Consider the following 57,671-nt stretch of genomic DNA (forward strand, 5'->3'; position numbering starts at 1 on the left):
AACGTACCACCTGACAAGATGTCAATTGTTCTCATGAACGATCGGATGAAAGTAAAACTATACTTGCAGCATATTAATGCCCGCAGGCAGGATGGTGTTCTAAAATTTACGACGTATGGAATTGTGATTCTATTCTCGCAGCCAACGGATAATAGTGTTCAGTAGGAATTTAATTATTTAATTAGTAATTAATCAACCATGTTTAAGCTGAAGGGGACAAGGTAAAACAAACCATATTTGCATGTTCAATTTGGGGCTGGTCAGTTAAGGATGGTAACATAGAGCTTTTGGGTGATCAGCGAACAATGGCGACAGAAGAATTGAGGAAAATGAATTATGTTGTTAATTAGTTTGGTGCGGTTTTGGAAACACTATGTATCCACTCCGGATAAACAAAAAAAACATCTTGTTCTTATGAATTCCCCATGTATGACGTTATCATAATCGGCGCGGGGGCAGCAGGACTCATGTGTGCTATCGAAGCGGGGAAGCGTAGCAGGTCGGTTTGTGTGCTCGAACGGAATCAAAAAATTGGTGAGAAGATACGCGTCTCAGGTGGAGGCAGGTGTAATTTCACAAATATGGTGACCGAGCACGAACATTACATCTCACAGAATCCCCAATTCTGCAAGTCGGCGCTGGCACAGTTTACCCCAGATGATTTTATCTCAATTGTTAAACTGCATGGAATAAGTTATCACGAAAAAAAACTCGGTCAGTTATTCTGCGACCAGTCATCGCGTCAGATTATTGCCATGTTGCAGAAGGAATGTGACGATGCCGGCGTAAGAATTGTACCGGATTGCCAGATATCGGATGTGCGCAAGGGAGACCGGTTCGTAGTAAGAACAAACAAAGGTGAGTTTGAATCCGATTCGGTGGTGATCGCTACGGGCGGACTGTCCATTCCGAAGCTTGGTGCGACGGATTTCGGTTACCGGCTCGCACGGCAGTTTGGATTGAAGATCACGCAAATGACGCCGGGGCTTGTCCCATTAACGTTTAGTAAAGAAGATGTTTCGTTTTTCATCGGGCTTAGCGGCGTTTCACTTGAAGCCATAGTCAGTTGCAACGGTCAGGAATTCAGGGAGAATATCCTGTTCACTCATCGCGGTCTCAGCGGACCCGCGATACTCCAGATATCATCCTACTGGAACCGTGGAGATACGATTTCGATAAATCTGTCACCTGACGTTGATCTTCTGAAGTTACTCACAGATAAACAACGGTCCGGCATGGAGCTTTCAACGGTGCTTTCAGAAATTTTACCAAGACGATTGGCAAAACAATTGTGTGAGCAATACGGATGGTTGAAGCCGCTCCATCACTGCTCAACCAAAGAGATTACATCGATTGCCGCTCAACTTCATGACTGGAAGATGGAACCAGAAGGCACTGAAGGATACTCTAAAGCGGAAGTTACCTGCGGCGGTGTTGATACAAACGAGCTTTCATCCAAAACGATGGAAGCAAGGAACGTCCCCGGCTTGTTTGTAATCGGCGAAGTTATGGATGTTACGGGACATTTGGGCGGATATAATTTTCAATGGGCGTGGGCTTCAGGATTTGTGGCGGGACAGTATGTATGAGCAGGAACGTGCAAGTTGGAAACGAATCTCACGAACACCGAGAAACCGAGCGAGGAGTTGATGGAGTGACCATCCTCCTTATTATGTACCGATTGGAATTAGTTACTTCTTTTCCCTTTTCAAGAACCAGATACTTCAGAATTTGAGCAAATCAGTTTTTTACAAACTCATCCAATAACTTAGTTTAAGTAAAATAACGTTTGAGGGTTTTGTCCGGAACGCCTCTTTAAATTCACTGCCGAATGAAGTGAAATACTCTTCATCTTCGTTTCCTCGAGCTTGTGACCAGACAAGGTAAAGCGTACTACCCGGCAGATACTCCCACCGAAGAACAAAGTTCATGTTGAAGGATTGCTCGTTGAAGTCATGACTGAACGAACCCACTGCTGGTATGAAACTGTCTGTCCCGATCAACTGACGGTAATTCACATAATGTCCCTTCGCCGTGAATAGTTGGCTATACAACTGGAGCGATAGCTCACGTGTGAAGGTTAGAGAAGTGCGAAGTGTAAAATCGAATCTGTCAGTGCTGCGATCAGCGAAGATAGAAGATGCCCCTAAGTTTTCTGTCCAAGCTTCTCGATTTCGTTCCCGTTGATATTCCGTTTGGAATTCCCAGTCCATCCATGTAAAAGGCTTTATCCCAACACCAACGCCCGAGCTGATTGTAGTGGAATGTTTTTTATCTGTTGCTAAGCTCTGAGTAATATCAACAACTATCGCTTGACGTTCATCTGTCTCAATTTCCAGCTTTGCTTTGTTTCTTGATGGTTTCAGATAGAGTCCGTTTCCTCGCGTTTCCCGATGATCGTACAAACCGAAATCACGTTCAAGCTCCGCGTCGATAAGCCAGTAATTATTTAACAATCCACTCCCTTTCACTGTTACCTGGCGTGTGATGTTTTCTCCTTCGAATATATGCCGCTGGTGATATGAAACTTGTCCGCTGTAGTTTCGGAAAAGAACTCCCGGCTCGTCTTCCTTGTACTTGATTGCAGCAACACCGCCAAGATCATTTGGACTGAAAAAAAAGCCGACATCATTGATGTTATACTTCCTCGATGTGAAATCAGTCGATACTGACCACATCCAGTGTTCCGCTGCGATTCTACTGAATGAAATCTTTCCTGCCGATCCTGTCGCTCGTTCACCTTTACGAAGGGTTGTGTGAGATAGTGCAATAAATCCGGTAAGTTTGTATGCGTTCTCACCGAACTTAAGGTTCCAATCATACCCGTTAGTGAAAGCAGGTGCTCGATTTTTCTTCGTCACCGAAGTGACCATCATTCCAATGTTCGAGTGTCCCAGAATATCCTGCTTTAGCCGGATTACGTTGTAATGTGCAAACGGTTCGAGAAGTTGTTCCGATGTCATTCCTGATGAGTCTGCGACAATAGCATTTTCTTTCTGCGTGAAAGCTTGCATCATGCCTACTGATAGACCATCGCTTGTTTTCCCGGTGAGTTTTGCAGCACCAAGAATTGTTACGTTCTGAGGAAAATCTACAATTCGTCCTCCATCCGGTACTTCAATACTCTCCATAGAAAGTGCACGTCCAATTCTGCGTGAATAAAACATCCCCGGTCCGAAATCACCGCCAAAAGTGGTGAAGTGAAGAATCTGTGTCCCCTCTATGAAAAACGGACGCTTCTCCGGGTAAAAAGTTTCGAATGTTGAAAGATTCAAAACTGCCGGATCGGCTTCCACTTGCCCGAAGTCCGGATTTACAGTGGCATCTAAAGTAAAGTTACTTGAGATACCGTACTTCAAATCGACACCGGCGTTTCCGAAAAATTTCTGCTGCCGATCACGAACACTTGTCGCCGGATCGTAGATCTGTTTTCCGGTAACGAATGGAAGAACTTCGATCGGTTTTGGGTCGGGCAGGTGTTCTATTCCCGCGAGATGACCGAATCGAGAGATGAACCCGCTTTCACGTTTTGGCGTAAATGCCCACCGGTCAGATTCTTGCTTCCGGCTGATAGTGCGGAGAAAATTAATTCCCCATATGTTTTCACTTGTCTCTACGGATGACGATTTGTACCTGAGGATACGGAACGGTATTTTTACCTCAGCAACCCAGCCATTTGGCTGGATTGATGTTTCCACATCCCAGACAGGATCCCACGATTCGTCCTCACGTTCGCCATCATCATATTGGATAATGTCAGCTTTAACACCGGATGGATTAAACGTGAACTCAAAGCAGGTTTGGTGGTCATTATACGAATCGATGCGGATAGATCCCCAATCACTTTCAATTTCATTGTCACGACGGGTTAGCCGGGAAACGATTTTCTCCGGTTCAGTATCATAATACATGCAACCGAAATACAGCGCTTCATCGTCATATACAACCCGGATTTCAGTTCGTTCAGATGCGGGTTTGCCTTCCTCAGGATCGCGTTGCATGAAGTGATCTGCAGGTGATGCTAATTTCCATACTTCATCTTTCAGAAGTCCGTCTACGCGGGGTGGCGAAGTGACTCTGACAGCCCGGATAGTAACTGAATTATCGCCTGCCATGATGATGCCTGTTGCAAAAACAATTGCACTGATGGTAACAAAATATTTATGCATGTACAAATTCCGTGTTCTAGTAACAAATTGGAGATTAAGAAACAGTTGTAAAAATACTAATTGGTTGGTTGAAATACAAAAAGCCAAAGCAATGATACGCGTATATGAATTATCTGTGCCCGCTGCAAGTAAAACTACTGTATTTGGTACTTCAGGTGTTTTCTTATGTCATTCATCAATGACAGGTTCATTTGTATTAAGTCATGAGCACCAGAAGCAGAATGCTAATCATTATAACTTAGAATTTTTCTATAGTTGTAGTTGTGAGATAAGGAATAAAAAAGGCTCTGAATTTTCTTCAGAGGCCAGTGCTATATACGAGAAATCCCATTGACTAATCAATCAATGGGATATTCCCTACAGTTTGTAGCGGGGGCACACGATGTTTTGCGCCAACACAATTTAAGAATGAGATTATCGCGATTAGTGAGTTAAGATTTTAAGAATTCTTTGGAGAGGTTTTGCATAAATTTTTCGCTTTTGGAACAGTGACATGCCTTTCTGTTCATATAACCAATTGTACCTGAACAGGATGTGATTGTTAATCTAATGGGGATATTATATGGGGGCAGCTCAGTCTTCTCTTCCCCCAAAAAGCAATCCAAATTTAAATTAGTTAATTGGATTTATGCCATAATTCCAAGTTTGCATATTAAAACAAGAAATCCTAACCATCATTTGATGATTAAAATTCTTGTGTCGTTGAAGTAGCGAGAGTGCGCTATTATGAGTATCCATCGAAACTAAAACAATGCTAATTCAATCGAGAATCTTAAAATTCAAAATATCGGGCATTTGATTTTTTCCGATTGCTGGTACATTGGTAATTGAAGGAATAATGGATAGATTTCATTATAACGTAGACTATTTGGAGCCCACCCCAAAACAAATTCGATCGTATTAATTAATTTGGATAATAAATTGGATGTATCGGATAAAATAATCTTGAATCCTATCTCATAAATACATATCTTGATTTTATTAAAAAATTCGGGGATTGATTTGGAATCCTAAACCTTGAAATTCCGATAAGAAAAAGATTGATTCTTCCACTTGTGAAATGTAGAATGTTTGCAAAATATTTTTGGGAACTTATTGTAGTTAGTTCGCTATTGTTGGTCGTGCCTACACCAGCATTTCCACAAGGTTATTCATTTGATGATCCCAACCACTGGTCGTATTTTACAACTGAGTCGGGATTGCCCTCGAATGCTATCCGGGATATCATCGAAGCGGATGATTCTACATTGTGGGTAATTGCCGGCTCGCCTGTTTGGTACGATGGTTTCGAATGGAGAAAAGTCGACAGTGCAGACAGCCAATTCTTGAATAGTTCTCTTGGATTCCACCGTGCAGATAACAACTGTGTTCTTGTGAAAGCTTCACCAGCCGGGAGCGGATATAAGGTTTTTAAACTGAACAAATCTGGTTACGAGGAAATTATTACCGGACTAGATAACTTTGATGTGTACAGTTTGAGTTCAGGGAAAATGCTTCTAGTCTCGGATAATTCTCTATTCTCTTACGACCATGGATCTGTCTTGCCGTTTACTCCTCATGATAACCTGACACGTGAGCAGGTATTGTATGCACAAAATACAGTAAGCGGAGCAATGCTGTTGAATCTGAAAACAGGACTCTATCGCATGGATAATCGTTCTTTTAATCTGATGATACCCGCCGGCAGGTTTTCGCTGAATGTAATGTTAGTGGCGGAGAATAGAAATGGAGAGGGAATCATACAATTTGAAACTCCGTATGAAATGAGAGGAGTGTGGGAATGGAACGCGTCTTCATTGCCGAAACGCAGTACCACTGAACATTTCCCGTTCGCGCAAGCGATGGATATCGGTCCTCATGGCGAAGCAATTATTGTTTACCGCACAGGAGAGATAAGGTGGAGAGAGCATGGAGTCTGGAAATCGTTACCGTCCGTTGAGTCGCGCATTCATGATATTACAGTTGTAAAGTTCCGAGCCAATGGCGATCTCGTGTTTGGTACGATGAATGGGTTATACGTGTACCGGTATTCTATGTCACCCTGGAAAATGATAACGTACCCAATCTTTGATTCGAGAAACACTGTTCACGACATCATAATGGCGAAGGATGGAAGTTTCTGGATTGCTAGTAGTGGAGGAATAGAACGACGCCAGCCGAACGGGACAGTTACATTTTGGGAAAATATTGGTAACACTACTATCCATAATGTTACCGGCTTGCAGGAAGATGCAGAGGGTAGCATCTGGATTGGGAGCGGCTTTTCGTTTATGGGAGCATTCCGATTCGATGGGAGAAGTTGGAATCATGTGACAATCGGAACTCCTGACGATTCAGTTCTTGTTCATAAAATTCGCAAGGATCTTCAGGGCAATCTTTGGTTTTTAGGATTGGGAAAAAACGCGCAAGATAAAAAACAGCCGGGAACTCTTTGCTTCCACGAAGGATCATTTTCAAAATGGGGAGTAGAAGAGGGACTCATTAACGGAAGGGTTTACGATTTTGTTGAAGGACAGGATGGTGCGTTATGGTTTGCAACTTTCGGCGGAATAAGTAGATGGATTCCTTCCGTGGAACATTCAACCGCTTCGGCGAGCAAGGATCGCTCAGGGATTAGTAGCACTGTCCAACGTGTTCGAAATGGAACATGGACGCACTGGACTATTGCAAAGGGATTGAAGGAAAACAGAATCACCTCAATTGTGGTTGATAAAGAAAATTCGGTTTGGTTCGGATCAAATTACCCTCCAGGTCCATATCAGTCGATAGGTATCGGGCGCATAGATAGCCTTGGGGACGTACAATATTTCAATTCCATAGAAGGAACCATTGGAGATAATATCTGGGACATAAACATTGATAGCACGGGTCGTGTGTGGTATACCACAACTGAAGGGCTTGGATGTTATGATCATGGAACCTGGTTACGATATGGAAGAGAATCAGGACTTTCATTTGTAAATCTTTGGCCCGTTCTTCCTGAAGGTAATACGATATATGTCGGAACTAAAGGACGGGGCATCGCCATGCTCAATCTTACTGCGGCAACCTCACCGCTTCCGAAGATCGTCATGGAACACCCATACATTGAGGAATTTTCTGCCCATCAAGGATGGAAAGCGCTGACATACTGGGGAGAATTAGATCCATTGAACGTTCAAACTCGTTATCGGGTGAATAATGGTGAATGGTCGAAATGGAGAATAAAAAACGGTGTTGTCCTCAGCAATATGAAACCGGGAGATTATACCTTCGAAGTGCAGGCAAAAAATCTTTATGGAGCATTCCGTATTGCTGGGGAGAAGACTGTCTTCACAATTCCTCAGCCATGGTATTATAATGGATATTTTATAAGTTCAGTTTTTGCAGGAGTGATCGCATTTATTTTTGTTATTACCAGTGCTATTATACGAAAGCGCAAATTCGATATCGCCATTCGGGAAAGCGAAGAACGCTACCGCATCATTACAGAATTTGCCACCGACTATGCCTATTTAAACCGCATTGAAGAAGATGGAAGCTGGACTATTCTTTGGATTACTGAATCCGTTACACGAGTATACGGCTATACAGTCGAGGAGTGGAGATCACCTGGTTTCCATTCTCGATTGGTTCACCCAGAAGATCTTGAAGAGGGGTTTAAAATAATGCAGAGCGTGATCCGGGGCGAGTCAGCAAGCTATGATACACGATGTATAGCAAAAGATGGAAGTGTGTTGTGGATTCACAATGAAATGCGCCCAGTTTGGAATACAGAACATACGCGCGTTGAATATGTTTATGGAGCGGCACACGACATTACACAGAAAAAATTAGACGAAGAACATAAAAAGCACCTTACTACAGAACTTGTTCAAACAGAAGAACGTGAGCGGCGCAGGATGGCGGTTTATCTTCACGATATTATTGGACAGCATCTTGCAGTCGGGAAAATTACACTTAGGGAGGTATTGAAATCGGGTATCGCCGGAGAAATGGAGGAACAACTTGCTGAAGTGGGCAGAAATCTCGATAATGCGATAAAAGATTCTCGTTCGCTAACGTTTGAACTGAGCCCTCCGGTTCTACAGGATGTCAGATTCGATATAGCGGTGAAAATGCTTGCAGAGCAGATGATGACAGCGCACCATATCGGTCTAACCATTGAATGCAATGAAATCGAAGTTTCTCTTGAGCCGCAAATAAAAGTTCTATTGTACTATGCAGTGAGAGAAATATTATTCAATATCATCAAACATGCCAGCGCAAGTGAGGTGAAATTTATAATCTCTTGTACAGATACCGAGATTCGGATGTCCATAGAAGATAACGGAATAGGTTTCGATAAGGACGAAGCGCTTTCTAATAAATTTACCGCGTCCGGATTTGGTTTGAAAAATGTCTCTGAGCGAATGGGCCATATCGGAGCGCAGATCGATATAATTTCCATACCACAGCAAGGTACGCGGGTTGCTATATATATTCCAATAAATAAATTGAATAATGGATTTCAGAGATGATAATTGAAAACTCATTTAATAATAGAAAACATCTCGATAGACAATGGAAGGAACGAATGTGAAAACAAGAATTATCCTCGCCGATGACCACGTGATCCTAAGAGAAGGATTAAAAAAAATTATCGAACATGAAATGCGAATGAATGTAGTTGGGCAGGCATCGGACGGAAGAACCGTTATTGAGCTGGTTCGCGAACATCATCCCGATATTGTTATTATGGATATTAGCATGAACGGTTTGAACGGCATTGAAGCGACGCGGTACATCAAAAAAGAATTTCCAAATGTGAAAGTGATTGCTCTTTCAATGCACACTGAACGAAATATTGTATCCGAGATGCTCTGCGCCGGTGCTTCAGCATACCTTCTAAAAGATTCCGCACCCGACGAACTTGCATTGGCGATTCATGCAATTCAAAATAATAAAACATATATCAGTCCCGATATAGCCGGAATTGTGGTGGACGACTATATCCTCAAAACAAATACTGTGAATCAATTACAATCAAATTTCAAAAAGAAACCGGCAACCATCCTTACTGCCAGAGAGCGTGAAATTCTTCAACTTCTTGCTGAAGGGAAATCCATAAAGGACATAGCGGGACTATTGTCGATCAGTACTACTACAATTGAAACACATAAACAACACATCATGGAAAAGCTCAAACTCTACAGCATTGCCGAATTAACAAAATATGCAATTCGCGAAGGTATAACACAGTTGTAATTAATAAAATCCAGCGTATAGTTTCTCAAAGCTGTATGGTTATCATTATCCCATAATTCAATTTTAACTTTCCAATATTTCTTATAATTCTGTTTCTGATCTTTTCTTATCATTAATTTCCAACCCCAAAATCATTGAATTCACGATTGATTAGCCGGCGTGCGTCTGCTATAATAGTATAGCTGTATTTCTGAAAAATGATTTTGAAAAGAAGGTAAATGCAAAAAGAACTGGTGGTGCAAATCGTATATCCTAATCCTGTGAAGCCGGAGGGATTAGGATTTGATTTGCCCGTAGATGCGTATGTAACTATAGAAGTATTCAATGAAAATGGTACAAGAGTTAAGTTGCTTTTTGAAAAAAAATCTATGGAAGCAGGAAAACACATGATTAAATTCAACAAGCTCGATTTAAGCGCAGGTGATTATACATTTCGTATCACCGCCACCATTGGAGGTGAAAACTATAATGTAACAAAGCAATTATTTTTAGAAGAAAGCATATAAAACATCAAAGAAAGGATTGATTATGTTCTTCTCATCTGTAACAAACAAGCATTGGTTGTTAATACAACTTTTCCTAATTACGTTTCTGCTTTCTGTCTCTGCATCTGCCCAGGATACACTCGACAACTGGGCATCCGCCACCAGCGGAACAAGCAACACTCTGCGAACAGTCTCTTTTTTCAACGCGGACACGGGCTTTGCGGCAGGCGGGGGAGTTATTATCCATACAACCGATGGCGGAAAACACTGGACTATGATTGACAGTGTGGTTGTAGCAGGTAAGATGCGAAAACTCTTTTCTGTCGAGAGCCATAACTCATCCCGTTCAAATAAAACCATCGCAGCGGGAGGTCCTGACACGCCAACGCCGTGCGAAGGTCTTCTGGTTGGTGATCTCGGCGAAATCTTCCAAACAACCGACTGCGGTTTTACATGGGCACAAATATCCAGCCCCACCTTCCTCAACTTACGGGGAATAACCGACGATGGAGCGAATTATAATCCCGATGTAGTTTACGCCTGCGGTGATAGCGGTGTGGTTATTAAATCGACCGATGGAGGTAAAACATGGTTTACTCAAATAACCCCCACCTTATCGCGACTTAACACAATTACTTTCTGGAATCCTGACACCGGTATGGCAGCAGGTGAAAATGGAGTTATTATGCGTACAACGAACGGCGGTACTACATGGACATTAAATCCAGACACGGGATTATCCGGTAGAATGCTTTCAAATATCATGATGGAGAACCATAACTCATCCACATCAAATGTCAGACCCTCAATTGCACCGGGAGAAGGTCATCTTGGCAACAGTGACGGCACTCTGCTTCGTACAACAGATTTTGGCGCCACATTTTCCCTCGTATCAACTGGCACATCTGAAAGTATAAATAGTATTGAGAGTGGGATTGGTTTCAATGGTTCTCTCATTGTTGGACTGACGATTTGCGGCAGCGGAGGGACGATATTGACCTCACCCGATGGCATCAACTGGACAAAACGCAATAGCCATACCACAAGTGATTTGTATGCTGTTGCCTCGGCGGCGATGGAAGATACGTCTGTTCCGCCTAATCAGGTTTGCGTTGGCGCAGGTGGAACGTCAGTAGTAAACGAACCGCCGGCATTTGCCGTCTACCCGCCTGATCCGGGATGGTGCGCTGGAGAAACACATACAATCTCATGGTCTGTAAATCCTCTCATCGCCAATGTTTCCATCGAAGTACGGGATGTGAACGCCCAGACAACCGCCGCAACAATTTCGGCAAGCACCCCGAACGACGGGAGCTTTTCCTGGAATATTCCACCACTTTTTCCTGCCGGTTCCTATGAGATATTTATCCACGATGTTGAGTGGAATGGTGGCTGGTCGTATAGTCTTCCGTTTACCATTGGTTCATGCGACTGCAGAGCTCCGGTATTGGTTGATGTGAAAGATGTCCCGAACGACCAGGGTGGAAAAGTAACAGTTGCCTGGAATCAATCCTGCCTGGATGTACCGCCCAACCGTGTTATCACTTATTATTCAATTTGGCGCGGAGTTAATATGAGTGTATCGATGAAACAATTAAAACTTATAACTCCGGAAATGATGTCAATAGATTTTTCTGGTAAAGGATATCGCAGTTTCAGTGGAACATACTGGGAATGGGTAGGAAATATGACGGCTCATTATCTTGAACACTACAGTTACACAGCTTCCACACCATCCGATTCTAGCGGTGCTGGTAATCCGTATTATAAATTCTTTGTCTCAGCACAAACAGCTGATCCGTTCATATTTTGGGATTCGAATCCGGACAGCGGATATTCGGTAGATAATATTGCCCCATCCGCATTGGTGAATTCGCCGATAATAAAATCTCAAACAGGCTCTTCTGTAACACTCGCCTGGCAGAACAATCCGGATAATCCTGATATTATGAGGTATGATATTTATCGCACCACTGAGACCTCTTTAATGGCAAAGCAAACGACTGAAAAAATTGGTGAAACATCTGACACGAGTTATACCGATAATGCGATGATACCGAACAAAATTAATGTTTATACAGTGATTGCAGTTGATATACATGGCAATGAAAGTCCGGCATCACCGCCAATATCCGTTACACCATTGAGTACAACAATGCAGATATCATATATCAATCGGTGGAATCTTGTATCTGTTCCGATGACTATGAACAATTATGATAAATCGTTCATATATCCTACTGCAATAAGCAGTGCGTTCGGTTATGTGAGTGATTATCAGTCACAGACTACACTTGAACGCGGTGTGGGATATTGGGTAAAATTTAGCAATGCGCAAGATGTATCGATGACCGGAGGATTAACAACTGATGTAACGGTTACAGTTCACACTGGTTGGAATCTAATCGGATCAATCTCGTCCCCGGTAGATGTTTCGAAGATAACATCTACTCAATCGAACATGATAACTTCACAGTTCTTTGGTTATAACGGAAGTTACGAAACTGTCAGTACTATTGAACCCGGTAAAGGTTATTGGGTTAAAGTAAACCAGTCTGGAACGCTTACGATATCTTCTTCCTTGGCAAACATTTCGGCAAGTAATAAGATAAAAATTCAACCGACATCGGAGATGCCTCCATTCTCTCCGGCACCTGATGCGGAAGATTTGAGACCGCAAACATTTGGTCTTTCTCAAAACTATCCAAACCCGTTCAATCCGGTCACGGTCATCAGTTATCAGCTTCCGGCAGATATATATGTGATGCTGAAGATATATGATGTTATTGGGCAGGAGGTAGCGACATTGGTGAACGGGTTACAGACAGCCGGTTACAAATCCGTTACCTGGGATGCGAATAATGTTCCAAGCGGAATGTACTTTTACAAGCTCAGCGCTGGAGATTTTTTGGATATGAAGAAGATGGTGTTGTTGAAATAACAAATCTATAAACTTGCTGAGAGAGAGTTTCTCGACATTACGATAGCTGAGGAACTCTCTCGTCAGGTGAAACTATGAATTTTAAAAATGACAATTGAACTACCGTTTAATTTATTCCCGCCAAAGGCGGGCGAGAGTTCAATACTCCGCCCCTTGGGGCGGTTAAGATTTCTTTTTCGATGCCCCGCTGCTTGCGGCGGGGTAGTTCATTGTTTAATACATAATATACTTTGGAGTGGTTTATGAAAAACAAAACCCAAAATAGATTCACTATTTTACTAACGATTTTATAGGAGTTTTTACCATGAAGCTACGTTACGTTTTTTCACTCGCTGTCATCTGCATTCTCGTAAGTGGCACGACTAACTCTTCGCTGTTTGCACAAGTCAGCTTCGCACCAGCGGTAGATTACGTTGCGGGATACATCCCAATGTCAGTGGCAATCGGGGATCTAAATGGAGACGGAAAGTTAGACCTTGCTGTAGCAAATGAAGGCAGCGGTAACGTCTCCGTGCTATTAGGAAACGGAGATGGCACATTTCAGACGGCGAAAAATTTCAATACAGGAACGTATCCACGCTCAGTGGCAATCGGGGATCTGAATGGAGACGGCTTCTTAGACCTTGCTGTAGCAAATTCAAGCAGCGGTAACGTCTCCGTGCTGTTAGGAGACGGGACTGGCTCATTTGGAGCGGCAACAAATTTCAGCGCTGGAGTAGGTCCTTACTCAGTGGCAATCGCTGATCTGAATGGAGACGGCTCCTTAGACCTTGCCGTGGCAAATTTTAGTAGCCTCGGCCCCATCTCTGTGTTATTGGGAAACGGAGATGGCACATTCCTGCCAGCACAAAATGTCAGCGCGGGAACAAGGCCAATCTCGGTGGCAACCGGATACCTGAACGCAGACGGCTTCTTAGACCTTGCCGTGGCAGATTATGATTACAACGGCACCGTCTCTGTGCGGTTGGGAAACGGAGATGGCACATTCTTGTCAGCACCAGATGTCAGTGTGGGATCATACCCTTTCTCAGTGGCAATCGGGGATCTGAATGGAGACGGTTTTTTAGACCTTGCCGTGGCAAATTTTAGCAGCAATCACGTCTCTGTTCTGTTGGGATATGGGGACGGCACATTTCAGGCGGCAAAAAATTTCAGTGTACCAGGAGGTCAACGCTCAGTTGCAATCGGCGATCTGAATTGTGACGGAAAGTTAGACCTTGCCATGGCAAGGACAGCCCAATATACCAGCCAAAATGTCTATGTGCTTTTGGGAGATGGAACTGGCTCATTCGGTACGGCGATGAATTTCCACTGTGGGAAAAATTCTTCGTCTGTCGCAATCGATGATCTGAACAAGGATGGAACGTTAGACCTTGCCGTAACAAATAAGATGGGCGGAGTTTCGATCCTCCTGAACAAGACGGTCTGCCCTGCAACTCAATGCGTACCGCCTCCTTCAGGCATGGTCGGCTGGTGGTCCGGCGATAACAACACCAATGATCTTTCTTCAAATCATAATAACGGTACACTCCATGGAACTGCCGCATATACGAGTGGAAAAGTCAGTGGGGCGTTCGACCTTTCGGTAGGCAGTCCGTATGTTTTGGCACCATCTATTGATGCGCAGAATTTTGGGACGGGAGATTTTTCGATTGATGCCTGGATCCTGAATAAAGATAGTACTCTCTTTGGTACATATTCCATTATAGATAAACGTACGCACGATAGTTCTCAACTGTATGTGGGCTATTTGTTCTTTCTGTATGAGGGACACCTATCATTACAGTTAGCCGATGGTATTGGGAATCCTTCCTTCTCGAATTATAGTGTAGACCCAGTTGATCCGAACGTATCCGATGGTGCCTGGCACTTTGTCAGCGTAACGGTAGATCGAGACAGTCTCATTTCGTTTTATATTGATGGCGCCTTAGTCAGGACGCGAAGCCCGCTCGATCGGACCGGCTCCCTCACTAATTCAGGTAATGTATGCATCGGCTCTGAATCGTTTAACCCGGGATCGTTCTTCAATGGATATTTGGATGAGGTTGAGTTGTTTAATCGTGTTCTCACGCAGGATGATATTTCGAGTATCTACAACGCCGGGAGTGCAGGGAAGTGCAAAACACCACTGCCTTCGACCGGCTCCATCTGCGGCTATAAGTTCAATGATGCAAATGGTAACGGTATACTTGATTCCACGGAAACAAAAATTGGCAACTGGATTATCAATTATTCTGGACCTGTATCAGGTACCATCATTACCGATACAACAGGAAATTACTGCTTGACGAATCTACCCACAGGCACATACACATTGTGTGAAACTCTTCAAGTAGGGTGGACACCGACAACTCCCACGTGTCAAGAAGTTCTAGTTGGTGCTGGACAAACCGTGACTGTTATTTTCGGAAATCAACCTACTCCGCAGGGATTCTGTCCTGGAAATATTCTTCAAAATGGTGACTTTACCACGGGATTAATGCCAGGAGCCATGCCCTCTCCGGGCCAGGTAAGCAACTGGATAAGTGCATACCGTACACCTGATGTAGCCATTGATAGCGGATGCGGAGATATCGGTTTCATTAATATGTGGGGAAATAAAATTGTTGGAGAAGCAATCCAGCAACAACTACCGTCGGGCGGACATATTAAGAAAGACCACTTGTACAGAATTCAACTCTGTTACAAATGGGCTCCGCCAAATAATAATCGTCCCTATCCTGTTTCAATTAAAGTCCGTGCATCCGTCGGACCACTGCTGGGACCTGTAGGTGGAATTGAAATGGCACTCACATCGCCGACATATTCTACCGCATGGATTACTTCACCCCAAATGACTTGGGTTGCAGATAACGATTATTACTATGTCACTGTAAGTGCAGAGAATCAGTCTTCGGTTAACCATGGTGATTCAACTTCTACAGGTCAGGTAGATAGAATTTGTATTGAAGACCTTGGAACAGTACCTAATGGAAGTATTTGCGGAACAAAGTTTCTCGACCTCGATGGAGATTGTGAGCGGGACACTAATGAAACAGGTCTCGGCGGCTGGTTGATTAAACTCGACCCATTGGGTTACTATGCAACAACGGATTCCGGTGGATACTATTGCTTTTCAGACGTGCCACAGGGCAATTATACACTAAGCGAAGTGTTGAAAAATGGATGGATACAAACATGTCCCGTTTCTGGAAGTTATAGTGTAACATTGCTTCCGGGTCAATATCAAACAGGATTCAATTTCGGCAATAAGCTCGCAGCGGGTGTACAAGACCTGACAATTCAACTTGCAGCAGGAACTGCTAGACCTGGATTTGAGAAACAGTTTGCTATCTCATATTCGAATGCCGGCTCGGTTACTGTCAACTCAATTACGGTAAAATTCTCATTGCCAGCGGATGTGAATTATGTTTCAAGCAATCCCTCTGGTACTTACAATTCAAGCACGCACTCTGTTACATGGAACGTAGGTACGTTAAATCCGGGTAATGCTGGATGGATTACTATTGTTGGACAGGTGAAAATCGTACCACTGGGCACAACGCTGACAAGCTGTGCAACAATCGAGCCCGCAATAGAAGATGTTGCGCCACAGAATAATACTGCATGTGAAACACAAGTTGTCCGAGGATCATGGGATCCAAACGACAAAGCCGTTGCACCGACAGGAGTTGGCTCCAGCCACATTGTAAGTAACAATGATGTATTAACATATCAGATTCGATTTCAGAACACTGGTACTGATACTGCATTTACCATTGTCATCGGAGATATACTTGACCAAAATCTTGACCTCAGTACTTTACAAACTGGCGCAAGCAGTCATCCATACACTTATCAAATTGTTAACGGCAGAGAGTTGTGGTTTACGTTTAGTAATATTCTATTACCCGACAGCAATGTCAATGAACCCGGCAGTCATGGATTTGTATGGTTCCAGGTTGCACCGAAATCGTCGCTACCAAATGGCACCAACATTTCTAATAGCGCTTCAATCTATTTTGATTTCAATTTTCCTGTTCTAACCAACACTGTTTCCAACTGCATCGGAACTATAACGACAATTAACGTTCAACAGCGGTGGAACATGGTCTCTGTTCCTGTTCTTGTATCGGATTTTAGTAAGTCAGCACTCTTTCCAACGGCAGCGAGCAACGCCTTTGCTTATGAAGGCGGTTACCTTATGAAAGATACGCTTGAAAGAGGCAAAGGGTACTGGTTGAAATTTGATGAACCACAAACTATTCAAATAGACGGAATTATTGAATTCCCTGATTGTACTATGACTGTTATGAAGGGATGGAACATGATTGGCTCAACAAGTCGCCCGATACCGAGATCGGATATTATTCTTTATCCTGAGTCTTTAGCGGTATCAAAATTTTTTGGTTATCACAACAGTTATTATGTGTCAGACACGATTCAACCAGGTAGTGCATATTGGGTCAAGGCAAATCTAGACGGAATAATAGCATTAAAAGAAAGCATGGAGACGAGGACATCCCATCAGGCTAAAATATTGTTTACCGATGAATTGCCGCCGCCGCCGCCGGATGAAGGAATACTTGCATTCCCGGGAAAGGAACTCCCAAAGAAATTTACATTGGGACAGAACTATCCGAATCCGTTTAATCCAACAACCGTTATTCAGTATGAGTTACCTGTACAATCGCATGTTACTTTGAGCGTATACAATATAATGGGTCAGCGTGTTGCGGTACTCGTTGATCAGGTGCAAGATGCCGGATATCGTGAAGCAACCTTCGATGGAAGTAAATTCTCCAGCGGTGTTTACTTCTATCGTTTGCAAGCAGGATCATTTATCGACACAAAGAAATTATTGCTTCTGAAATGATTGGCAATCTTATGAGCCAATTTGTGTGTGCATGAGAGATCAGTGATTTCATGAACGAAGCAATCGGCGCCAAGCGAGGGGTGGCGCCGTTTTTTATTCTCGTGGTTAAAACGATAATGATGGTGGGAACAAAATCAATATTTGACAATTCCAATTTTTTTAGGTAAAAGTAGTTTTCGTAGGGCAGGTTATAAAATTTACGACGTATGGAATTGTGATTCTATTCTTGCAGGCAACGGATGATAGTGTTCAGTAGGAATTCAATTGTCCATCACCAAACAATAAAAACAAAAAAATCCGACACTTTGCTGGACTCCTATGTTTTAGTAGCGGGGTTAGTAAACAAAAAAGGCTCTGAATTTTCTTCAGAGCCCAAATCCAGTAGCGGGGGCACGCGATGCACATGATAGAAAGATAATCTCATTACCGGAAGAGCTTTTTTTCTACCCAATTATAGAAAATTTACATTAAGTTTAGCTAAATATGAACAATTCTGCGTCCGAGATAAAAAACCTTCCAAAGTTTACCAATATAGCAAAATTCTAGTTTCACAAGATCTCTGCTTACCGATACCTTGGCTGTCGGACACATCTTTCGTCCTTGATATCCGTTCCGATACTCTTCCAAGAGTCGATATCTCACCTGTTGTGGTTGGTAATATACGAGATCGCTATGGTAGATCGAATTAACAGAAATTCCTAAATCTCAGGTGACTTCGGTTGCTTTACGACATCTTTCGCTTACTAAACGGACTGCCTACATCTTGAAATGTTGATCAAATCTTCTAATTTTCCTGATTTCTTGTTTTATCCCGGGCTTCTCATTTTCTCTAATTGTACTGGCTTTTCATTCTATCTTAAAATCGGGGGCAAGATTAATGTGCTTTTCAAAATGATTGATAAATGATTAAAACATTTGTAAATTTACATATATGCTTCTCACGAAACTACATATACCTCCTGCCGGAAATAATATAGTTCATCGATCAGAACTTCATGAGAAATTGAACATTGGGCTAGATCGAAAACTAATACTAATTTCTGCTCCCGCCGGTTTTGGTAAAACAACCCTGTTAAGTGATTGGATCAATCAACAAAATATTCCAACAGCATGGTTTTCAATAGATAAAGCCGATAATGATCCGGTAGAATTTTTAAGCTATATAATTTCGGGAATTCAAAATATTAATAAAGAATTTGGACAAAGCGCTCTCAAGTTGATAAAATCACCAAACAGGCCATCCTGCGAGTCAATTGTCAGTCTGTTAATCAACGAGATACTTAAGATTAATAAAAACTTTTTATTGGTATTTGACGATTTTCATTTGATCGAGAGTACCGATATTTTAAAATTAGTTAGCTATTTATTGGAACATATTCCCGCTAAAGTACATATTGTAATCCTAACCCGATCGGATCCAAAACTACCTATTGCACGATTAAGAAGCCAGCATCAACTTGTTGAGTTACGTTCGTCAGACCTAAGTTTTTCTGTAAATGATATTTCTATTCTGTTTAATAAAAAACTAAAATTAGGAATATCTGCTGAAGATGTTATTTTGCTTGAATCAAAAACCGAAGGTTGGATTGCAGGACTGCAATTAACGGCATTGTCAATGCGGGGTCGTGAAGATGTTACTGAATTTATTCAATGTCTAAAGGGAGATAATCGGTATATCATGGATTATCTTATTGAGGAGGTGCTAAAAATTCAGACAGATGACATCAAGAAATTTTTATTACAAACGTCCATTCTGGAGCAAATGTCGGCTCCTCTATGTGATATCGTATTAAATAGAAATGACAGTCAGATAATTTTAGAGAAACTCGAAAAAAATAACATGTTTGTTATTCCTTTGGATAATGATCGAAAATGGTATAGATACCATCATCTCTTCGCTGACCTATTAAAACAAAGACTTCACTTAAAAGGTAAAGCAGCTATCAATGATCTTCATAATAAGGCAATTGAATGGTTCAAGGATAATTCAATGCCACAATTTGCAATTGAACACGCAATAGAAACAAGGGATTTTGAAAAAAGCATACGTTATCTTGGAGACATCGTAGAGACCATGTGGAAAAACGGACAGCATGCTGCTATTCTGAAATATGGTGATTTACTGCCTGATGAATTCATTAAAAAGAATGTAGTTTTTAGTTTATACTATGCATGGATATTGATTATTGTTGGTAAAAATCAAAAAGCTGAACCCTTTTTGGAGAGTGCCGAAATAATTACAAAGAAAATAATTAATAATAATAATTCCTCAAAAGAAGATGTTCAGTATAATAAGCAGCTGCTAGGAAAAATATCCGTTGCTTTTGGTTACCTATACTCAAAAACAGCAAACCCGGAAAAAACTATCAGCTATTGTAAAGCGGCGATGAGAGACCTCTCGGATGATGATCCATTTTGGTATAGCTGGGCATGGTACTCTATTGGATGGGCAGAGGAGATTAGTGGACACATTCCTGAAAGTATTGTTGCTTTTGAAAAGGCGCTGGCTTATAGCAAAAAATCGGGCAGCATCTATCTTATATCAACCAATGCCTATAATTTAGCTTACATAGAACAGCGTATGGGGCTTTATACTTCTGCTTACAAGAAATGTTCTGACCTGATAAAGGACATGAAAGAAAGTGGCTATTCGCAAATTATAAAATCGGAACCCACCTATGTCCAGCTATATGCCTGTATGGCAGAAATTGAATGTATGCAGACAGATTTTGAAGAAGCAATGGCAAATATTAAAATTGCATATAGCTTAAGCAATAATTTATCCAACAGTTCCTATAAAGTTTGGGTGCGATTAATTTATTCGCTTATATTATTCGGACGTGGGGATGATGACGGTATTATAAAATTGCTAAATGAAATAGATGACATTATAAAACAAAATACAATTTCTCCAGCCGCCAGAGCTGTATATATTGATATGAAAGGGAAAATGCTTATTGAACAGTATGAACTTGAAAAGGCCCGAAATTTGTTTGAAGAAAATGAACTAGGGCTCGATAAAGAAATTTCATATTTAGAAGGTCGTGGTTATTTTTCTTTTGTATTATTACTGATTACAGATTTAAAATTTAATGAAGCAGAAAAAATATTATCCCAATTACAAACGATGTCAAAAGCGGCAAACTGGATAGAAACGTTGATTGTAGTGAAAATAATATATGCTATTCTTTATAAACATACTGGAAATAAAGAAAAAGCTATCGCATGCTTGACAGAATCATTGGAATACGCTACTGCTGAAAATATATTAATGTCATTTATTTATTACCATGACAGAATAAAAGATTTATTAACAGACATATTTAAAATGCAGGCTACTACAAAAACAAATATTCCTAAGAGATTAACCGATAAACTTAAGCTTGCAATTGAAAAAAGAGATAAACTTAACAAAATCAATTTAGATTTCAAATTAAGCAACCGCGAGCTCGACACACTACAACTACTTACCGAAGGTTTATCGAACGAGGAAATAGCGATTAAGCTTTTTGTTTCCCTGAATACAGTTAAAACACATTTAAAGAACATCTACCTTAAACTTGAGGTAAACAGTCGCCAAAAAGCCATTGAGAAAGTGAAAGAGCTAAATTTAGTCTAATTTACAGTTAGCATTTTCGCTTAAATATCTTTCAAATAACAAATCACCCGTTGAAATCACCCCAGCGGGTGATTTTTTTTTATTGAGTAAGTCTTATGTTTGACTATAAGAATAATGAAAAAAGATGAAAGGCAAAACTAAAATAATAGTTCAGGAACACCTTGATCATAATTGGAAAGATCGTTTCGAAGGTATGGAGATCAGTTATGAAGGGAACAATACTATTCTTACAGGAAATATCAAGGACGAATCACATTTACATGGGATTCTAAACCTGATAAGAGACTTAAACTTGAAACTTGTTTCAGTTAATTTAATTTAACAGGAGATCTATATGAAAATAATAATTCAATCTTTACTTTTCATTTTAGTAATGGTGGTAACATCGTTGCCAGTATGTACACAGGGAGTTACAACTGATAGTTTATATTGGGAGCAAACCCCTCCGGGTGATTCCGCAATCGTTTTTGCACCCGGAATCATATCTCTTTCTAATAGAAGAGAAACAAAGATAGTTTTTTCTCCGGGTGGTTTGGAATGTTTAATTTCAGTAGGTGAAAATAATCAATTTAAAATATTATATTCAAATCGTTATAGTGGTCACTGGTTAGAACCGGCACCAGCGAGTTTTATTCCATTCAATCATTCTCCCATAGAACCCTTTTTTACCCCTGATAGTCTTCACATTTTCTATACCAACGGTGCAGATATTTATATGTGTACAAAAGTAAATCAAGTTTGGTCAACTCCCGTCAGACTTAATGCACCTGTCAATACAAAATCTGAAGAGTACCATCCAACGGTTACTTTTGATGGGACGCTTTATTTTTGTTCAACGCGGGATGGCTCCCCCCCTGACTTATTTCGTTCGAAATATGAGAGTGGAAATTACACCACGGTTGAAAAACTTGATAAAGTTATTAACATGCCTCACCATGCATGGGATCCTTTTATTGCACCTGATGAAAGTTATATCATTTTTACTTCAATTCGTTCGGACGGCTACGGACAGGAAGATCAATACATAAGCTATAATAAAAATGGTCGTTGGACTAATCCTAAAAACTTAGGAACAAAAATAAATACCAATAAAATAGAATGGGGTTCTTACATAGGTCCAGATAATAAATATTATTTTTTCAGCAGGCCCAATGGTTGGGGACCAAATATCGCGGCAGATATTTATTGGGTAAGTGCAAGTTTTATAGAGATTTTGAAACATACGAATTTTGATCCTTACCTAAATTATCAGATTCCTGATCAGTCATTTCAAGTTGGACATCAATGCAGTTATAGAGTGCCGGACAGCACTTTTATAGATGACGATGGAAATAATACTCTTACATACTCAGCAACCTTGAGTAATGGAAATCCATTACCAACATGGTTGTCTTTTGATCCTACAACGCTAACTTTTAGCGGTACTCCAACGCAGGTAACTAACATTAGCATAAAAGTGATTGCAACTGATAATGCTGATGCCAGTGTTTTCTGTTCATTTATAATCGATGCAAGTTGGGGTAACACTATCGTTCTTTCAACGATTGGGGCAGCGTATAAACAAAATTTTGATACGTTGGCAAGTAGTGGAACATCGAGTACCATGCCGACAGGTTGGATATTTACCGAAACCGGATCAAATGCCAATACAACCTACACAGCAGGAAATGGTTCGGAAAATGTGGGAGAAACATACAGTTTTGGTTCAACATCAACTACCGAAAGAGCATTGGGCAGTTTGGTGAGTGATAGTTTATTTTCTTTTTATGGAGCAAGTTTTACAAATACTACCGGTAGCACGATTAATTCACTCACGATTGCTTACGCTGGTGAAGAGTGGCGGCTGGGTGCGACTGGCAGGGCTGATACTATTCAATTTCAATTATCAACCGATGCAACCAGCTTGATTGAAGGAACTTATTCGAATTATTCTTTTTTTGATTTTGCCACACCTACAACAAACGGAACAATTGGTGCATTAGATGGGAATTCCTCCACCAATCGGAGAATAATTATCGGCTCAATAAACGGACTAAATATTACAAATGGATCAACATTTTTTCTCAGATGGATTGATAAAGATGTACCTGGTCCAGATGACGGGCTTGCAGTCGATGATTTCTCACTTACACCATTAACACTAAATCCGACGGTTATTGGAAGGGCAGAGCCATCGACGGCTTTTGTGGGAAATACTACTTTATTTATCGGCGCAGTTACTCCCGGCACCAATCCTACAAGTACCAGTTTAAGCGTAATAGGTGATCTGTCTTCGATCGGTGGAAGCAGTACACAACAATTTTATGATGACGGTACACATGGAGACGTAACGACCAGTGATAATATATTTAGTTTCCAAGCATCCATTCTAACAGGAACATTAATTGGCTTAAAACAGATACCTATTACCGTTTCCGATGCACAATTAAGGTCCGGGGTTGATACTATCGATGTAACCGTTGCCGTTTGTCCGACTATTACATTAACACCTTCGGTGTTATTGAACGGTATTCAATACAAATCATATAATCAAACAATATCTGCAAGCGGCGGCACATCTCCATATTCATATTCAGTAACTGCCGGAACACTGCCAAGCGGGATTACGCTCGCATCGAACGGAAATCTTTCCGGTACACCATCAGTCAAAGGACAGTTTATCTTTACTGTCACTGCCACAGATTTGAATTCATGCGTTGGAAGCAGGGAATATACATTCACGATCGATTGTCCCGCCATAACCCTTACTCCAACAACATTGCCAAAGGATACTGTTGGAAAGTTGTATTCACAAACTATTACCGCAAGCGGCGGCACATCTCCATATTCATATTCAATAACTACCGGAACACTGCCAACCGGGATTACGCTCGCATCGAATGGAAACCTTTCCGGTACACCAACAGTTAAAGGACAGTTTATTTTCACTGTAACTGCCATAGATTTGAATTCATGTGTTGGAAGTCGAGGATACACATTAACGATCGATTGTCCCACAATAACTCTTTCGCCAACGACACTGCCGAAAGATACTGTTGGAAAAATATATTCACAAGTTATCACAGCAACTGGCGGTACACCTCCGTATTCATTTAACATCATTGGTGGTAATCTGCCGGATGGATTGTCGTTAAATTCGGATGGGACAATTTCGGGAACATTATCCAAAGCAGACAAATTTAATTTCACAATCATTGCAATTGATGCAAATGGTTGTACATCTACTTCAGTGTACATAGTAACGGTAGATCGAGCGGAAGAAATTGTGGAAATTCCATTATCGGCGAAATGGAATCTTGTTTCAAATCCGGTCGGCGTTATCAATGATTCCGTCTCATTTCTTTTCCCCGGAACTATCTCTGGTGCTTCAGAATATACTATAAGTGGATATCAAATATCTGCACGATTAATAAATGGAACGGGGTATTGGATGAAATTTGCTTCCCCCGAAACTGTCCTTGTTGAAGGTAGTCCACGATATGAAGATACAATTGACGTAATGGATGGATGGAACATCATCGGTTCGCTGACTCGAGGAATCAGCGTTTCATCTATTACCGGTGTGGGAACATCGATCAAATCTGATTTCTTCGGATACGGTGAAGGTTATAATATGACCGATTCGATAATTCCCGGAAAAGGTTATTGGGTTAAAGTGAATCCGGAAGGGAAATTGCATCTCTTATGGTCGTCATCTCCGATTGCAGCAGCAGTCCGGTCAAGTCGGTTGCCTGAACTGACGAATAATATGAGTGAAATTATTTTCGAAAATCAAGCGGGGCAAAAACGCTCGCTCTATTTTGGCCTACGGAATGAAGAAATAGAATCGAAGTTTGATTTGCCGCCAACTCCGCCGGAAGGTATTTTCGACGTCCGTTTTAAATCTCAGCGATTTGCCGAAACATATACTTCGCATGTGAGTAAACAATTGCAATATCCGATTCAAATAAGCGGTGCAGGTTCTCCCGTAGATATCAGGTGGAATTCTGCATTCGTTACCGATCATATTGTGAGATTGCAGATTCAGGAGTCCGGCAAAAAGTTAAGGAATGTAAAACTGACTGGAAACGGAGAAATTAAAATTGATGACCCTGACAACACGAAACTCACATTGGTATTATCCGATCGGAATGAAATCCCAACGGAATATAAATTACATCAGAATTATCCAAATCCGTTCAACCCGACAACGACAATCGAATTTGAAATTCCGAAAGCGGGAAGATATAAGTTGTATTTATATAATGCACTCGGTCAGCTTGTAAAAGAGATTGCAGACAAAGAATATGACGCCGGATACTGCAAAGAAACATTCAACGCAGCCGGGATGTCGAGTGGAGTGTACACATACCGGCTGACGGGCAATGATGTAAGTATAGTGCACAAGATGGTAATTCTACGTTAAGACTTTTGTCTATTCGTAAATCTATTGTTACAGCTTAACAAGATACAGAAATCAACAAGAAAAAAATTATATGCAGAAGAAAAATCTTAAAAGAATCATATCGACAATATTGGCTATAACCATCTTCCAAACTTTTACTTTCAGTCAAAAACTTTCTCAAACGGTGAGAGGCACCATATTAGATATAGATAATAAATTGTCTCTAATCGGGGCTAATGTTTCTATCGTCGGCACTGACCCAGTGATAGGCACAACAACTGATATGAATGGTATATTTAAATTTGAGAACGTACCAATCGGAAGAATTACATTGCGAATATCGTCTCTTGGTTATGAAACCAAAATCATTCCCGATATTGTGGTGAACTCAGGCAAAGAAGTGGTGTTAGATCTCTCGATGCAGGAGTCAGCAGTAAAAATGGATGAAGTAGTTATCACGCCAAATGAAAATAAAGGAGAAGCTTTAAATGATATGTCATTAATTAGTTCACGTTCTATATCGCTCGAAGAAACAAAACGTTTTACCGGAGGTATGGACGATCCATCAAGAGTGATTTCCAGTTTTGCCGGTGTGACAAGCAGCCCCGATGGGAGTAGCGATATCATTGTAAGAGGAAATTCACCCAAATATCTTCAGTGGCGGTTAGATGGGATTGAAATTTCAAGTCCATATCATATGAATGATCAGAACTCATCATTCGGAGCGCTGACAGCATTGAATAATAGTTTGTTGGCAACATCCGATTTTCATTCGGGTGCATTCTCCCCCGAGTACGGAGATGTTTTAGCAAGTGTTATGGATATAAGATTAAGAACGGGGAATAATGAAAGATTTGAAGCGGCGTTCGGAGTGGGAATACTAGGTATTGATCTTACACTTGAAGGTCCATTTAAGAATGATTACGCAGGTTCCTATCTTGTTAATTACAGGTATTCAACGGTTTCTTTGATTAAAAAACTTGGCTTAGTTGATGTCAAAGGTGTTGTAGATTATCAAGATGTAACTTTTAAGGTTGTATTGCCTACTAAAAATATAGGGAGATTTACTTTCTTTGGTCTTGGTGGCTTAAGTGGGTTTAACATACAAAATTTTAAACCGGGTGAATTTACCACCCCGGGTAGTGCAACATCAAATGCTAATATTAGTAAGGATTTTAAGAAAGAGGCATACCTTGCAAACTTTGGAATGAACCATATCCTGACTATTAATGACAACAGTTATCTTAGTACATCCTTGTATTATTCTGGAACAGGTTTTAATGATGATATTTTTGAATCGGATTCTGTTAGTGAAAAAATGCAAACCTTTAAGAGCAGAATAGTGAATTCTGCATTTAGAGGAGCAATAGCTTACAGCAACAAGATAAATGCGAGAAACAAAATTCAAATCGGGGCTAAATATACTTTGTTCGGGTATAATTATGATCAAAGCATATTTAAGAATGAAGCAGCATCTTTATTTAATGTCACAGATTTTCAGAAGAACATCAGTACCATAAACAATTTTATAATTTGGAAACATAAATTCGATGAAGATATAACTTTAGTCGCTGGAATTCATAACATGAATGTTTTACTGAATAATAAATTTACCATTGAACCAAGAATTGCAATGAATTGGAATCTTTGTAATACGAGCGCGTTGCATGCAGGATATGGAAAACATAGTACAATGGAAAGCGTACACAATTATTTCACCAAAGTACGGCAAACCGATGGAAGTGTCATCGAACCGAATAAAAACCTGGATTTATTAAAAGCTCATCATTTTGTTTTAGGCTATGAAAACCGTTATACTGAATTCTTAATAGCAAAAATAGAAATTTACTATCAACATTTGTATGATCTACCTGTAGAAAATAATGATACGAGTTATTATGCTACTATTAATGAAGGTGTTGATTACCAATATGTTCCGTTAGTGAACAAAGGCGTTGGGAAAAATTACGGAATAGAATTTACATTGGAGCACTTTTTTAATGACAATTATTATTATCTATTGAATGTGTCGTTATTCAATTCAAAATACAAATCGTTGGAAGGTATGTGGAGGAATACGCAGTACAACAATAACTATTTGGTTAATCTCTTATTTGGTAAAGAATTTAAGAATCTTGGGACTAATCAGAATCAGACACTTTCGATAAATTCCAAAGTATTTTTCGGAGGCGGTAAAAAATATATCCCGCTCTTAAGGGATGTGCAAGGGAATGTTGAAGTTAATCCTACGACAAATATATATTGGGATTATAAAAAAGCTTATGACAATAAATTCGATAATATCTACCAGATAAATTTATCTGCCAGCTATAAGTACAATACATCAAATACTACACACGAAATATTTCTTGATTTGATGAATCTTACTGATAACAAAAGTAGAATATCAGAATACTATGATGAGAGCAAGCCGGATAAAGTTGGTTATCTAACTCAATTCGGTTTTTTCCCTAACCTGATGTATCGTGTATATTTTTAATCAATAAGAATCAAATTATTTCAAATGACTCAGCATTATGATAATAGATAACCTTTTTAAAAGAATCATTTCCATTGCAGTTTCTTGCACATTGTCACACACCGGATTATCACAAACAATCCCCAAAGATAGTTTGTACCTAGGACAGTTGCCGCCGGGTAACGAACCAAAAGCCTTAAGACTGGAAGTCACGCCGGGATCATTTGCCGCTGAAAGAATCGCTATCTCCAAAGACGGCTCCGAGATTTTTTATTCCGAAATAAAAAGTTATTATCCGGTAACCGGTGATAAAATTAGATATTATAAGTATGAAAATAACAAATGGAGTGAATCGAAGATATTGTTCGAAGGATTTTTCGGTCCTGGTTTATCATTGACGGGGGATACGCTATTTATTGAACATGATCATAATATGTATTTTTCAAGTAGGCAAGAAACAAGGTGGAGTTCACCTAAACCATTTTTCACTTCTATTGAATCCGCACATTATCTGCAAGTTACGAATAATGGGAATTATTATGTCTCCGCTAATTCGGCAAGTTCAGTAGGAGCATCGGATTGGAGTAAGGTTCAAATTACAGGAAGAGATACCATTGCTAAAAGTTTGGGCTTCCCAATTAACAGAGTTGTTGATGATCAAGACTTTTTTATTGCAAAGGATGAAAGCTATATTTTCACCTGCCAGCAAGGACCGATATGCATCAGTTACCCAAATAGCAAAGGCGGATGGTTCAATGGCAGATATCTAAATAATAAAATTAATTTTGGTATCAGCCATTGGGGTGCTTATGTACCGCCAGATGGTAAATATCTTTTCTATACCACGGGTGCTAAAATGGATTATTCAGACGTACAGGTCTACTGGGTAAGCATAGGCAATATTGTTGACAGCATGAAAAACACAAACCTTCCTCCTTATGTAAAAAACAAACCTAGACCACAAACCGCAACGGTCGGGAAAATGTTTTCTTTCATTGTACCGGATGATGCCGTTTGCGATGATGATGGAAACAGTATCCGTTATGAAGTGCTTTCACTCGATAGCAGCCCTATGCCTTCATGGTTAAGCTTCAATTCGCAAACTAAAATTTTATCAGGCACTCCGGTTACTGCTGGAAAAATTACATTAAGATTTAACGCGTATGATGACAAAAAAGTAATGACAGCTTTTGGGCTCACGATAAATGTTTTGGATAAATAACAGTCTAAAAATTCGAATGCATGAAATCAGTTTTGAAAAGTAGAATTAAAAATAATATGATAGCTTTTGAGGATATTTCGTTAAAGTAAAAAATGGACTTCAATTATATATCTATAATCAAAAATCGATAGAAAAATGAAAACTAAAATAGTCGCTTTGTTTATCAGTATCCTTGTTGTTGCGCACTTCCATCAAAAAGTTTTTTCACAGCAACAACGGGAGACTCTCCTGAATGTCCTCGGGACTTTCCCTCAGCACCCACCAGTCAAAGTTGATACGTTGGAGAAGGTGCAACTTGAATCCGGTTGGCGGTACAAGATAGAGTATCTGTCTGAGCCGGCGAACAATCTTTTCGATGAACCGGAGGATAGAATTCGGGCTTACCTCTTTGTCCCACAACATAAACCTGGTCAGCGGCTACCTGCAATTGTCGCTATCCATCAGGATGCCGACAACGTACATCTCGGCAAGTCAGAACCGGCTGGATTGGACACAGACGACGGGAAACACCAATACTACGACGACCAGAAATATGGTCTTGAGCTTTTCCTTCGCGGCTATGTTGTTATCTGCCCCGATAGATTTGGACATGCAGAGAGAAGAAGAATTTTGCCGGGTGATACGATGTTGGTGAACCAGGAACGGGATGCCGATCTCTATAATCACCGTGTAGGTCAGTTATTGCTAAATGGGAGAACAAGTCAGGGCAAAGAGGCATACGACTTGACGCGGGCTATTGACGTGCTATATTCGCTCGATGTTGTCGATACGAATCATATCGGCGCAATCGGACATTCGGCAGGCGGTTACAACTTGATTTACTTCATGTTCGCCGATTCGCGGGTGAAGGCTGGAATATCTTCCTGCGGTTTTTTTGAATTGTTGAATTTTTTTAACGACAAGGAGCCGGTTAAGCGTTGGGCTAGTTCGGCATTGCCTGGATTGGCGAAGGTAGGTAAATCGGCAGACTACCTTGCCGCACTTGCACCACGACCAATTTTGCTAACACGCGGGAGGGGCGAATGGTTGGGTCATCCCGATGGCGAAAGAAGAAGCGCCAAACATGTCCAGGAAACTGTCGAACTCGAGCGGTACTCCCGTGAACGATACGAGGCTCTTAACGCCGGGGATAATTTGAAAGTCATTTACTTCGATGGAGGACATTTTTTTACGCTGTCGGTCAAAAAGATAGCATATCATTGGTTGGATAAATATCTGAATCCCACGAAATGGCAACGAGAGGAGTTGGTAATTCAACGACTTGACGACCTTTGCACTCAAATGAAGCAACAAGGCAAAGAATCCGCGCTACAGTGTTTTCTTCCTGCTGAAAAGCAGGATCATATCCGGCATCTGGTCTTCATCGGTCAATCCGCTAAAGCAGCCACACTAATCGAGGAAAGTCAGAGGCAGATCAAAGGCTTTGGCGCAAACAAAATTAAGCCCGTGAAGGTTGAGTTTACTTTTTCTGCTCCTGATGCTAAAGAAGTTTTTGTTGCAGGAAGTTTCAATGGATGGAATCCCACTAGTGACAAACTGACGAAACAGAGCAATGGCAGATGGGAAATGAGCATGTCTCTCCCGATCGGGGTTTATTGTTACAAATTCGTTTCCGATGGGAAATGGTTTATCGATCCACAAAACATGGAGAAGTACTACAACGCCGAAGGAGGAGATAATTCAGTACTTGTCGTTTCGAGGTGAGAATGATGACCATACGTATCGCCGATAATGTGAATCAAATTACTTCGTGATATTATCACAACTACTATTTTATAATTCTGGTACTTCGATGAAGAATTTTGATAAACCCGAAATATTAAGTAAGAGCGATGGATACTTCTTCGGAGTAAGAGATGGACATCATTTATTTATCTATAATTATACGCCTGTAGAAAATTACAACTCCACAATCTTCATCATCTCGGGCATAACCGGGATAAATCATCACAATGAAAAAGATTTGATCAGTATTTTGTCGAATGACGAAAACAGAGTTGTCGTTATTTACCCACGGGGAACCGGATATTCTGAAGGTATGCGCGGTGATATTTCTAATTTTGAAGATTTTATTAATGACTTCTCAGAAATCATTTCAAATGATAAAGATTATAATTCCGAACATCATAAAATTTTTTTGTATGGTCATAGCATGTCATGTGCAATTTTGTTAGCTGTTACATACAATCTGAAAAACATCGCCGGAGCAATTCTTGTCAATCCACCTTATATGCAAAAAGCAGCTAAAGGTATGTCGCCAAGTTTTTGTCAATACATAAAATATGGTTGTTATTATCTTTTTGCAAGGCATACTCCGATCGTTAATATGGCAGGCGATCCAAACATGATTGAAAACGAAGAAGACAGAAAAGAATCAGAATCAAGAATAAATGATTCATCATTAGTAAAGTATTTCAGTATGTATATGATGATTGAATCAAAAAAAATAATGGACTCAATGATTGAATATTCAAAAACCGCGAATTATCCACTATTGCTAATTTATGGTGAGAAAGATAATATCGTTGACAAAACAGGATGCGATTTGATTTTCAAAAACTGGAAACATCAAAACAAACAATACATACTTATAGAAAACGGTTCACATGGAAAATCAACTGTAACACAAGCAAATGAAATTATTCGAAAATGGATAAGCAACAAATAATGAAAAAATAACTCTGTCAGGCATGTGTATTCACTGTTATATATGACGACATTATACTTATATGCTAGTTAGTTGCAATATGGATCGTTTCCATATAAGCTAAATAGGATAGAGATTAGCAACTGGTAAATATTATAAAAATGATTGTTTAACTTAAAAGATTATTAAAATGGTAACAAAGATTTTTTTTACTCTACTTTTATCTGGATTAATTTTCATTAATTCCTATTCACAAAAAATAGTATGGAAACCCAAAGCGGAACTTCCAAACAAATGTTTGAGTGGATCAGCGGTAACTTGTCAAGAAAAAATTTACTATATCGTTGGACAAATACAAATTGATACCAATAAACCAACTGCATCAAGACTGATGTACGAATATAATTTAACAATGGATGAATGGATTGAGAAACCTAACATGCCGACCGCACGCTGGAATCTTGCAACAGCCTGCGTTGAGGGTAAAATTTATGCGATAGGAGGAGATAAATTTCTTGATAAAAATGAAATGTTTAATACAACAACAGAAAGCTGGCAAACACTTGCCCCTATGCTTACAGCCAGGCAACACATGAAAGCTGCTGTTGTAGATAACAAAATATACATTATTGGAGGATTGGAAAGTTGGTCGAAAGTTTCAGCAAAAAATGAAGTGTATAATCCACAAACAGATACATGGGAAGAAAAGGCACCTATCCCTACGCCAAGACATAATTATTCTGCAGCAGTTTATAATAATAAGATATATATTTTTGGAGGAAACACAAATAAAGGTGGAGATATTTGGTCATTTACTTCAAGTGTCGAGGTGTATGATCCAGCTACAAATAAATGGGATACTTGTGCTTCACTACCAACAACAAGAGTCGGTTTTGGCATAGGTTTAATCAACAATAAGATATTAATCGCAGGTGGATTTTCGGATGATGAAGATTTGACTCGTGTAGATTTGTTTGATCCTGATACGGGTTTGTGGAACCAAAGTAATCCACTACCGAAGAACAACGTTTTGATGGGCTCAGCTATTTTGAATAATAAATTATACATTATTGGAGGTTCAGATGGACCTCCAAAATGGAATGGATATAATACGGTTTATGAGGGAACTATCGAGGAATCATCTAATATTATTAAACATTGAATATTGTCTGGATTCAATGATTGATTATTCCAAAACTGCAGGTTGTCCACTCTTATTAATTAATGGTGAGAAGGAAAATATCGTTGACAAAAAAGGCTGGGATTTAATTTTTGAAAACTGGAAACATGAAGACAAACGATATGTATTAATCGAAAATGGTTCACATGGAAAATCAACTGTAATTTAATCAAATGAAATAATTCAAAAATGGTTAACGAACAAATAATGGAAAACGAATGCCCAATACGTATTACCAGCAATGTAAAAACATAAAGGAGAATGACTAATAATAAAAAAGATTTTGATAATCAACGGACATCCTGACAAAAACAGTTTATGTTATGAATTTGCAATTAGTTATAAAAGAGGAGCTGAAAAATCTTCATCTGATTGCACATTAGTAAATCTTATAGATTTGCATTTTGACCCAATTTTACATTATGGATATAGGCAAAGGACTGAACTTGAACCAGATTTGTTGAAAGTCCAGAACGACATATTAAATGCTGACCATTTGGTTTTTATTTATCCTACATGGTGGGGGACATATCCTGCGTTATTAAAAGGATTTATTGATAGAGTTTTTCTACCAAAGTTTGCTTTTAAACATCGTGACAACTCTTTGTTTTGGGATAAACTGCTAAAGAGAAAATCTGCAAGACTTATTGTAACAATGGACACGCCTAAATGGTATTATTCATTGATATATAAGAGCCCAGGTCACAATTCGATGAAAAGAGGAATTTTAGGGTTTTGTGGAATAAAACCTGTAAAAATAAGTGCATTTGGACCGATTAAATCATCTGACGATTTTAAACGTAAAAAATGGATTAATCAAATAGAAAAACTTGGTCAAGAACAAAAATAATGTCAGAAGGCAACAAAAAAAATATCAGTATGCATATCACTTGGACAAACAAAATGAATAATGCAATAATAATTGGTGCAACATCAGGCATAGGAAAGGGACTTGCAAAATTACTAGTGGACAACGGCTACAAAGTTGGAATTTCCGGAAGACGTTCAGAGTTACTTGACGAATTAAAAAAAAGAAATCCTAATTCTTTTGTAACAAAAACTTTTGACATAACAGACACTGATTTAGTCGTTGAGAATTTAGAAGAATTGACTTCTGAAATGGGTGGACTTGACTTACTTATTCTATGTGCAGGAACAGGTGACTTAAACGAAAATTTGGACTTTGAAATAGAAAAACGCACAATTGACACAAATGTAGTTGGGTTTACTTGTATTGCAGACTGGACATTTAAATTCTTTGAAAAACAAGAGTACGGACATTTGGTCGCTATCAGTTCAATTGGCGGATTACGAGGAAGCAGGCAAGCGCCATCCTACAATGCAACAAAAGCCTACCAAATAAATTACTTAGAAGGATTAAGACAAAAAACAGCTAATCTGAAAAAGCCAATATTTATTATTGATATAAGGCCGGGTCTTGTAGATACTGAAATGGCAAAAGGAGATGGATTATTTTGGGTGATGCCTGCACAAAAAACGGTAAGTCAAATTTTTAATGCTGTAAAAAAGAGAAGAAAAATTGTATACGTAACAAAACGTTGGAGAATAATTGCTTCAATTTTGAAATTAATACCTAGGCCAATTTATGACAGAATGTGAGGAATAAATATGAATCCAAATAGAAAAACAGCAATTGCATTTGGAATATTTCTAATTAGCGGAATAATTTTTGGAATATTAAATACGGTTCCTGCGTTGGAGTATCCAGATTATCTGGTAAAATTATCATCAATCAAGATGCAAGTTTTGATGGCAATATTTTTTCAATTTACTATGGCTGCAATTTATGTGTGCGTTGCGGTTTTATTATATCCCATAATTAAAAAATATAATGAATTGTATGCACTCGGGTACTTCGGATTCAGAATAATTGGGGCTGCATTTCTTTTTGTCGGAATAGTTTCTCTATTGCTGTTATTATATATAAGTCAAAGTTTTGTATCAGCAGGGCAGCCAAACCAATCACATTTCCAGACCATAGGAGCATTACTTAGAGTAGGTAGAGATTGGATGAATCATATTGGCTTTATACTGCCGTGGAGTTTAGGCGGTTTAATATTATACTATTCTTTTTTTAGAATGAAACTAATTCCTGCATGGCTATCGGTCTGGGGTATTATTGGTTCTACTTTAACTTTATTGGCAACATTTCTGTTAATGTTTGAACTAATTGAAATAGTAACACCAATTTACTTGTTAATGAATACACCAACAGCTTTATTTGAATTAGTTTTGGCAGTTTTTCTCATAAGAAAAGGATTTAATTCATCAGCAATAACTTTCTAATTATTATCAAAATGTTTAGGTGCAGGTTATTTTAATTGAAAATATTACGAACACACAATAAGAAATATAAAATGAAAATCGGAATAATCGGTACAGGAGGGGTCGGAGGTTACTTCGGCGGTAAGATTGCAAAAGCAGGTTATGATGTTACATTTGTTACCAGAGGATTAAATCTTAATGTATTAAAAACAAACGGTCTAATCGTAAAAAGTATTCAAGGAGATTTTAAAATAAGCAGAGTTAACGCGACCGAGAAAATAGAAGATTTGAAACATTCAGATTTGATTTTAATTTGTGTTAAAGCATGGCAGGTGAAAGAAGTTGCATTAAAATTAAAATCGGTTATAAAAGAAAATGCCGTTGTAATCCCTCTCCAAAACGGAATATTGGCAGTTGATGAATTAAAAATTTATCTAAACGAAGTTAATATTGTAGGTGGCTTATGTTTTATAATAAGCAAAATGGAATCGCCTGGAATAATAAATCACTTTGGGGTCGAGCCTTCAATTGTATTTGGAGAAATAAATAATTTGAAAACCGAAAGATTAAATAATATAAAAGAAGTATTTGATAAGTCAGGAATAAAATCAAAAATATCAGAAGATATTAAGGCGGATTTATGGAAGAAATTTATAACAATCTGTGTAAGCGGACTGCTGGCTGTAACAAAATCGACGTACGGCGAACTTAGAGAATTGCCTGAAACTCGCAGGATGATGATTGATTTGTTGCAAGAAATTTATATGCTCTCTCAAAAAATTGGAGTAGATATAAAGTCCGATTTTGTAGATAATATTGTAACACTGATTGATACTTATCCGTATGATTCTACATCATCCTTGACAAGAGATATATGGGAGGGAAAGCCGTCCGAGATTAATTATCAGAATGGAACCGTCGTTAAACTTGGACAGAGATACGGCATTGAAACAACGATAAATAAGTTTGTTTATAGTTGCATTCTTCCAATGGAATTAAAAGCAAGAATATCGGGAAACATGAAATAAGAATCGTTATTCTTGTTGTTGAATCAAGAAAAAGATTGTGTGTGCATTTGAAATCAAGTCTTTATTTCGGATGAAATATAACTACTCAGGTATTTACACGTTGCTGAAAAAGTAATCGTAAGTTAATATTATAAATCATAAATTTAGAAAGTATGATATGAAAACAATAATTAAATCATTCATTATTTTGTGTGTAAGCCCAATAATTTCTTGCGCTCAGAATAATGGTTCTGTCTCTCACATTTCTTTATTCGGAAATCCCCCAGATTCGATTCCAAAAATATTTGCAAAAGGGGTAATTTCTGTTCCCGACAGATATGAATACGGTATTGCGATTTCACCAAATTATGATGAATTGTTTTTTACTGCTGAGAAACCCGCAAAAGGATTGATGGTAATGAAAAAACTAGCTGATGGAAATTGGTCAACTCCGAGAACAGCTAATTTAAGAGGTGATAGTAGCTGGGAATTTGAAGCATTTTATACTCCCGATGGGAAAAAGCTTTTTTTCTCATCTGATGTAAACGATACTTCCCGTCTTTGGTTCTTAATAAAAGAAAAAACAAAATGGTCGTTTCCCAGATTATTGGAATCTCCTGTTAACGATACTCCTGTTTTCTGGGCAACTTTTTCTGAGAATAATACAATGTATTATACAAATCTATCTGTATTTAAAATTTACAGGTCGCAGATTGTTGACAATCAATATAAGACAACAGAAAAAGTAGAATTACCATTCGGTGTTCATCCGTATGTTTCCAGAGATGAAAGTTTTATCCTTTTTAATGGTAAAGGTGATATCTACGTAACATTTAAAGAGAATGATCAGAAGTGGTCCGCCCCTATAAAACTTGGAGGATTAATTAATACTTCGGAATATAATGAAACCTGCCCATCATTATCACCTGATGAGAAGTATATCTTTTTTAGCAGGTATAATGATTTAAATGAAAAAAGTGATATCTATTGGGTTAGCGCCAGTATAATCGGCGACAAAAGAAACCAAGTATTAAAAAATAAGTAAGGAAAAATAGTATGGAAGCGAAAACGATTCTTAAAGCTGGAATAGTTGCCGGGTTGATTATTTGTTTAAGTGCTGCCACAATGGTTCCTGTTGTCGGGAGCGATATGGATAATGCGTTAGCAAAATTCAATTTACCGCCCCTGAGCATCGGCGATATGATATTTTTCTTTTTTGTTTCACTTTTCCTCGGAATGATGCTGATGTGGCTGTATTACTTAACGCTGCCGTTGTTTAAACAAAAGATGAAAACTATCATAGTGGCTGTATTAATCATTTGGGTACCGGGAAACTTGTTGGCTAATATAGCGAATGTTGTATATGGATTTATGCCGGTAAAACTGACTATTATCGGAATTAGTTGGGGATTTTTAGAACTATTACTGGCGGGAGTGCTGAGTTCCCGGCTCTGCGAGGAATCAGAACAAAATTAATTTATATTCGTTTTGAAAAAATAATATTGAGGTAATAAGAATGAGGATTTTAGTGTTAGGGGCTTCCGGTGCTACGGGCCGATTGGTTGTTAAACAACTTATAAATAGAAATGTTAAAGTTAAAATTGTAGTGCGTAAAAACAGTATGGTATTAACTGAATTTTTGAACCACGAACTTATAGAAACTGTGGTTGGAAATATTGCTGAATTTGACCTGAATAAAAATATTGATTTGATTAACGATTGTAATGCCGTTATTTCTTGTCTTGGACACAATATTTCATTCAAAGGTATGTTTGGAAAACCACGACTGCTGGTTACAAATTCGATAAGAAATATTTGTGAAGCAATTGAAGTGGCGAAAAAAGATAAAGTAAAAATAATTCTAATGAATACCACTGCATGTAGAAATAGATTAATAGCAGAGAATTATTCTTTTGCTGACAGAGTCGTGCTGTCTCTTCTAACTATTTTATTACCTCCGCATATAGATAATGTAATGGCGGCATTATATCTTTCAAATGAGATTGGAAAAAGCAATTCGAAAGTAGAATGGGCAGCTTTAAGACCTGATACTTTAATAAATAAAGAGAAGGTAAGTGAATATGAAATTCTGGAATCTCCGAAGAGAAGTCCTGTTTTCAATGCAGGAAAAACAAGTAGAATAAATGTTAGCCATTTTATGACTGAATTATTATGGAATGGGGAATTATGGAATAAATGGAAATATAAAATGCCGGTGATCTATAATCTTAAAAATTGATTTGCACTGTTGCATACTTACATTTCTATATTAGTAAGTGAGAGAAAAATAGATTGTATTGTAGAAATTGACATCAATCCAGAAACTAGGACTGCCTCATGTGCAGTAACAAAAATTCCAATGGTGAATCAAGCCTTAAGAGCCCTCATCAATCCATTGGAATTCATTCAAAGTCAGCACCTTGTAGGTGCTCATTGTAGCGGGGGTCGGGCCTTCTAATGACAGTCGTACTGGAAAAGAGGTTAATTTCTCTGTTTTGAACTTAGACCATTTAACTTCGGAACACGACGAGCATATTTTATGTGAATTAGATCTGATATCTTAATTTCCTCAATTTTTTTCTCGTTTGTTTCTCTCTTGAATATATGCTATTTTTCGGATAATAAATTCCCATTAAAACCTATGGCTTCATTCTACTCGCTTCCAGCAATTGTTGCTTTGGCGATTAATTTATCGCTTTTTATAATTATTCTTCTCGATAATCCAAAGAGTTATGCTCACAGACTTTTTGCACTCCTAGTATTCTGCTTTGCCCTTTGGAATATAGCTGATATAATTATTGTTAATAGCATTACTCCAGAGCTGGCATCTCTTGCTGGGGCCATAATTGTAGCGGCAATGCTGTTTGCTTCAACTTTTATCCTTCTATTATCATTTTCATTTCCACGAAGTGTACAATCTAAATTTGATCGTTTATCTGTGCGTCCGCTATTCCTTATAGCACCACTCATATTCACTCTACTGGCCGGGATGCAAATTGTCCATCCTTTGAAACTTCACCACCTTATAGAACAGAATATCTATTGTTATGTCGTAGATATTTTTGGTAATCCATTGAATGTTTTGATTTATATGTTTCTCTTTTTGTATATCGCATGGGGAATACACAATTTTGTTACACAATTAAAACTTTCACACTCGAGGAAAGAGCGTACACAGATTCTATATTTCTTATATGGAATTATAGGTTTCGGTTTAACGGTTGCAATGCTCGATTTCTTAAGAGAATATGAACAAATACATTTTTATGGATCTAGACTATTATATCTTTTAATAAGCGTTTTCTTGTCTTTCGTTATTCTACGTGGGCGAGTTCTCATTCCCCGCACACGGGCAAAACTTGGGTTCGCATATTCACTTGTAACCGGAATAATGTTTGGAATTTATCTTATCGTCATTAAAAACATCGCGTATGTTATCGATAATAAATTTTATATTGATTCATTTTGGATTGAAGCTGTCCTGATAATAGTGCTCGCATTTATATTCAGACCGCTTGTGGTTAGAGTACAAACACTTATCGAACATCTCTTCTATCAGGATATATTCCGTTATCGGCGTAACTTCATACGCTTCACGCGTGAAGCGCTTCATTACACGAATGCAAGAGAGATGACAGAAGCGGCGATACGATTTCTCAGGGAAACAATCTTTGTATCGATATCGGATGTTTTGTTGAAAGATAATTCAGAAAGTATATTTCGGAGTGTAATAAATTCAGGCATTACTTTGCCGAGAGACGGATGCCTCTCAACAATAATCAGCAAGGAATCTAAACCGTGCGAAGTTGAAGAAATTATGGAAACCTGTTCAACGGATGAACGAACCATTCTACAAGAATATCGGGGTGGCTACGTTGTAGGACTCTACACAGAGAAAGCGATGTCGGGACTTCTTCTCATTGGTCCGATGACAACGCGAAAACCATATTCCATCGATGAAGTCGAATTTTTCACTATCTTTGCAAACGAGATATCAATGTCGATAGAACGAAATGTTCTAATCGAAAAAATGCGGGATGAACAAGCAAAAGCGGCACAATTTGAACGGCTTGCATCGCTTGGCAGACTTACAGCAGGCATCGCTCACGATTTTCGTAACCCGCTCGGCATTATTTCAATATCAGCGCAAACTATTCTTCGTAATCCCAAAGACGAACAAATTCATCAGAAGATGAGCGCATTCATAGTAGATGAGAGCAAACGACTCAATAAAACTATAGATTCATTTTTGCATTTTGCCAAACCACATAAACCGACATGGGAAGAAGCCAATCTTGAAAAGATCATCGATGGAATCGTTCAGACAATAAATACACAAGCTTCCGAAAGCAACGTAACAATTAACAAAGAACTTTTTGGAGAAATACCGAAATTGACAACTTCGGTGCAACATCTTAGCCGGGTGTTGACAAACTTAGGTGTAAATGCTATCGAGGCAATGCCAAAAGGTGGTGAATTGAATTTTAAAGTAATGAATGAAGATAATTTTATTACCATTACGGTTTCAGATACAGGAACAGGTATCCCGGAAGAACTTAAGTCAAAAATCTTCGACCCTTTTTTTACGACTAAATCAAACGGCACCGGTTTAGGTTTGTCAATCGTTCATTCAATGGTCGAGAGTATTAAAGGTGAAATATCGTTAACTTCAAATAAAAATGGGACAACATTTTATATTAAACTTCCAATAGATGGGTCGCGAATATGAACAATCTAAATCTATTAATAATTGATGATGAAGAAAAGACAAGACAAGTCTTAGAAATCAATCTTCAATCTGCCCATAATGTTATCCTAGCAAAAGATGGTCGTGAGGCATTGGCTCTCCTGCAAAGTGAACCAATCGATATTGTACTCACCGATTTGAAGATGCCGGATGTAGATGGACAGACCGTTATGAAAGAAGTGAGAAAAATGGGGCGAAGTATCCCTGTAATTATCATGACAGCGTTTGGCACAGTCGATAACGCAGTTTCGATGATGAAAGAAGGCGCGTTTGATTATTTGACGAAACCGGTTGACCTTGATCAATTAGATTTGGTTCTTGCTCGTGCAATAAATCATGTGAAGTTGATTAGAGAGAACGAAGAACTGCGTAGCCAATTGCGTTCGATAGGAAATCTAAGCAATATTATAACAGCAAGTTCAAAAATGCAGTATGTTTTAAAAACAATTCAGCAAATTGCTTCAACAAATTTCACCGTACTTATTGAAGGTGAAACCGGAACAGGAAAGGAATTGGTTGCAAGGGCAATTCACTCTTCAAGTCAACGCTCTGCTAAAACTTTCGTTGACATAAATTGCGGTGCAATCCCCAGAGAATTATTAGAAAGCGAATTTTTCGGCAGCGAGAAAGGCGCTTTCACAGGAGCAACAAACAGACGCCTAGGTAAATTTGAACAGGCAAACGGTGGAACATTGTTTCTTGATGAAATCGGTGAACTGCCAATTGAGTTACAAGTAAAGCTTCTTCGTGCAATTGAAGAACAAGCGATCGTGCGTGTGGGAGGGAATGAAAGAATATCGTTAGACCTTCGGATTATAGCGGCAACAAATCGTAAATTGAAAGCCGAAGTTGAAGAAGGACGATTTCGTAGCGATTTATATTATCGGCTCAACGTTGTCAATATCGTTCTCCCACCGTTGGGTGAACGTGCGGAAGATATTCCGCTTCTTGCTCAACATTTCTTAATGAAGCATAAGAAAAATGTTGGAAAAGATATCAAAGGTTTCGATCCGGCTGTGCTTATTTATTTAAAGAGATGTCCATGGCGAGGTAATGTTCGTGAATTGGATAATGTGGTGGTGAGATCGATGGTCGCAGCCAGTGAAGAATATATCACTATCGAGGATTTACCAGCCGACCTTCACATCGGAAGTAATGATGAACAAGAATCAATCCCCTCTTCCTATCAAGAATATCTTTCCCAAAAAAAGATACTGAAAGATAAACACCTTAGGGAATTTGAGAAAAACTTCATCCTCGAAGCCCTCCGCAACAATCATTGGAACATTTCTCAAACAGCAAGAGCTCTCGATATGGATCGCCGCCTGCTGCAAAATATGATGAAGGAACATGGATTAAAGTTCAAAGAGAATGAATTGTAACTCATTAAAATCCGAAACACGAAACTCATAACAATATCAAAATCAAAATGTTCATATTGATGATTATCAAAAATCTTTGTGAACCTAAATGTTCCCCGCCTGTTAAAGAACTTATCTGATTGCACGTAGCGTTTCAGCGGGCAGGTTAGTGTTCTTACTGTTTTTCTTTTATTAAACACACAAACCTGCCTGCCGGCAGGCAGGGACTAAGTCCACTGAGAAACACTAAGCAATACTAATTTTTTTATACTCTGCCGCGAGCAATTCTTCCGCACCGTTAACTCACTACCTATCAATAAGTTACGGATATTCATCTTCTAATCTGCGAATCTTTTCATCGCATCTTTCACCTCCTCAAAACAAAATTCTATCATATCTGATTGAAATTGATGCCTTTTTTATGTGGCACATATATTGGAGTAAGTACAGTCAAGTTCTGAAAAATATGAAGGAAAATAATATGTGGAATACATTAATAATAACGACGGTAGCTTTGCTCGCTGGGATTTTGATACTGGTTTATACTTGGGTCGAGATATCATACCGCAATCAAGAAAAGAAACGTCGTAATCATTTAGGTGTAAAATAAAAATATCATATCACTTTTATGTTAGAAGAGAAAAATATAGAACATCGGATACTTGAAGTTGCAAGCGAAATATTCTTTCAGTCTGGATTCAACAGAGTAAGGATGGATAAGATCAGTAACCAGATTGGTATCGATAAGAAAATTATTTATAAATATTATATATCAAAAGATCAATTGGTTGAGCGGATTCTCGAAGATAACATGCTTGCTGCATTGTATCGCTACAAAAAAATAATGGATTCATCTGAGGAATATGCAATAAAACTATTTCACATTTTATCGTTGATGGGCAAGACGCTCGCGAGTATGGGTATTTTGTTCCTCGATGACTTGCGTAAATATCGACCAGATTTATGGCATAAGTTAGAAGATATCCGCAGTCAAACACTCTTGATGAGTATTACTGAGTTCTTGGAAGATGGGATCCGGCTTGGAATAGTAAGAGGAGATCTGCGCAAAGAGATTCTGATCATCGCATATTTTGGCACGATGGAGAGCGTCCTCCGCTCTAAAGAAATTTCGGTAAATTCATTTTCTAGTGATGAGGCAATCAACCTCATAACTCACATTCTGGTCGATGGACTTTTGTCTGTTCAGGAACAGGGACGTTGGAATAATAAAAATTTAATCACTTCAAATTAATAATAAGGATAACATTATGAAATATTTCATCACTCTTTTCCTCACCCTCTTCTTGTTCGGTTGCTCTAAAAACGACAAGAACGCCATTACCGCTTCGGGTACCATAGAAACAACGGAAGTTACTGTAACCGCCAAGGTCGGTGGTGAAATCACTAAACTTCATGTAAACGAGGGTGCGAACGTTAATAAAGGCGATACGTTAGTAACGATAGACAAAACAGATTTCGAGATTCAATACAAACAATCATCGGCGAATGCCGCTGCCGCAGAGGCACAATATAAACTTACTATTCTTGGACCTCGAGATGAAGATGTATTACAGGCAAAAGCAAATTTTGAAAACGCCCAATCAGATTTCCAACGTGCAGAAAAATTATTGAAACAAAAAACCGTAACACAGAAACAGTATGATGATACAAAGATGAAATTCATTATGGCACAGCAGAATTATGGAAAGATGAAGAGTGGCTCGCGCAAGGAGGAAGTTGATATCGCACGCGCACGCCGAGATCAGGCAGTCGCTCAAGTCGATGCAGCACGGAAAAAACTGAACGATACTTACGTTACTGCAACAATGAAAGGCGTCATAACCGAGAAAGCAATCGAAGAAGGTGATATTGTTATGCCGAACGGATCTCTTCTCCGTATTTCACGCTTGGATAAAGTTTATATAATGATTTATGTTACAGAAGTTGAGCTTGCCCGTGTGAAACTTGGACATGAAGCGAAGATTTATATCGATGCTTATCCGAATAAATCTTTCACCGGTAAAGTATCCTACATATCCGACGTTGCAGAGTTCACACCGAAAAATGTACAGACCAAAGAAGATCGCACGAAACTTGTATTCGGTGTAAAGATTGAAGTAGAAAATCCGGAACAACAATTAAAACCGGGTATGCCTGCTGATGCAACTATCGAAATCGGGTCTAAATAAAATGAAAACGAAGATACAAGAAACGATTATGACGGAAAACGCAATTGATATACGAGGATTGACTAAGAAATTCGACGACATTATTGCGGTGAACGACTTCAATCTGACGATCCAGCAAGGTGAGATGTTCGGTTTAGTTGGACCCGATGGCGCTGGAAAAACTACTCTCTTTCGAATGCTCACAGGTATTCTTCTTCCAACATCGGGTGAAGCTAAATTGCTTGGATTCGATCTAATCAAACAAACGAAAGATATAAACAAAGAAATCGGATACCTCTCTCAGCGTTTCAGTCTTTATGGCGATTTGACTATCGACGAGAACATTGAGTTCTTTGCCGAAATAAATGGAGTAGAGAATTATAAAGAACGGCGCGAGGAATTGCTCGAATTCACCCGGCTTACCCCTTTTCGAAAAAGATTAGCCGATCAACTTTCGGGTGGTATGAAACAGAAATTGGCGCTCGCTTGTACGCTAATTCACAAACCCAAAATTATTTTCCTTGACGAACCCACCACAGGCGTTGATCCTGTCTCGCGGAGAGATTTTTGGAAAATTCTATCGAGTCTCCTGGAATCAAAAATAACAATCGTTATGAGCACACCTTATTTAGATGAAGCCGAGCGTTGCGGAAGAGTAGCCCTGATGAATCAGGGTAAAGTTATGGTTGTGGATACCCCTCCAAATATTAAAAAATTGATGAAGGGTGATCTCATCGAAATAGTTTCCGATCAGATTCGGCGCGCAACAACTTTATTGAAGGAAAACAAATTGGTGTTAGATGTCCAAGCATTCGGCGATCGCCTCAATGTTGTGCTTGAAGACAGCACGAGAGATTACCCGATAGTTGAAGAAACGCTTCGGAATGCAAATATCACGATTACCGAGCGACGGAATATTTCTCCATCATTGGAGAACATATTTATCTCATTAATGTCACGGCAAAATAATTGAAGAATAAAATTAAGGATATGATCATGAATAAATTATTATTACTCGCACTTATACCGACGTTTATATTTTCGCAAGAAAAACGATCGTTAACTATCGATGAAGCAATCCAGATCGGTTTAGATCAAAGCAAACAATTGCACATCTCTCAATTGAGAACTGTCGCATCTGATGCAAAGGCAAGCGAAGTTAATTCTAACCGGCTTCCATCACTAAAATTACAGGCAAGTTATACGCGTCTGAGCGATGTTGACCCGTTTGCAGTTCAACTCCCATCGATGCCGCAACCGGTGGTGATCTCGCCGGTGGTTCTTGACCAATACACCACACGTTTGGCTCTTCAACAACCGTTGTTTACCGGATTCAAGCTTTCTAAATCGTCTGAAGCTGCTGAATACTCTGCGCAGGCAGCGCATTTTGATTTCGAGAAGGATAGAATAGAAACGATTTTCAGTATCAAAACGGCATACTGGAATTTATATAGAACAAATAAAGTAGAACAAGTTATTAGCGAGAATGTATTGCAGATGAAAGCGCATCTTGTTGATGTAAAAAATATGTTAGATCAAGGTTTAGTTACGAAGAACGAGGTTCTAAAAGTTGAGCTACAGCTATCAAACAGCGAGATCGCTCAAATAGATGCTGTGAACAATGTGAAACTGAGCATGATGAATTTGAACAACATAATTGGAATACCATTGGATACCGAGGTACAGCTAAATTCGATGATAAAATTGCCGGATGAAGAAGTTCAAACGATTGAGAATTTAAATCAGAGTGCATTTGGGAATCGTCCTGACCTAAAATCGGCAGAGAACCGTTTCCGGGCAGCAGATGCATCTGTAACTGCCGCAAACAGTGGATGGTATCCGCAAATAAATCTTTTCAGTAACTATTACTACTCCAAACCGAATCTTCGATACCAGCCGACAAAGGATGAGTTTAAAGATACATGGGATGTTGGAGTGAGTCTATCGTGGGATATCTGGAATTGGGGAATGACAAAACATCAATCAGATCAGGCAAAAGCTCAACTGTCTCAGGCGAAGTATGCTGAGGATCAATTGAAAGATATGGTTTTGCTTGAAGTAAATCAGAATTATCTCACACTCGCTCAATCAAAAAAGAAAATAGATGTAGCCCGGCAAAGTGTTGAGCAAGCGGAAGAAAATTATAGAATCACAAAAAGCAAATTCACTAATGGTACGGCAACAAACACCGAGTTGCTCGATGCCGAGGTAGCGTTACTGCAATCGAAGCTAAACCATACAACTTCGCTGGTGGACAATGAAATTGCATATGCAAAACTTTTAAAAGCTTTAGGTAAAGAAAATTAATCAATAATTAACAAATAACTAACAATATCAATAAAAAATAAAAGGATTAAAACAATGAAAAACACAATCAACATATCACTAATAACGATTGCAATATTAGCATTTGCTTTATCGCCAGCATCTGCCCAAATAGCAGAGAAAGATCAACTCGTAATTAGAGTTGGTACTGAAGGAATGGTGCAAGTAGGAGACAGCAGCGATGATTCCGAAGTCGGACCATCATTCAATGCGAGCATCGGCTACGGTTTGGGTTATGGTGCCACAGTTTATTTAGAAACAGGTTTTGGCTGGACGAACTACGGCACCGACGAAGATTTACGCTTGGCTCAATTTCCTATACTGCTCGGCGTTAACTATAACTTTGCAGAGCTGTTAAAGACAAATGATGTACGACCGTACTTTGGTATTGCAGCGGGTTTATATAATAACGTACTACGACGTGATGGGGAAAGTGTCTATGTAAATAATGAAGAACAATCTACATCTAATTTCGGCATGGAAGCAATTGCAGGAATTAATTTCAAAATTCCGGAATCAAATTTCGGAATAGATTTACGTGCTAAGTATAACTATGTATTCTCGAATACAGATGGTGTAGGGTTAGAATCGTATGACAGAAGCGCTGTTAATTTCGGTCTCGGCATATCTTATGCCTTTAGTTTATAATTCAACGAGCAAAATGTCTCGCAACGATAACATAATAGCAGAAGAAATCAATGGACGGTCTCCGTTTGTTGAACCGAGGCCGTCCAATAATATATTTGTAAATAATAACTCTTCTAATTCATAAAACGTATTCAGAAACGGAAAAAACAATGTCACAATTAGCGATAGATGTAAATGAGATAACAAAAATGTTCGGTAACTTTACAGCGGTGGATAAGGTAAGCTTCGGTGTAAAGCAGGGCGAGATATTTGGTTTTCTCGGCGCTAACGGTGCTGGTAAATCAACCACCATAAGAATGCTTATCGGGTTATTGGAACCAACTTCAGGTCAAGCTAAAGTAGGCGGCTATGATGTAAAAACACAAACTGACCTTCTGAAAAAAAATATCGGTTATATGTCGCAGAAGTTTTCACTGTATGAAGACATGACAGTAGAAGAAAATATCCATTTTTACGGTGGTGTGTATGGCTTATCGAAGGAAAAGATAAAAGAACGTAAGAAATGGGTTCTTGAGATGGCTGGATTGCAAGGACGTGATAAAAGCTTAACGAAAACACTTTCGGGCGGATGGAAACAACGACTGGCGTTAGGATGTGCAATACTTCATGAACCAAAAATATTATTTCTCGACGAACCAACCAGCGGTGTTGATCCTGTATCTCGCAGAAATTTCTGGGACTTGATAAATGAGCTTTCCAGTCAGGGTGTTACAATCCTTGTAACAACTCATTATCTCGATGAAGCAGAGTATTGCAATAACATTATACTGATCAATGCCGGTCGTTTGATTGCCAAGGGAAGTCCGAAGGAATTAAAAACAGAACATATCACTTATCCCATCCTCGAAGTTGAAACCGACAATGTTGTAACAGCCCTTGAGCTTTTACGAACACAACCGTGGGTAGTAGAGATATCGGTATTCGGCACATATCTCCACGTCGGTGTTGCAGAACTTGAGAAGGGAAAGAGTTTAATTAAATCTATTCTCGATGCGAAAGGTATTCAAGTTAAACGCATCGAGCGAATCGTTCCATCATTGGAAGATGTCTTTTTACATCTTCTCGAACAGGATATGAAAAAGAGGGCAGCATGAACATTAAAAGAATTAAACCAATTATCGTAAAAGAATTTCGACAGATACGCCGCGACAAACGTTCGCTTGGTGTTCTGCTTGTGTTTCCAGCATTCTTAGTTCTCCTTATCGGTTACGCTCTAAATTTCGATGTAAAGCATATCTCTGTGGCAGTATTTGATCAGGATAAAACGCAATCGAGTAGAGAATTTATCCGTAGCTTCTCAAACTCCGAATATTTCGATTTCAACTATTCTGTCCAGAGCTACGAGGAGATTGATAATTTGCTCGACGAAGGAAAAGTGCTTGTTGTTTTTGTGATACCGACAAATTTCTCCAAAGAATTGCTCGCGGGGCGAGATGCAAAATTGCAGATTCTTGTTGATGGATCGAATTCAAACACAGCTACGACTGCAATCGGTTACAGTAATGCGATTGTTCAAGCATACTCCATGCGGATAGCCCTTGAAACATTAGCCCGAAACGGAAAAGAATTGTACGTACCTATAGATTTACATCCAAAGGTTTGGTACAATCCTGAACTTATCAGTGCAAAATTTTTAGTCCCCGGTCTCATCGGATTTATTCTCATGCTAAGCGCCGTTGTCTCCACTTCACTTTCAGTTGTACGGGAGAAAGAACGTGGAACGATGGATCAGATGATGGTGTCGCCATTAAAAACAGGTGAGATCATTTTGGGGAAGACGATCTCATATCTTATTATTGCGCTTATCGCCTCCGTTCTTGTTCTCCTTATAGGATATTTCTTCTTCGATATTTCTATCAGGGGTAGTATTCTTTGGCTGTATATTGGTATTTTCATCTTTCTGCTTGCAGCGCTTGGGCAGGGATTGTTAATCTCAGCAATTTCTCACACACAGCAGGTGGCGTTTATCATCTCGGTCTTCTCAACCTTATTGCCTGCATTGATTTTATCAGGGTTTGTGTTTCCAATTCGCAGTATGCCAATTGCACTTCAGATCATTTCTAATGTAACACCTCCCAAATTCTTCCTCATCGTTATCCGTGATGTTATACTCAAAGGTGTTGAACCAGCAGTATTTTGGGAACAATTAGTTTATATGGCGATATTTGCAGCCGTAACACTTGGCTTGAGCACACGATTACTTTTAAAGAGGGCAAATTAATATGAAAACAATTTATCATATCATCGTAAAAGAGTTCATTCAATTTCGACGCGACAAACGTATGATGGCTCTTTCGTTCATGGCGCCAATCCTACAATTAATTTTGCTTGGTTATGCCGCTACGACAGATGTGAAAGATGTTCCAATGGCGGTTTATAATCAGGATAAATCTGTTGCAAGCCGTGAGTTGATAGATCAATTTGTTCATTCGGGATATTTTGTTATTCAGAAAGATGTTAATTCGCTCGAAGAAATCGATCATGAGATTGAATTCGGGAATGTATGGATGGCTTTAGTTATCCCGCCCGATTTTTCAAGTAATCTTCTGGCACGTAAAACAGCTTCGATCCAGATTCTAACAGATGGGAGTGATGCCAATTCAGCAAATATCAGTCTCGGTTATGCATCTCAAATTATTGCCACTTATTCAACCTCGATTGTTGTAGATATACAAAAGCATATTCCGCAAGTAACCCGACCAGCTCGGTTGCAGCCGGAAATCAGAGTATGGTATAATCCCGATTTGAAAAGCCGGAACTTTATGGTGCCCGGTGTGCTTGCTACAGTGTTGATGATAATAACTATGACCTTGACTTCACTTGGAATAGTTAAGGAAAAAGAAATCGGAACACTCGAGCAGCTAATGGTAACTCCGATAAAACCATATCAGCTCATCATCGGTAAGTTAATGCCATTTGCCATCATCGGCATGATAGATGTCGTTCTCGTTCTATTTGTTACCCGGTTCTGGTTTGGAGTACCTCTACAAGGAAGTGTAGTTCTTCTTTTCGGCTTGAGTGGTTTATTTATCCTGACAACGCTTGGTTTGGGACTATTTATATCAACCATATCCAAGACACAACAGCAAGCGATGATGACGGCACAGTTTTTTATTTTCCTGCCGTTTATTTACTTGTCGGGATTTACATTTCCGGTTGAGAATATGCCGCAAGCGATTCAATATCTCACAGCCATAATTCCTCTGAAGTACTTCATCGTAATAATCCGGGGAATCTTTTTGAAGGGTACAGGCATAGCGGAGTTATGGCCCCAGGCGCTTGCACTCTGGATTTTTGGCATCATAATTTTAACGCTCAGCGTCCTGCGGTTCAAAACAAAACTAAGTTAATTACAAAAGAAAAATTTACAAATGAAAAAAATATTGTTCAGAAAAATAGCGGCTGGTACAGCGGTTATATTCAGTCTTCTCACTACGGCAGACGGATTTCAAGTATTATTTGGAATGAATAAGCCCGATTATATTGTAATGATGCCGCTATTAATTTATAATGTGATCATGGGAGTTTTTGGAGTGATCGTTGGAGTGATGTTATGGTTTAATCGAGTGAGGGCATTTAAGCTCGCGGTCATAGTTACATCGATGCATTTGATTGTGCTGGCTCTCGTTAGCATGATGCATGTTTTGGGCGGCGTTGTTGCATTGCACAGCGTACATGCTATGGGTTTGCGTACATTAGTTTGGTTGGTCACCGTTTGGTTTACTCGGATTTCAAATACACCTTCTGCGATTGTCAAATGAAACCTAATTTAATCAGAATACTATTTTTTGTTGTAGGATCGTTCGCATTAACAGGATGTGACGATATATTCGATTTTAGTCCTTACGAATCAATTGTACAGAACGAATATAAAAATACTACGCTCAAAAATCTTGAAAGTATTCAGAAATTGAATATAAAAGATTCTACGATTAAGTTTGCAGTGATCGCTGACAGTCATAACGATTATGATAATCTCGAAGCAGCAATAAAAAGTATAAATAATAATCCTGAAATATTATTTGTCCTTCATGCCGGCGATTTTACAGACCTTGGATTACTCAAAGAGTACGAAATATTTCGTGGGATCATGAATGGCTTAAGTGTTCCATATCTAGCAGTGATCGGGAATCATGATTATAGGTCGAACGGCGGTAAAATATATAAAGATATGTTTGGTAGTTATAACTATTCGTTCTTTCTTAACAACAACAAATTCATATTATTTGACAACGTGATGTTGGAAAGTAATAAAAAACCGGATTCCGCTTGGTTCCAGAAAGAATTATCGGATCCACTATTGTATGATCACATTTTTGTACTTTCTCATATACCGCCATTTTCAAACGATTTCAATGAGCAGCAGGAAGATCGATATAAAAATTTAATGTCTAGTAATGAAATAACTTTATCTCTCCACGGTCATTATCATACATTTTCTTACGATGAAAAATATATAGACGGAGTAAAATATATCGTTGTACCAAGATCGAAGGAGAAAAGTTACATAATCATCTCGGCACATAAGAATACAGTTAATGTTGAAAAGATAGTCTATTAAAATGAAAAGGGTGCTAAATTATATTTTATTGGTTACGTTCTTCATTGCGGCAAGCAGTGCTTATTCGAACGAGAATTCGACTTCAATTGAAAAAAGATGGTACGTCCCGGATTATGTCAAAGCACAATTCGCTGGTAACATAGGTTTCATATCTGTTGGTGCTGGCTATAATCTACTGAGTAATTTAATTCAAGTGGAAATATTGTATGGTTATGTGCCATCTTCCATTGGTGGAAGTACGATACACACATTAGCGCAGAAAAATTCAATTTTAATCTATGATTTAAAAACCACAAATTATATCATAATCCCTTATGCCGGTTTTACGACAAATTTAGAAATGGGTGGTAATTCGGATGGTTTTTTTTCAGAAAAATACGGCGACGGATATTACAAAACAAATGCTATTCATTTTACTTTTTTTATTGGTGGTAAAATATATCATCAACTAAGTTATAAATCGAATTTTAAAGGTTTGGATATTTTCGCAGAAATTGGAACAGTTGATATGTATTTATGGTATGTTATTAACTCGAAAAATGTTGAATTATCAGAAATATTTAGTTTGGCATTAGGATTTAATCTTTATATCTGATTTAGAATTATGATTGTATTTATCAAATTATTATATTTCATTACACCTACTTTTAAAGAAATATTAATGCTATTCGATAACAAGTATAGAATTATTATTCTTTTCTCTGGGTTTTGTAACTCACCGACTTATCAATATATCCAAACGTCTAAAAAATCAATTTTAGTAATTGAACTTTCTTTAGATTTCAATTACTTAAATAAACATCTAATTAACAATATAAATCTAACAATAAAAGGAGTAACAAAATGAAAAAACATTATTTCAAAACCGTATCTGCTATCATCGCTTTAGTATTTTCTATAGCAATGATTCTGCCTGGTACGGCGAATGCACATTGTGATACAATGGACGGACCGGTGGTAAAAGCAGCGCAGAAGGCGCTCGATACAAAAAATGTCGCTCTCGTACTAGTCTGGGTACAACCAAAAGATGAAACTGCAATAAAAGAAGCATTTGACAAAACACTCAAAATCCGTCAACTCAACCCTGAAGCTAAAGAGCTTGCCGATATGTATTTCTTCGAAACACTTGTTCGCATTCACAGAGCTGGAGAAGGTGCACCGTATACAGGACTCAAACCTGCTGGTTCTGAAGTCGAACCCGGTATCGAAATGGCTGACAAAGCTGTTGAGAAAGGATCATCTGATGAATTGATGAAACATCTCTCACAAGCGATTCAAAAGAAAGTTTCTGCATCTTTCAACGAAGTTATTGAGTCAAAGAATTACAAGAAAGATGATGTTGAAGCTGGTCGGAAATTTGTAAAAGCGTATGTCGAATTCATTCACTACATCGAGGCAATACATAAAGCAGTTGCTGGTTCGGCGGGAGCCCATGGACAAGAATCTGATGGACAATCGATTCATAAAGAAGGTCACTAATCTTCAATCGCATAAGAGAGCCTAAGATTGTGCTTAGGCTCTCAATGATTACAAAATAATTATTAAAAAATAACATCAAACAAATAAAATATATTATCATAAGGAATAACAGATAATGTTTGTAAATACAATTGAGTTTCCAGCGATTAAACCTGAGGATGAGCTAAAATATCGCGAGTGGTTTAAGTGGTCAAATGAAATGTACCGGAAATTTGACGGTTTTATCTCTCGTAGATTACTTCAACGAACGAAAGGTGGAGAGCCAGCTTACGTTACGTTGGTAGAACATAAAAATGAGCAAACTTTTATGCGGATGCACACCAGTCCCGAGAGGCAGCATGCTTTCGAACGACTCAAGCCGTTACTCGGAAACGCCGTTTTGAAAGTGCAGTTCTTCGAGGTGATAGAAGATTAACTATGATTTATGAGTTGAAATATATTAATCAAAAAAACATCATCATGGGTTGCGTCGAGGGCGATTTCGATTCCTCGACAATGAACAGTATGGCTACAGATCTTGCCATCCTGTCAAGTGAATATAGATGCACTAGATTATTGATGGACTTGCGAAATGCAAGAATGAAGCTTTCGATGATTGATATTTACTATGTGCCAAAGATTCTTTTAGATATTGGAGTTCCACTTGAATTTAAGCGGGCACTTGTCGTGAGCAATCTAGACGAGAAATACCATTTCCTTGAGCTAGTATCATTAAATAGGGCTCAAAGGATCAGAATTTTTACTGATCCAGAATCCGCCATAAATTGGTTAACGGAATGCTCGGATACTTCAAGCAAATAATAGCAAGTGACAAATTCCGATTAAATTAATTTATCTGACAGTTATGTACCGAAAACTATATAATTATTTTACAAATGACCATAAATACCTTTCTCGAATGCTTGAGAATGCTGTTGTCGGTAATGAAAATATTGATGAGGTTAGTTATTCTAAATTCCGTTCCGGAATTTTGAAACACATCGGTATGGAAGAAAAAATATTAATTCCGGAATATCTAAAAACACCAGATACTGAACGATATTCACTCGCCACCCACCTACGATTAGATCATGGTGCTATAGCTGCATTGCTTGTACCAAAACCTTCTTTGAAGATTATTGCCGCTCTAAAAGCAATACTTTCAAAACATAATGTTCTGGAAGAAAAACCTGGTGGTTTATATGAAGTATGTGAACAATCGGTGGGTGATAACCTGGATTTGCTTATGACACGAATACAAAATGTACCCGAAGTACCGGTAAATCCGTATAACTTAAATCCAGCTGTTTTCGATTCAACACGGAGAGCGTTAGCTAGAGCTGGGTATAACTTTGATGAATTTGAGAACAATGATTAAAACAAAAAAATAATTTAAGAAAGGATAAACAATGATCGACTCAAAAACTGTATTGTTAGGACAAACAATAGCCTACACCCTTTATGTCCTTGCTATCATGTTGGTGGTGGGCTGGTTTGCCTATAAGGTTACAAGAGATAAAGGTACCAATCAAATTAAACCGGCTCTTTTTTATTCATTCGTCGGATTACTTGTTGTCATCGGTGTCTCGTTGCATATCGCTACGCATGAAACTATACCATGGAAACCGATGGATCTGAATCGGGCGGAGATTCAGGCGGATCGGGAATTCAACATCTCGGTTGCAGACCACAAGTTCTTGCTTCCTTCGGAAAAGTTAATGATCAAAACAAACGAAAAGGTGAGATTCAATGTAACTTCAAATGATCTGACATACGGTTTCGGATTGTTCCGAAAAGATAATTCGATGGTCTTCCAAATGCAGGTAATTCCCGGACACAATAACGATATCCTCTGGCAATTCGACCGCGCGGGTGTTTATTCAATCCGCTCGACAGAATATTCCGGCTGGAAGGGGATTACCATGATCGTCCGTGACGCAGTTGAAGTAACCGATTAAATTTCCATAAACGAAAGAGAGAATGAATATGAGCTTTATACAAACATTTATAAACGGCGAGCAAGGTTTATTTAAGCCGAACACCCTTACGCCGATGCAGAAGCTTGCATTACGATTCGTCGTTGTGGGCTTGCTTTATTACGGTTTGGCTGTTGTCGAAGGAATGATCATGCGTTTATACGAGGTCGCTCCTTTTTCACTCGTTTCAAACGAACAGTTCTTTGCCATACTAACCGCACATCCGTTAGTTGGAATTTTTGGCTCGACATATTCCATAGTTTTCGGAGCGTTCTTATTCCTCGTTCCGTTTCTTATGAAAAAACCATTATGGAGTATCAAACTTGGCAATTGGACATTGTGGTTAATTGCCGTGGGAACTTTTCTTTTCTGGTTCTCCGGGTTCGTTTCGCACTACAGTCCGCTCTACACACTTTACTGGCCCCTGCCGGCAGACTTCACTCAGTTCAGTGTGGTTGGTGGAATATTCTTCATCCTCGGTATTGCGATAGTGATGGTGGGTACTATTTTCTTCGTCATAAATATCTTCAAGACAATAACCTATACTCCACAAGGATGGGAAAAACAAAATGGCGGCGCCTTGCTGAAATCGGCGCTTGGCTTGACAGGACTAGGAAATCTTTTTTCTAAAAAGAAGAAGGAACATTTAGTCTCTTTACCGGTTGCCGCTATTGCAAGAGGCACAGTCGATACGGCATTCAACGCAGGCATCATCGTTTTCACCGGTGTGCTGATTCTCGTTTATATGGTTGCGGAGCTTTTTGGAGTCAGTTTAAAACATTCGGCAGTTGATGCACTGCTTTATAAAAACTGGTTCTGGTGGGGACTTGACCTCATTGCCGATGGATTAGTATTAATATTTGTTGCCGGTACGTGGTATTTACTTGCGACGATGATTACCGGAAAAAAACTTTTCATGGAGAATGTTGCGCGTGCCGCATTGTTCGTTGAGATGGTTGTCTCGTGGACAGTTTGGTCACATCATTTGATGTCCGATCAGGCACAACCGGGTATTCTAAAAATTGTTTCCGGTGAGATGGTAACCGCATTTGAACTTATTACGCAAGGTCTGGCATTTTTCATAACGCTTGTAACTCTCTGGAGTGCGAGACCGCTCAAAATGACTCATCCGTTAAAATTCTTGCTCGGCGGATTATTGGGATTTGCCTTAGCAGTTCCTGCCGGGATTATGCAGGCAGATTTGGGCTTGAATAGAATTCTCCATAACACGCAATGGATCGTAGGTCCACACGTGCATGTTGCAATATTAGTTGGTCTGACAATGACATTATATTCCGCGATCTATTTGTTATTACCGATTCTCACGAACGGCGCAAAATTGTACAGCGATAAACTTGCAAGCTTCCATTTCTGGGCGCACCTGATCGGGGGAATCGGGATGGGCGCTTTTATGGGCATGGCGGGATTGCAGGGAATGCTGCGGCGGACAATTTATTTTGAAGGTGAATTTACTCGTTATATGATTCTCGCGGCTCTTTCGGGTTCATTGCTGTTGATTGCATTCCTCGCGTTTTTCTATAACATAGTTATGACGGTGGGATTGAACGGAGTAATAGGAATCTTTTCTCCATCGAAATTAAAAACGAAGGATTTGATTCCGGCAAGTAAATAGTTATTCTTTAAATTGTAAAGCCCATTCTGATGAATATTCAGGGTGGGCTTTAGTATTTGTGAGAATAAGAAGCCTAGGGTGGAGATGTATAAGTAATAAATGTTATTTTGTTTTGATATTGATTTTTGCACCCTTGTTGAAGGCTGATGAAACACTCAATGCACAATCCCAAAAATATCAAGTTGTATTTCAGTGATACCCTGTTAAAAAGAAGCCGAAGATTTATCTCGGGGTCACAAATAAATAAGCCGAATCTTTTCAGAATCGGCATTCAGTGTAGCGGGGGCGTGCGTT

The 57,671-nt window shown here is 39.1% G+C and carries 43 protein-coding genes (1 of these 43 running past the window's edge); 42 read left to right on the forward strand and 1 reads right to left on the reverse strand.

The window, feature by feature from the left end:
• Positions 1-165, forward strand: partial view of a DUF4153 domain-containing protein gene (locus HZB59_09620; protein ID MBI5021684.1) — the 3' end only. The gene continues 1,665 nt to the left of window position 1, outside the view; the window shows 165 of its 1,830 coding nt (coding positions 1,666-1,830); its start codon lies off the left edge, out of view; its stop codon occupies positions 163-165.
• A gap of 260 nt (positions 166-425) precedes the next feature.
• On the forward strand, positions 426-1,589 hold the full coding sequence (locus tag HZB59_09625; GenBank protein ID MBI5021685.1) for an NAD(P)/FAD-dependent oxidoreductase: 1,164 nt from the start codon (positions 426-428) through the stop codon (positions 1,587-1,589).
• 159 nt (positions 1,590-1,748) lie between these two features.
• On the opposite strand, the gene HZB59_09630 is transcribed toward HZB59_09625, so the two are convergent.
• Positions 1,749-4,169 (reverse strand): carbohydrate binding family 9 domain-containing protein, encoded by a 2,421-nt coding sequence (locus tag HZB59_09630; GenBank protein MBI5021686.1) that lies wholly within the window; start codon positions 4,167-4,169, stop codon positions 1,749-1,751.
• A gap of 1,067 nt (positions 4,170-5,236) precedes the next feature.
• Here HZB59_09630 and HZB59_09635 point away from each other — a divergent pair.
• From HZB59_09635 to HZB59_09830, 40 genes are all read left to right on the forward strand, one after another.
• Positions 5,237-8,668, forward strand: coding sequence for a PAS domain-containing protein (locus HZB59_09635; protein ID MBI5021687.1), 3,432 nt, complete (start codon positions 5,237-5,239; stop codon positions 8,666-8,668).
• Positions 8,669-8,726: 58 nt separating this feature from the next.
• A complete protein-coding gene (locus HZB59_09640) occupies positions 8,727-9,395 on the forward strand; it encodes a response regulator transcription factor (GenBank protein ID MBI5021688.1) in 669 nt (222 codons plus the stop codon).
• Between the two features lie 218 nt (positions 9,396-9,613).
• Positions 9,614-9,901, forward strand: a complete 288-nt coding sequence (locus HZB59_09645; GenBank protein MBI5021689.1) for a hypothetical protein — start codon at positions 9,614-9,616, stop codon at positions 9,899-9,901.
• Positions 9,902-9,923: 22 nt separating this feature from the next.
• Positions 9,924-12,821 (forward strand): T9SS type A sorting domain-containing protein, encoded by a 2,898-nt coding sequence (locus HZB59_09650; GenBank protein ID MBI5021690.1) that lies wholly within the window; start codon positions 9,924-9,926, stop codon positions 12,819-12,821.
• Positions 12,822-13,125: 304 nt separating this feature from the next.
• Positions 13,126-17,676: a VCBS repeat-containing protein gene (locus HZB59_09655; GenBank protein MBI5021691.1), complete on the forward strand. Its 4,551-nt coding sequence runs from the start codon at positions 13,126-13,128 to the stop codon at positions 17,674-17,676.
• Positions 17,677-20,947: 3,271 nt separating this feature from the next.
• Positions 20,948-21,295 carry a response regulator transcription factor gene (locus HZB59_09660; protein ID MBI5021692.1) on the forward strand — a complete coding sequence of 116 codons (348 nt, stop codon included), beginning with the start codon at positions 20,948-20,950 and terminating at the stop codon, positions 21,293-21,295.
• Between the two features lie 124 nt (positions 21,296-21,419).
• Positions 21,420-21,617 carry a hypothetical protein gene (locus tag HZB59_09665; GenBank protein MBI5021693.1) on the forward strand — a complete coding sequence of 66 codons (198 nt, stop codon included), beginning with the start codon at positions 21,420-21,422 and terminating at the stop codon, positions 21,615-21,617.
• Between the two features lie 12 nt (positions 21,618-21,629).
• On the forward strand, positions 21,630-25,700 hold the full coding sequence (locus tag HZB59_09670) for a putative Ig domain-containing protein (protein ID MBI5021694.1): 4,071 nt from the start codon (positions 21,630-21,632) through the stop codon (positions 25,698-25,700).
• A 70-nt stretch (positions 25,701-25,770) separates the two neighbouring features.
• Entirely contained in the window at positions 25,771-28,179 is a 2,409-nt protein-coding gene (locus HZB59_09675) for a TonB-dependent receptor (GenBank protein MBI5021695.1), read from the forward strand.
• 37 nt (positions 28,180-28,216) lie between these two features.
• Entirely contained in the window at positions 28,217-29,380 is a 1,164-nt protein-coding gene (locus HZB59_09680) for a hypothetical protein (GenBank protein MBI5021696.1), read from the forward strand.
• Between the two features lie 135 nt (positions 29,381-29,515).
• Positions 29,516-31,084 carry a prolyl oligopeptidase family serine peptidase gene (locus HZB59_09685; protein ID MBI5021697.1) on the forward strand — a complete coding sequence of 523 codons (1,569 nt, stop codon included), beginning with the start codon at positions 29,516-29,518 and terminating at the stop codon, positions 31,082-31,084.
• 88 nt (positions 31,085-31,172) lie between these two features.
• Positions 31,173-32,048 (forward strand): alpha/beta hydrolase, encoded by an 876-nt coding sequence (locus HZB59_09690; protein ID MBI5021698.1) that lies wholly within the window; start codon positions 31,173-31,175, stop codon positions 32,046-32,048.
• A gap of 169 nt (positions 32,049-32,217) precedes the next feature.
• Entirely contained in the window at positions 32,218-33,189 is a 972-nt protein-coding gene (locus HZB59_09695) for a hypothetical protein (GenBank protein ID MBI5021699.1), read from the forward strand.
• Between the two features lie 16 nt (positions 33,190-33,205).
• Positions 33,206-33,376: a hypothetical protein gene (locus tag HZB59_09700; GenBank protein MBI5021700.1), complete on the forward strand. Its 171-nt coding sequence runs from the start codon at positions 33,206-33,208 to the stop codon at positions 33,374-33,376.
• Positions 33,377-33,478: 102 nt separating this feature from the next.
• Positions 33,479-34,057 carry an NAD(P)H-dependent oxidoreductase gene (locus HZB59_09705; protein ID MBI5021701.1) on the forward strand — a complete coding sequence of 193 codons (579 nt, stop codon included), beginning with the start codon at positions 33,479-33,481 and terminating at the stop codon, positions 34,055-34,057.
• A 53-nt stretch (positions 34,058-34,110) separates the two neighbouring features.
• Complete coding sequence (locus tag HZB59_09710) at positions 34,111-34,827, forward strand: SDR family NAD(P)-dependent oxidoreductase (GenBank protein MBI5021702.1); 717 nt, start codon at positions 34,111-34,113, stop codon at positions 34,825-34,827.
• 9 nt (positions 34,828-34,836) lie between these two features.
• Entirely contained in the window at positions 34,837-35,514 is a 678-nt protein-coding gene (locus HZB59_09715; protein MBI5021703.1) for a DUF4386 domain-containing protein, read from the forward strand.
• A gap of 71 nt (positions 35,515-35,585) precedes the next feature.
• On the forward strand, positions 35,586-36,521 hold the full coding sequence (locus HZB59_09720; GenBank protein ID MBI5021704.1) for a 2-dehydropantoate 2-reductase: 936 nt from the start codon (positions 35,586-35,588) through the stop codon (positions 36,519-36,521).
• Positions 36,522-36,678: 157 nt separating this feature from the next.
• Entirely contained in the window at positions 36,679-37,545 is an 867-nt protein-coding gene (locus tag HZB59_09725) for a PD40 domain-containing protein (GenBank protein ID MBI5021705.1), read from the forward strand.
• 11 nt (positions 37,546-37,556) lie between these two features.
• Positions 37,557-37,976 carry a hypothetical protein gene (locus HZB59_09730; protein ID MBI5021706.1) on the forward strand — a complete coding sequence of 140 codons (420 nt, stop codon included), beginning with the start codon at positions 37,557-37,559 and terminating at the stop codon, positions 37,974-37,976.
• Between the two features lie 40 nt (positions 37,977-38,016).
• The gene (locus HZB59_09735; GenBank protein ID MBI5021707.1) at positions 38,017-38,739 is read left to right on the forward strand and encodes an SDR family oxidoreductase; all 723 of its coding nucleotides are present in this window, start codon (positions 38,017-38,019) and stop codon (positions 38,737-38,739) included.
• A 402-nt stretch (positions 38,740-39,141) separates the two neighbouring features.
• Entirely contained in the window at positions 39,142-41,229 is a 2,088-nt protein-coding gene (locus HZB59_09740; GenBank protein MBI5021708.1) for a GHKL domain-containing protein, read from the forward strand.
• The gene (locus tag HZB59_09745; protein MBI5021709.1) at positions 41,226-42,629 is read left to right on the forward strand and encodes a sigma-54-dependent Fis family transcriptional regulator; all 1,404 of its coding nucleotides are present in this window, start codon (positions 41,226-41,228) and stop codon (positions 42,627-42,629) included. The genes HZB59_09740 and HZB59_09745 overlap by 4 nt, the downstream gene beginning before the upstream one ends.
• Before the next feature lie 607 nt (positions 42,630-43,236).
• A complete protein-coding gene (locus tag HZB59_09750; GenBank protein ID MBI5021710.1) occupies positions 43,237-43,860 on the forward strand; it encodes a TetR/AcrR family transcriptional regulator in 624 nt (207 codons plus the stop codon).
• Positions 43,861-43,876: 16 nt separating this feature from the next.
• On the forward strand, positions 43,877-44,797 hold the full coding sequence (locus HZB59_09755) for an efflux RND transporter periplasmic adaptor subunit (protein ID MBI5021711.1): 921 nt from the start codon (positions 43,877-43,879) through the stop codon (positions 44,795-44,797).
• Between the two features lie 28 nt (positions 44,798-44,825).
• The gene (locus HZB59_09760) at positions 44,826-45,749 is read left to right on the forward strand and encodes an ABC transporter ATP-binding protein (protein MBI5021712.1); all 924 of its coding nucleotides are present in this window, start codon (positions 44,826-44,828) and stop codon (positions 45,747-45,749) included.
• A 23-nt stretch (positions 45,750-45,772) separates the two neighbouring features.
• On the forward strand, positions 45,773-47,083 hold the full coding sequence (locus HZB59_09765; protein MBI5021713.1) for a TolC family protein: 1,311 nt from the start codon (positions 45,773-45,775) through the stop codon (positions 47,081-47,083).
• 54 nt (positions 47,084-47,137) lie between these two features.
• Positions 47,138-47,749 (forward strand): outer membrane beta-barrel protein, encoded by a 612-nt coding sequence (locus HZB59_09770; GenBank protein MBI5021714.1) that lies wholly within the window; start codon positions 47,138-47,140, stop codon positions 47,747-47,749.
• Positions 47,750-47,898: 149 nt separating this feature from the next.
• Positions 47,899-48,843 (forward strand): ABC transporter ATP-binding protein, encoded by a 945-nt coding sequence (locus HZB59_09775; GenBank protein ID MBI5021715.1) that lies wholly within the window; start codon positions 47,899-47,901, stop codon positions 48,841-48,843.
• Complete coding sequence (locus HZB59_09780; protein ID MBI5021716.1) at positions 48,840-49,970, forward strand: ABC transporter permease; 1,131 nt, start codon at positions 48,840-48,842, stop codon at positions 49,968-49,970. Before HZB59_09775 ends, HZB59_09780 begins: the two co-directional genes overlap by 4 nt.
• A gap of 1 nt (position 49,971) precedes the next feature.
• Positions 49,972-51,099, forward strand: a complete 1,128-nt coding sequence (locus tag HZB59_09785) for an ABC transporter permease (protein MBI5021717.1) — start codon at positions 49,972-49,974, stop codon at positions 51,097-51,099.
• Positions 51,100-51,120: 21 nt separating this feature from the next.
• On the forward strand, positions 51,121-51,510 hold the full coding sequence (locus HZB59_09790; protein ID MBI5021718.1) for a hypothetical protein: 390 nt from the start codon (positions 51,121-51,123) through the stop codon (positions 51,508-51,510).
• Positions 51,507-52,310, forward strand: coding sequence for a metallophosphoesterase (locus HZB59_09795; protein ID MBI5021719.1), 804 nt, complete (start codon positions 51,507-51,509; stop codon positions 52,308-52,310). The genes HZB59_09790 and HZB59_09795 overlap by 4 nt, the downstream gene beginning before the upstream one ends.
• Position 52,311: 1 nt before the next feature.
• Positions 52,312-52,905: a hypothetical protein gene (locus HZB59_09800; protein MBI5021720.1), complete on the forward strand. Its 594-nt coding sequence runs from the start codon at positions 52,312-52,314 to the stop codon at positions 52,903-52,905.
• A 248-nt stretch (positions 52,906-53,153) separates the two neighbouring features.
• A complete protein-coding gene (locus HZB59_09805) occupies positions 53,154-53,789 on the forward strand; it encodes a hypothetical protein (protein ID MBI5021721.1) in 636 nt (211 codons plus the stop codon).
• Between the two features lie 115 nt (positions 53,790-53,904).
• The gene (locus HZB59_09810) at positions 53,905-54,204 is read left to right on the forward strand and encodes an antibiotic biosynthesis monooxygenase (protein MBI5021722.1); all 300 of its coding nucleotides are present in this window, start codon (positions 53,905-53,907) and stop codon (positions 54,202-54,204) included.
• An 89-nt stretch (positions 54,205-54,293) separates the two neighbouring features.
• Positions 54,294-54,590 (forward strand): hypothetical protein, encoded by a 297-nt coding sequence (locus HZB59_09815; GenBank protein MBI5021723.1) that lies wholly within the window; start codon positions 54,294-54,296, stop codon positions 54,588-54,590.
• 97 nt (positions 54,591-54,687) lie between these two features.
• Positions 54,688-55,146 carry a hemerythrin domain-containing protein gene (locus HZB59_09820; GenBank protein ID MBI5021724.1) on the forward strand — a complete coding sequence of 153 codons (459 nt, stop codon included), beginning with the start codon at positions 54,688-54,690 and terminating at the stop codon, positions 55,144-55,146.
• 31 nt (positions 55,147-55,177) lie between these two features.
• On the forward strand, positions 55,178-55,726 hold the full coding sequence (locus tag HZB59_09825) for a cytochrome C oxidase subunit II (GenBank protein ID MBI5021725.1): 549 nt from the start codon (positions 55,178-55,180) through the stop codon (positions 55,724-55,726).
• Positions 55,727-55,754: 28 nt separating this feature from the next.
• Entirely contained in the window at positions 55,755-57,377 is a 1,623-nt protein-coding gene (locus tag HZB59_09830) for a cbb3-type cytochrome c oxidase subunit I (GenBank protein ID MBI5021726.1), read from the forward strand.
• Positions 57,378-57,671 lie beyond the last annotated feature (294 nt).

The organism is Ignavibacteriales bacterium (assembly GCA_016214905.1).
Taxonomy (GTDB): domain Bacteria; phylum Bacteroidota; class Ignavibacteria; order UBA10030; family SZUA-254; genus PNNN01.

What these genes read in the sequence shown, in the direction of transcription:
- HZB59_09780 (MBI5021716.1), top strand. Translation starts at nt 48,840, where the DNA reads ATGAACATTAAAAGAATTAAACCAATTATCGTAAAAGAATTTCGACAG.
- HZB59_09675 (MBI5021695.1), top strand. Translation starts at nt 25,771, where the DNA reads ATGCAGAAGAAAAATCTTAAAAGAATCATATCGACAATATTGGCTATA.
- HZB59_09775 (MBI5021715.1), top strand. Translation starts at nt 47,899, where the DNA reads ATGTCACAATTAGCGATAGATGTAAATGAGATAACAAAAATGTTCGGT.
- HZB59_09650 (MBI5021690.1), top strand. Translation starts at nt 9,924, where the DNA reads ATGTTCTTCTCATCTGTAACAAACAAGCATTGGTTGTTAATACAACTT.
- HZB59_09720 (MBI5021704.1), top strand. Translation starts at nt 35,586, where the DNA reads ATGAAAATCGGAATAATCGGTACAGGAGGGGTCGGAGGTTACTTCGGC.
- HZB59_09710 (MBI5021702.1), top strand. Translation starts at nt 34,111, where the DNA reads ATGAATAATGCAATAATAATTGGTGCAACATCAGGCATAGGAAAGGGA.
- HZB59_09715 (MBI5021703.1), top strand. Translation starts at nt 34,837, where the DNA reads ATGAATCCAAATAGAAAAACAGCAATTGCATTTGGAATATTTCTAATT.
- HZB59_09730 (MBI5021706.1), top strand. Translation starts at nt 37,557, where the DNA reads ATGGAAGCGAAAACGATTCTTAAAGCTGGAATAGTTGCCGGGTTGATT.
- HZB59_09655 (MBI5021691.1), top strand. Translation starts at nt 13,126, where the DNA reads ATGAAGCTACGTTACGTTTTTTCACTCGCTGTCATCTGCATTCTCGTA.
- HZB59_09795 (MBI5021719.1), top strand. Translation starts at nt 51,507, where the DNA reads ATGAAACCTAATTTAATCAGAATACTATTTTTTGTTGTAGGATCGTTC.
- HZB59_09765 (MBI5021713.1), top strand. Translation starts at nt 45,773, where the DNA reads ATGAATAAATTATTATTACTCGCACTTATACCGACGTTTATATTTTCG.
- HZB59_09685 (MBI5021697.1), top strand. Translation starts at nt 29,516, where the DNA reads ATGAAAACTAAAATAGTCGCTTTGTTTATCAGTATCCTTGTTGTTGCG.
- HZB59_09750 (MBI5021710.1), top strand. Translation starts at nt 43,237, where the DNA reads ATGTTAGAAGAGAAAAATATAGAACATCGGATACTTGAAGTTGCAAGC.
- HZB59_09755 (MBI5021711.1), top strand. Translation starts at nt 43,877, where the DNA reads ATGAAATATTTCATCACTCTTTTCCTCACCCTCTTCTTGTTCGGTTGC.
- HZB59_09670 (MBI5021694.1), top strand. Translation starts at nt 21,630, where the DNA reads ATGAAAATAATAATTCAATCTTTACTTTTCATTTTAGTAATGGTGGTA.
- HZB59_09625 (MBI5021685.1), top strand. Translation starts at nt 426, where the DNA reads ATGTATGACGTTATCATAATCGGCGCGGGGGCAGCAGGACTCATGTGT.
- HZB59_09745 (MBI5021709.1), top strand. Translation starts at nt 41,226, where the DNA reads ATGAACAATCTAAATCTATTAATAATTGATGATGAAGAAAAGACAAGA.
- HZB59_09660 (MBI5021692.1), top strand. Translation starts at nt 20,948, where the DNA reads ATGTCATTTATTTATTACCATGACAGAATAAAAGATTTATTAACAGAC.
- HZB59_09690 (MBI5021698.1), top strand. Translation starts at nt 31,173, where the DNA reads ATGAAGAATTTTGATAAACCCGAAATATTAAGTAAGAGCGATGGATAC.
- HZB59_09770 (MBI5021714.1), top strand. Translation starts at nt 47,138, where the DNA reads ATGAAAAACACAATCAACATATCACTAATAACGATTGCAATATTAGCA.
- HZB59_09760 (MBI5021712.1), top strand. Translation starts at nt 44,826, where the DNA reads ATGACGGAAAACGCAATTGATATACGAGGATTGACTAAGAAATTCGAC.
- HZB59_09805 (MBI5021721.1), top strand. Translation starts at nt 53,154, where the DNA reads ATGAAAAAACATTATTTCAAAACCGTATCTGCTATCATCGCTTTAGTA.
- HZB59_09785 (MBI5021717.1), top strand. Translation starts at nt 49,972, where the DNA reads ATGAAAACAATTTATCATATCATCGTAAAAGAGTTCATTCAATTTCGA.
- HZB59_09790 (MBI5021718.1), top strand. Translation starts at nt 51,121, where the DNA reads ATGAAAAAAATATTGTTCAGAAAAATAGCGGCTGGTACAGCGGTTATA.
- HZB59_09825 (MBI5021725.1), top strand. Translation starts at nt 55,178, where the DNA reads ATGATCGACTCAAAAACTGTATTGTTAGGACAAACAATAGCCTACACC.
- HZB59_09820 (MBI5021724.1), top strand. Translation starts at nt 54,688, where the DNA reads ATGCTTGAGAATGCTGTTGTCGGTAATGAAAATATTGATGAGGTTAGT.
- HZB59_09740 (MBI5021708.1), top strand. Translation starts at nt 39,142, where the DNA reads ATGGCTTCATTCTACTCGCTTCCAGCAATTGTTGCTTTGGCGATTAAT.
- HZB59_09695 (MBI5021699.1), top strand. Translation starts at nt 32,218, where the DNA reads ATGGTAACAAAGATTTTTTTTACTCTACTTTTATCTGGATTAATTTTC.
- HZB59_09635 (MBI5021687.1), top strand. Translation starts at nt 5,237, where the DNA reads ATGTTTGCAAAATATTTTTGGGAACTTATTGTAGTTAGTTCGCTATTG.
- HZB59_09810 (MBI5021722.1), top strand. Translation starts at nt 53,905, where the DNA reads ATGTTTGTAAATACAATTGAGTTTCCAGCGATTAAACCTGAGGATGAG.
- HZB59_09700 (MBI5021700.1), top strand. Translation starts at nt 33,206, where the DNA reads ATGATTGATTATTCCAAAACTGCAGGTTGTCCACTCTTATTAATTAAT.
- HZB59_09800 (MBI5021720.1), top strand. Translation starts at nt 52,312, where the DNA reads ATGAAAAGGGTGCTAAATTATATTTTATTGGTTACGTTCTTCATTGCG.
- HZB59_09665 (MBI5021693.1), top strand. Translation starts at nt 21,420, where the DNA reads ATGAAAGGCAAAACTAAAATAATAGTTCAGGAACACCTTGATCATAAT.
- HZB59_09680 (MBI5021696.1), top strand. Translation starts at nt 28,217, where the DNA reads ATGATAATAGATAACCTTTTTAAAAGAATCATTTCCATTGCAGTTTCT.
- HZB59_09830 (MBI5021726.1), top strand. Translation starts at nt 55,755, where the DNA reads ATGAGCTTTATACAAACATTTATAAACGGCGAGCAAGGTTTATTTAAG.
- HZB59_09735 (MBI5021707.1), top strand. Translation starts at nt 38,017, where the DNA reads ATGAGGATTTTAGTGTTAGGGGCTTCCGGTGCTACGGGCCGATTGGTT.
- HZB59_09630 (MBI5021686.1), bottom strand. Translation starts at nt 4,169, where the DNA reads ATGCATAAATATTTTGTTACCATCAGTGCAATTGTTTTTGCAACAGGC.
- HZB59_09725 (MBI5021705.1), top strand. Translation starts at nt 36,679, where the DNA reads ATGAAAACAATAATTAAATCATTCATTATTTTGTGTGTAAGCCCAATA.
- HZB59_09645 (MBI5021689.1), top strand. Translation starts at nt 9,614, where the DNA reads ATGCAAAAAGAACTGGTGGTGCAAATCGTATATCCTAATCCTGTGAAG.
- HZB59_09815 (MBI5021723.1), top strand. Translation starts at nt 54,294, where the DNA reads ATGGCTACAGATCTTGCCATCCTGTCAAGTGAATATAGATGCACTAGA.